Origin of the sequence: Mediterraneibacter sp. (assembly GCF_030825015.1) — a bacterium.
Classification (GTDB): Bacteria; Bacillota; Clostridia; order Lachnospirales; family Lachnospiraceae; genus Mediterraneibacter.
Genome location: NZ_JAPJQP010000002.1, coordinates 1 through 57671 on the forward strand (window position 1 = coordinate 1; position 57671 = coordinate 57671).

A 57671-nucleotide genomic window follows, 5' to 3' on the forward strand; every position below is an offset into this window, starting at 1 on the left:
GAGCGCCGCCCTGTCACGGCGGAGGTCGAGAGTTCGAGTCTCTTCTGGGTCGTTTCTCTTATGGTTTTATTCATAAGAGAGAACAATTTTATAGTTGCCGCAGTGGCGGAACAGGCAGACGCCCGGGACTTAAAATCCCGTGGGTAGTGATACCCGTACCGGTTCGATTCCGGTCTGCGGCATTTCGAAATGACTCAATTCAAAGATTTGAGTCATTTTTTGTGTGCGCTTTGCGGCGCAGTCTCTAATGGGTGAAAGACCCTAATCCCCTGGCAGTGGGAAGGATACAGCCAAGCTAGGATATACATCCATGCCTGACTATTATCTAGTAGTTTGCGAAAACTAAGGAACCGCCTGGTACCAAACGGTATGCTGGGTGGTGTGAGAGGTCGGCTAATTAATTAATGATTAGCCTCCTACTCGATATTATGAAAAGAGAGGAAGGTTAAGATGGGATATACCGACGAAAAGGATTATATAATGCGAATGATCAAAGAAATGGCGAGAGTGTTGTTTTCTTTAGCATTTGGGAAGACTTTTACCGCTGTGGAACTTGAGAATGAAGATCAGCTTAGAGTGTCAGGAAAGTCTTTGAGAGAATGGTATGATATGGTTGATCGGGGCGAGATTAATGAGGCGGAAAACCTTCTTTTAGATGAGATTCACTATGAGGTAAGAGAGGATGTTATGGCAGCGGCGCTCTTCTACCAATATGTAAGTGAAAAAGAGGAGAATTTTTTGCAGGAACACCGATATTCAAAGGAAGAAGTTCTTTTCGGAATGGAAGATTTAATGAAAAAATCGGGATATCAGGACCTTTTGAATCTATTGGAAAGAGAATAAGTAAGAAAAGCAGCTGAGAAGAAATTTGAAAAGGATTAGGAATAAACATTAAAAATAAATAAAAAAACAGTTGACAAATTATTTTTTAGTGATATACTTTGAAAGTCAAAATATTTAAGACTCAAATAAAATATGACGGAGAAGAAAAATGATAGGAAAAGTTTGTGGAACGGGATCGTATTTACCGAATCGAATCGTGAGCAACACTGAGCTTTCACAGCTTGTGGATACGTCGGACGAATGGATACGAGAACGAACCGGAATCAGGTGCAGACATATAGCGGTGAAGGAAACGACATCTGATATGGCATCGAAAGCGGCAAAGAAGGCGGTGAGCAACGGAGGAATAGATCCAGGAGAAATTGAATTGATTTTAGTTGCGACTTCTTCACCGGATGTGATCTACCCGTCTGTTGCATGTGTCGTTCAAAAGAACATCCGTGCAGAAAATGCGTTGGCGTTTGATATCAACGGAGCATGTTCTGGGTTTATGGTTGCTTTTAACACTGCGCAGGCGTACATTCGTGCAGGAGTCTTTAAAACAATTCTTGTGATCGGTGCGGAGAGCATGAGCCGTCTTGTAGACTGGCGAGATCGAAGTACATGCGTATTGTTTGGAGATGGCGCAGGCGCAGTTCTTATCAGGGCAGAAGAAGGAGAGGCGTACTGGCAGGCGGGACATTCTGACGGAATGAAAGATTTTGTTCTGACATTGAATTCAAAAGATCAGTTTGAAGAACAGACTGAAAGTTCGCCGGGAGGCCTATCAGCTAAGTCTGGGATTTGTATGGATGGACAAGAGGTGTTTAAGTTTGCGGTGAGAAAAGTACCGGAATTGATCAATGAACTTTTGGAAAAGTCAGGATTAGAAACGGAGAAGATCGCTCTTTTTATTTTGCATCAGGCGAATGAAAGAATCGTAAAGGCTGTGGCGAAGAAGATGAAGGTTGATGAGAATCGTTTTCCGACAAATATGGAAAATTATGCAAATACTTCAGCGGCGTCAATTCCCATTTTGTTAGATGAATTAAACAGAGAGGGAAAACTGAAAGAAGGACAAACGATTTTGCTTGCCGGATTTGGCGCAGGGCTGACATGGGCAGGATGTATTTTGGAATGGTGAATCGCTTAAATTGTGAGAATTAAACTGAAGATTTTGTGCAATTAAAAGGAAAAGAAAAAATAAGAGAAAAGAAGCAATAAGAGAAAAAAGAAAAGGAAAAGAGAAAGGAAGAACATATCATGACAGAGAGAATGAAAGAAATCGTAGCAGAGGCATTAAACGTAGAAATCGAAACTTTAAAGGACGATACATCATTTAAAGAAGATTTGGGAGCAGATTCACTTGATCTTTTTGAATTAGTAATGGCATTTGAGGAAGAGTTTGGAGTAGAAATTCCAACGGAAGATTTGGAGAAGATCACAACGATCAAAGACGCGGCTGCGTATATGGAAGCACACAAAGAATAAAGAGAAAAATACGAAAACAGGACAAAAAGACACGGAATCAAAGAGAGTTTAGAAGAAAGGCATTAAAATGAAAACAGAAATAACGGAGCTTTTGGGAATTGAATATCCGATCATTCAAGGTGGAATGGCATGGGTTGCAGAGTATCATCTGGCAGCCGCAGTATCCGAAGCAGGCGGTTTGGGAATTATCGGAGCGGCAAGCGCGCCGCCGGAATGGGTGAGAGATCAGATCCAAAAGGCGAAGGAACTGACAGATAAGCCCTTTGGAGTAAATATTATGCTGATGAGTCCGTATGCAGATGAGATTGCTCAGGTCATTGTGGAAGAAGAGGTAAAAGTTGTTACAACCGGAGCAGGTTCTCCTGAAAAGTATATGAAGATGTGGAAAGAAGCAGGAGTGAAAGTAATTCCGGTTGTTGCATCTGTCGCACTTGCAAAGAGGATGGAACGATGCCATGCTGATGCAGTTGTAGCTGAGGGTACGGAGGCAGGAGGACATATCGGTGAAGCAACGACAATGACGCTTGTTCCGCAGATCGTTGATGTGGTAAATATTCCGGTGATCGCAGCAGGAGGAATCGCAGACGGGCGAGGGATTGCGGCTGCGTTTATGCTTGGAGCAAAAGGGGTTCAGATGGGGACTGTTTTTATTGTAACTGAGGAATGTCAAGTTCATGAAAATTATAAAGATGAGATTATCAGGGCAAGAGATATTGATTCAAAAGTTACCGGCAGAGCATGCGGACATCCGGTACGGACGCTTCGAAATCAGATGACGAAATTGTATTTGCAAAAAGAAAAAGAAGGGGCTTCGTTTGAAGAACTGGAAACATTGACTTTGGGAGGTTTGAAAAAAGCGGTTGTTGAAGGAGATGTAAAAAACGGAAGTGTGATGGCAGGACAGTCTGCCGGACTTGTCAAAGAAAAGTTATCTTGTAAGGTGTTGGTGAAAAAACTGGCAGAAGAAACTGAAAGAAGAATCAAAGGAAGTGTCTTTTATGAGTAAAACAGCATTTATTTTCCCGGGACAAGGTTCGCAGACGGCGGGAATGGGAAAAGATTTTTATGAAAACAGCAAGACTGCAAAAAAAGTTTTTGATATGGCATCGGATTTATTATCGCTTGACATGAGAAAACTGTGTTTTGAGAAAAACGATCTTTTGGATCAGACAGAATATACACAGGCGGCTCTTGTGACAGTCGGGATGGCAGCGGAACAGGTGCTTCGAGAGTGGGGCGTGGCAGCAGATGTGACGGCAGGACTGAGTTTGGGAGAGTATTGCGCGGCTGCTTCAGCGGGAGCACTCTCGTTGGAAGATGCGGTAATGACAGTGAGAAAGCGTGGGATTTATATGGAAGAAGCCGTTCCGGCAAACAAAGGCGCGATGGCGGCGGTGATCGGACTTACAGGAGAACAGATCGAGAATGTTTTGGAACAGCTTTCGAATGTGTGGATCGCAAATTATAATTGCCCGGGACAACTGGTGATCACAGGTGAAAAAGAAGCAGTAAGACAAGCTGGGGAGAAGCTAAAAGAAGCGGGAGCAAAAAGAGTTCTTCCGTTGAATGTCAGCGGACCGTTTCATTCTCCTATGATGGAAACGGCAGGAAAGAAACTGGAACAGGTTTTGGCAGGTGTTACGATAAGCGATCCGTTTATTCCGTATGTATCGAATGTAACGGCAGCTTATGTGGAAAATGCGGAAGAGATCAAAAATCTTTTCGTGCGTCAGGTTTCGTCGTCAGTGAGATGGCAGCAAAGTGTGGAAACGATGATCGCTGCCGGAACAGATACTTTTATCGAGATCGGACCGGGAAAAACATTGTGCGGATTTTTGCGAAGAATTGACAAAACTGTGAGATGTCTGAATGTAAGTACATGGGAAGATGCAAAAAAAGCTGCAGAGTTGTTCGGCTGATACAGGGGAAAAGAGAAAAGGACAGAGCGGACTGGAAAAAGGAAGCACAACGAAGAGAAGAACAGGGAGAAATAGAGAGAAAGAGAACAATAGGATCAGAACGGGAAGAAAGGACGGGGAGCGAAAGGACAATGATGTTAGAAGGTAAAATTGCAGTTGTTACAGGAGCATCACGGGGAATCGGCAAAGCAATCGCGCTGCAGCTGGCAGAGGAGGGCGCGGTTGTAATTATTAATTATAACAGATCAGAAGAAGAGGCAGAAAAAGTTGCACAGCAGATACAAGCCGCAGGCGGAAAGGTAAAGCTGATTCAATGTAATGTAGCTTCCTTTGAATCATGCGGACAGATGTTTGAAACGATCATGGAAGAGTTCGGAAGGGTTGATATTCTTGTGAATAATGCAGGAGTTACAAAAGACGGTCTTTTGATGAAGATGTCAGAAGCAGATTTCAATGCGGTTGTTGATACGAATCTGAAGGGAGCCTTTCATTGTATGAGATTTGTTTCAAGATCAATGATACGTCAAAGAAGCGGACGGATCATTAACATTTCTTCTGTCTCGGGACTGCTTGGAAATGCGGGACAGGCAAATTATGCAGCATCTAAGGCAGGCGTGATCGGATTGACAAAATCTGCGGCGAGGGAGCTTGCAGGAAGAGGGATTACGGTAAATGCAGTGGCACCCGGATTTATCAATACGGAGATGACATCGGTTCTTTCGGAAAAAGTGAAAGAAAAAGCCGTTTCTCAGATCCCGATGGAGCGTTTCGGCGAGGCGGAAGATGTTGCCTGTACTGTTGCGTTTCTTGCATCAGATCAGGCAGGATACATAACAGGTCAGGTACTTTGTGTAGATGGCGGTATGGCGATGTGATTGTGTTGTGCCGTTAAAATAAGGAGGAAACATGAAGAGAAGAGTTGTTGTAACCGGTCTTGGAGCGGTCACTCCGATCGGAAATACAGTGGAAGTTTTTTGGAATGAGATTAAGAAAGGAACGGTCGGAATTGGGCCGATTACGAGGTTTGATGTTTCGGATTATAAGGTAAAGATTGCCGCGGAAGTGAAAGATTTTCATGCTCGGGAACGTCTTGATTTTAAATCGGCAAAGCGAATGGAACTGTTTGCTCAATATGCGGCAGCCGCGGCAAAAGAGGCATTTGAAGATGCTGGAATTGATATGAGCAGAGAAGATCCTTACAGAGCGGGAGTGATCGTTGGTTCTGGAGTGGGAAGTCTGAAATGTGTGGAAGATAATTATGAAACAATCCTGAAGAAAGGTCCAAGCAGGGTGAATCCGCTGATGGTTCCGCTCATGATCTCCAATATGGCGGCAGGAAACATTTCAATTCAGCTTGGATTCCGTGGAAAATGTACGAATGTGGCGACGGCATGTGCCTCGGGCTCTCATTGTATTGGGGATGCTTTTCGGGCGATCCAGTATGCGGATGCAGATATTATGATTGCAGGGGGAGCTGAAAGTGCAGTCTCGCCGACAGGACTGGCAGGATTTACGGCGCTGACGGCGTTGTCGAAAGCAGAAGATCCGATGTGTGCTTCCCGTCCGTTTGATAAGGACAGAGACGGATTTGTTTTGGGAGAAGGTGCAGGAATCGTTGTTTTGGAAGAACTGGAACATGCAAAGGCAAGAGGTGCGAAAATTTATGCAGAGCTTGTAGGATACGGGGCGACAGCGGATGCATGGCATATTACGTCTCCGGCAGAGGATGGGGAAGGAGCCGCCATGGCAATGAAACTTGCCATGAAGGAAGCGGATGTTTGCCCTGATCAGATTGATTATATTAACGCACACGGAACGAGTACGCATCATAATGATCTGTTTGAGACAAGAGCAATACGAAGCGCCTTCGGCAGCGCGGCAGATCAGGTTGTCGTCAATTCAACGAAATCAATGATTGGGCATCTTCTGGGCGCAGCAGGAGGCGTTGAATTTATTGTGTGTGTGAAAAGTATTTTAGATGGATATATTCATCAGACAATGGGGACAAAAAATGTCGATCAGGAATGTGATCTGAATTATGCTGTAGGATCCCCGATTGAGAAAGACGTAAATTATGTGCTTACAAATTCACTTGGATTCGGAGGTCATAATGCATCTCTTCTCGTAAAAAAATATGAAGACGAAGGCAGGGTGTGAAAATGAAAACAGAACAGATCCTTCAGTTAGTAGAAGCTGTGTCGGGATTCGGATTAGATGAATTTGAATATGAAGAAGACGGTGTGAAACTGAAGTTGAAAAAAGGCGGGAACGTTTGCACAGCCGGAACAGAGCCGTTGTATACAGAACTGCAAAAGACCGGACAAAACGGAGACTGCGAGAAAGTCCTGCCGGAAGGAGAGGTGGTGAAAGCGCCGCTTGTAGGCGTTTTCTATGCTTCCCCTGAAGAAGGCGGCGCTCCTTTTGTACAGGTTGGAGACAAGGTTGAGAAAGGAACCGTTTTGGGGATCGTAGAGGCAATGAAGCTTATGAATGAGATCGAAAGCGATTTTGACGGGATTGTAGAGGAAGTGCTTGTGGAAAATGGCGCGGCGGTGGAATACGGACAGCCTCTTTTTGTAATCAGACAGAAATAAAAATGAAAAACGGTGGATGCAGAAAGCAAAAACGAAAACAGCAGGAGACAGAGTATGGAAAAGGAAAGAGAAGAAAAGAAGAGCTTGAATATAGAGCAGATCCAACAGATCATTCCGCACAGACACCCGTTTTGTCTGATCGACAGAATAGAAGACTATGAACCGGGAAAATTTGCCGTCGGGTATAAGGCGGTGACTTATACAGAGGATTTTTTTAAGGGTCATTTTCCGAATAAGCCGGTTATGCCAGGGGTGCTTATTGTAGAAGCGCTTGCTCAAACCGGCGCGGTGGCAATTTTAAGTATGCCGGAAAATAAAGGAAAGATTGCATTTTTCGGCGGAATACAAAAATGTCGCTTTAAAGGAATGGTTGTTCCGGGAGATGTGTTGAAACTGGAGACAAAGATTATCAAGATAAAAGGACCTGTAGGAATCGGGGAAGCGGTCGCCAGTGTGAATGGGAAAGTAGTAGTAAGCGCGGAATTGACCTTTATGGCAGGAGAATAGTGTTATGATCGAAAAAATATTGATTGCGAATCGCGGTGAGATCGCGGTTCGGATCATTCGGGCATGCAGAGAGATGGGAATTGAAACGGTAGCTGTTTATTCGGAGGCAGATCAGGAAGCGCTTCATACGCAGCTTGCAGACGAGGCGGTCTGTATCGGTCCGGCTCCGGCGTCAGAAAGCTATCTGAATATGCAGAATTTAATTAGCGCGGCGCTTGTTTCAGGCGCGGACGCGATTCATCCGGGATTTGGATTTCTGTCTGAAAATGCAAAATTTGCAGAATTGTGCGAGCAATGCGAGATTACTTTTATCGGTCCTGATTCCAAAGTGATCGGCAAGATGGGCAATAAGACAGAAGCAAGAGCAACGATGGAAGCAGCAGGTGTTCCGGTTATCCGCGGTACAAACGGACCTGTGGCAGATGCAGAGCAGGGAAAAAAAGAAGCAGAACGTATCGGATATCCGGTTATTATTAAAGCTGCCTTGGGAGGCGGCGGAAAAGGAATGCGTACGGCACAAAACGCGGAAGAATTCGAAAGTTGTTTTATGACGGCAAGAAAAGAAGCGGAAAAAGCATTCGGGGACGGAACAATGTATATCGAGCATTTCGTAGAACACCCTCGTCATATTGAGTTTCAGATTCTTGCAGACTCCTATGGAAATATTGTGCATCTCGGAGAGCGGGATTGTTCGATTCAAAGGAATCATCAGAAGATGATCGAGGAAAGTCCATGCGCTGCATTATCCGAAGAACTTCGCGGCAAAATGGGAAAGATGGCGGTAAAAGCAGCGAAGGCTGCCGGCTATACAAATGCAGGAACCGTAGAATTTCTGTTGGAACAGGACGGTTCGTTTTATTTTATGGAGATGAACACAAGGATACAGGTAGAACATCCGGTGACGGAGTGCGTGACAGGAATCGATCTGATCAAAGAGCAGATACGGATTGCTGACGGGGGGAAACTGCCCTTCCGACAGGGGGAAATCGAAATGAAAGGGCATGCCATTGAATGCCGGATCAATGCGGAAATTCCGGAACGCAATTTCATGCCGTCAGCGGGGAGGATTACAGATCTGCATTTGCCGGGAGGAAACGGAATCCGTGTAGATACGGCTGTTTATAGTGGATGCGAGGTATTGCCGTACTATGATTCGATGCTGGCCAAGCTGATCGTCCATGGAAAGGACCGAAAAGAGGCGGTAGATAAGATGCGAAGCGCTTTGGGAGAAGTTATTATAGAAGGAATCGGTACGAATGTTGATTATCAGTACCAGATTGCAGAAAATGAAGAGTTTGTATCAGGAAACATTAATGTAGATTTTATTCGGAGGCTGAATGGTGAAACTGCATAACATGTTTAAAAAGACAGGCGGAAAAGATCACGGAATATCGAAAAATGCAAAAATAAGAAATGTTCCGGAAGGACTGCTGAAAAAATGTAATAAGTGCGGCGCGGCGATTTTGGCAGAGGACGCCGTAGAGAATCATTATATATGTCCCAAGTGTCACGGATATTTCAGGATGCATGCAAAACGTAGGATCGAGCTGATCGCAGACCGTGGAACATTTGAAGAATGGGATGAAAAGATGCCGTTTAAAAATCCATTGCAATTTGGCGGCTATGAAGAGAAAGTCAGAAAGTTAAGAGAGCAGACAGGACTGGATGAGGCGGTTGTGACCGGAAAGGCATTGGTGAAAGGAAATCCGGCTGTACTTGGCGTGTGTGATGGACGTTTTATGATGGCAAGTATGGGGGAAATAGTCGGGGAGAAGATTACCCGTGCGGTAGAACGCGCCACGGAAGAAAATCTGCCGGTTATTTTGTTTGCATGTTCCGGAGGGGCAAGGATGCAGGAAGGGATCATCTCTTTGATGCAGATGGCAAAAACTTCGGCGGCATTGAAACGGCACAGCGAGAAAGGACTTTTATATATCAGTGTACTGACCGATCCGACGACCGGAGGCGTGACGGCAAGTTTTGCAATGCTGGGAGATATTATTTTGGCAGAGCCAAAGGCTCTGATTGGATTTGCCGGACCAAGAGTGATTGAGCAGACGATCGGCAAGAAACTGCCGAAAGGATTTCAGAGGTCAGAGTTCCTTTTGGAACATGGGTTTATTGACCGAATTGTAGAACGGGATGAGATGAAGGATGTCTTGGCGCGCATTTTACAGGTGCATAATCAGACATCGGATATTTCTCTGAGTGAAGACAAGGAAAACGAGTCGGGAAAAAGTGCGGATAATTTCGGGCGAAGCGGAGAGTCGATCCAAAAGGCACAGGAGAACAACCGTATAAGTCCATGGGAGAGAGTTCTTTTGTCCAGAAGGGCAGACCGTCCGACAGGAGCGGATTATATCAATGCGTTGTTTTCTGATTTTATGGAGTTTCATGGAGATCGTTTCTTGAGAGACGATCCGGCGGTAATGGGTGGAATCGCGATGTTTGGAAATACTCCGGTGACGATGATCGCTCAGGTTAAGGGGAAGACAACGAAAGAAAATGTACAGCGTAATTTTGGTATGATGTCTCCGGAAGGTTATCGAAAAACATTGCGATTAATCCGGCAGGCGGAGAAGTTCAGGCGTCCGGTCATTTGTATTGTAGATACGCCTGGGGCATTTTGCGGACCGGAAGCGGAGGAACACGGACAAGGAGAAGCGATCGCTTCAAATCTGTATGAGCTTTCTTCCATGAAAGTTCCTATTGTTTCGATTTTGGTCGGAGAAGGCGGAAGCGGAGGCGCCCTTGCTTTGGCTGTGGCAGATGAAGTGTGGATTTTGGAAAATGCGGTTTATTCGATTCTTTCACCGGAAGGGTTCGCAAGCATACTTTGGAAGGACAGCAGCCGGGCAAATGAGGCGGCGGAAGTAATGAAACTGACGGCGGATGATTTGAAACAGCTTGGAATCGTTGAGCATGTGATCAGAGAGCCGAAAGTACTGACAGTTCAGACTATGGCAGGTGTGAGTGAAGAATTAAAAAACAAGCTTGAAAAATTTATAAAAAAATATGGATCGATGGGGCAAAAACAACTGTTGGATCATCGATATGACAGATTTCGGAAAATGTAAAAAACACTTCTTTTCCGAAGGAGGGGTGTGCTATAATGTACGCGGACGCCAAACAGCAGACGGGTAAAAACGGCTGTGGAATACAATATTTGGAAAAGGAGGAGATCCGATGGATGCGTACAAGACTATTAATGACACGCTTGTCAATCTGTTTAATGAAATATGGGAATTAGAAAAAGAAGCGATCATAACAGAAGAATTTAAAGATATTACGAATAATGATATGCATATTATCGAAGCAATCGGATTATCCGGAGAAAGTACGATGTCCGCTGTGGCAAAAAAACTTAAAATTACTGCCGGATCGCTTACTACTGCGGTCAATGCGCTTGTGAGAAAATCATATGTGAAGCGGGAAAGAAGCGAAGAAGACCGAAGAGTCGTTTATATTGCACTTACAGAAAAAGGGGAGAGAGCGTACCATCATCACGAGCAGTTTCATCGGCAGATGACAAATGCTGTGATCGAGAAGCTGGATGATGAAGAGATCACAGTTCTTGTGAAAATGCTGAAAGATATTTCCTCATTTTTCAGAAGTTATCAGGCATAAAGGTATGATAGAATAGAAAAGGAAATCTGATAAGGCAGGGTAAGTGGCATGGATGAGTTTATTTTCATTTTGGAATTGATCGGAACAGTGGCGTTTGCCTCTTCAGGGGCAATGATCGGCATTGAGAAGAAGATGGACATTTTCGGAGTAAATGTGTTAGGAGCGACGACGGCTGTAGGCGGTGGGATTATGCGGGATATTATACTTGGTCTTACACCGCCCGGAGCGTTCTCCCATCCGATTTATGTTCTTATATCTGTGGTGACATCGACACTTCTTTTTGTAATCGCGTATGCAAGACCGACCGCGTTTGAGTCGAGACTTAAGACGGAGTATTATGATAAGCTGATGTTTTGGTGTGACACGGCGGGGCTTGGGATTTTTACTGTAGTAGGAGTGCAGGCAGCAGTGCGGTCTGTCGGAGGAGAAAATGCATTTTTTCTTGTATTTATCGGAGCATTAACAGGGGTTGGAGGCGGAGTGCTGCGTGATATTATGGCAGGGGAGACTCCCTATATATTAGTAAAACATATTTATGCATGCGCGGCGATTGCAGGCGGTATTGTCTGTGTCGCAGGAAGGACTTTGCTGGGGGAAGCCTATGGTACGGTTTTCGGGTTGACAGTAACGGTTCTGCTTCGATTTTTAGCGGCTCATTTTCGGTGGAATCTGATGCGGGTATCTTGAATTTTCGAGAGTCGTATAGAAAGAGATTATAGCAAGAATGATAAAAATTTGACGTTTTCTGAAAAATGAGGTACAATCCCCTATGAAACTTTTTGATTTGGGTTGAATAAGTGATACTGAATAGAGTAGAGAACAGTATCGGAAATACTTGGTTGTATTATTTTAGGAGGGAACAAGTATGGCAGCAAAGAAAACAACTTCGACATCAAGGGCAGCGGCTAAAATAGTAAATGCGATTAAAGCAGAGTCGACAAAAGCGGCAAAAAGCGTAAGCGCAGAACCGGCTAAAACAGCTGTTAAGACAGTAAAGGAAGAAGCGAAAGCAGAAGAAAAAACAGTAGCAAAAGCAGAGACAAAGACTTCTGTAAAGGCAGAAGAAAAAGCGGAAGCGAAAGCTCCTGTAAAAGCAGAGACAAAAGCAGAAGTGAAAGCAGAAGCTCCTGCAAAAGCAGAGCCGGTAAAGACAGAAGCGGCAAAAGCAATCGAGACAAAGAAAGATACAACAAAAAAACTCGAGACGAAAGCTGCAGTTTTAGTAGATGCACCTAAGACAGAAGAGACGGCTGCGAAAGAGAAGGAAACGGTTAAGAAGACAACAAAAGCTCCTGCAAAAGCAGAGAAGAAAGCGCCTGTGAAAAAGGCGGCAGCTAAGAAGACAGAACCAAAGACGGAAATGTTCCTTCAGTTTGCAGGAAAAGAATATACAGAAAAAGAAATTTTTGATAAAATCAAACATGTTTGGTCAAAAGTTTTGAAAAATAAAGTCGGTGATATGAAAGATGTGAAAATCTATCTGAAGCCGGAAGAGTTTGCAGCTTATTATGTGATCAACGGAGACACAACAGGTAAGATCGACCTGTAAAAAGCTGATACCCTCTCTGCGTTGGGAATGTCCCGGCAGGGAGGTTTTTTGCATTATCGGAATTGTTTTCAGAGAGAGGTATTTTGTTTCTGTAATGGGAAAAAGGAAAGGAATAATATGGACAAGAAAGAAACGATGAAAGGCGGAGCAGTCATCGGAAGAGCAGAACAGAAAAAACGACTTGAACAGCAGATCCGTTTTATAGTCGAAGTGGATAAAGTGAAAAATATTTTCCGGCAGACATATCTTGCAGATGCCAACCGCAAAGAAAATGATGCAGAACATTCATGGCATCTTGCATTATCGGCGGTTCTTTTAAAAGAGCATATGGATGCTCCCGTGGATCTGATGAAAGTGATCGTTATGGTATTGATCCACGATCTTGTGGAGATTGACGCAGGCGATACTTATGCATATGATTCTGAAGGCGCTAAGTCTAAAAGAGAGAGGGAACTCAAAGCGGCAGAGCGTATTTTCGGTATTCTTCCGAAAGATCAGGGAACGTATTTCAGAAGTCTGTGGGATGAGTTTGAAGACTACAGTACAGATGATGCGAAATTTGCACATTTGCTTGATAATTTTCAGCCCCTTTTGCTCAACGATGCATCCGATGGAAAGAGTTGGGCAGAACACGGGGTGGCTAAATCACAAGTTTGCAGGAGAAATGAGAAGATCCCTGAAACGTCGGACATCATATGGGAAAAAATGCTTGAGATCATGGACAAACATGTGGAGAAAGGAAATTTGTCAAATGTATGAGAAAGAAATAGAACAACTGCAAAAGATGATCGATCAAAGCAGCAGGATTGTGTTTTTTGGAGGCGCGGGTGTCTCGACGGAAAGCGGGATACCGGATTTTCGAAGTGCAGACGGAATTTACAGTCAGAAGGGGAGGTTTTCACCGGAGCAGATCGTAAGCCATACGTTTTTTATGCGCCATACGAAAGATTTTTATGAGTTTTATAAAGAGAAAATGATGATCCTTGACGCAAAGCCAAATGCGGCGCATTTGAAATTGGCAGAAATGGAAAATGCAGGAAAACTTACGGCAGTTGTCACGCAGAATATAGACGGACTGCATCAGGCAGCAGGAAGCAGACGGGTGTATGAACTGCATGGAAGTATCCACAGAAACTATTGTATGAACTGTGGGAAATTCTATGACGCCGCATATGTTAAAAACAGCGAAGGCATTCCGAAGTGTTCCTGCGGAGGTGTTGTAAAACCGGATGTTGTTCTGTATGAAGAAGGATTAGATCCGCAGACGATTCAGGATGCTGTGGAAACGATCGCATCTGCGGATATGCTTCTCATTGGAGGAACTTCACTTGTCGTGTATCCGGCAGCCGGGTTTATTGATTATTTCAGAGGAAAACATCTTGCTGTTATTAATAAGTCAGAGACAGCAAAAAATATCCGATCAGAACTGATGATTTCAGCTCCGATCGGAGAAATATTAAGCCGGATAACCGTGTGATCAGTCAGCCTGCCAGCGGCCGGAAGCGCCGCAGGGCAGGACAAGTCCGGATTCCGTTACAGGAAGTCCGATCTCTTGAGAGTCAACATGACCGTTCCAAGGTTTTAATTCCGTTGCGATCATGTAGGTAAGAACGGCAGGGGCAAGTCCTGTTGTGTAAGAATTAACGAGGAAAAACAGGGCGTCTTTGGACAGGATCTTTGTGCAAAGCTTAATAAGCGGATGGATCATGTCTTCGATCTTCCATATCTCCCCTTTCGGACCGCGTCCATAAGACGGCGGATCCATGATGATTGCATCGTAAGTATTGCCCCGGCGGATTTCACGTTCGACAAATTTTACACAATCGTCTACAAGCCAGCGGATCGGCGCATCTTTTAAACCCGAAGAAACGGCATTTTCCTTCGCCCAGCCAACCATGCCTTTTGAGGCGTCTACATGGGTGACTTGTGCGCCTGCCGCAGCCGCCGCAAGAGTTGCGCCTCCAGTGTAGGCGAACAGATTCAGAACTTTTACCGGACGTCCGGCATTTCGGATCTTTTCCGAAAACCAATCCCAGTTTGTCGCCTGCTCTGGGAAAAGTCCGGTATGTTTGAAACTAAATGGCTTCAAATTAAATGTAAGAGAGCCGTAATGGATCTGCCACTGCTGAGGCAGGCTGAAGAACTCCCATTCTCCGCCGCCTTTTTTGCTGCGGTGGTAATGACCGTTCATATGTTTCCATCCTTTATGCGTCTTCTTTGTGTCCCAAATGACCTGCGGGTCAGGCCGTACGAGAAGGTATTCTCCCCAACGTTCTAACTTCTCTCCGTTAGAACAATCTATGACTTCATAATCTTTCCAGTTATCTGCAATCCACATAATAAAATCCTCTTTCTCTTTGTACTGTGTGCGAAATATAGTTACAGTTTACCACAAGCGTGTGCGTCAGGAAAGCATAAAACCATCTAAATTTTGTCAATGAAATATAAATAGATCCATGATACAATATAGAATAAGAAATTAAATTTTTAGGGAGATGATTAAAATGAAAATTACAGTAGATGCAATGGGGGATCACTGCCCGATTCCTGTAGTGAAAACAAAGAAGGCGCTTGGAGAATTAAACGGATCGGGACAGATCGAAGTGCTTGTCGATAATGAGACTGCAATGAAAAATGTGATGAAAATGGCAAAAAGCAGCGGCGCTTCGGCAGAAGCAAAGCAGATCAGCGAGCAGGAATACAAAGTTATGATTACGGTAGAAGAGAAGAATGTCGGCGGAAAAGGCCAGACCCAGACGGACGGCGAGATAAAAGCAGCAGGTGAAGGGGATCGAAATCCGGTGGCTGACAAGGATGAAATGGCAGCAGAAAATGGAAAAAACAGCGGCTCTCAGGGAAGGAACCGGGCGCAGTCGGCATCTGTGGGATGTGCGACATGTATCGGAACGGTTGTTGCGGTTTCTTCTGACAAAATGGGAAGCGGAAATGATGAGCTGGGCGCAGTTTTAATGAAGAGTTTCTTTTTTGCAGAGACGCAGCTTGATACGCTTCCGGATAAAATCCTCTTTTATAACGGAGGAGCAAAACTTACGGTGGAAGGATCAGATTGCTTAGAAGATATTAAACTTTTGGAAAAAGAAGGAGTGGAAATACTGACATGCGGCACATGTCTTGATTTTTACGGATTAAAGGAGAAATTGGCAGTCGGAACTGTAACAAATATGTATACGATTGCAGAGATTCTTCAAAACGCAGTCAGCATCGTTTCTCCGTAATGCCAGCAGACAGATATAAGGAAAAATGATTCGATATATGTGTGAAGAGAGCAAAGTCAAAAAGCATAATCGGATGGATAAAAGTGCATAGACAGCGTTGTAAGAATTCGATAGAATATAAAATGATCCGATGGAAGACAGCATATTTTGTCCCGGAATGCAGTCTTTTTGATTCGGGTGAGTATATATGGGGAAAAGAAAAACAAAAACAGACATCCACATATGAGGAGGAGAAAAAGGAACAGATGAAAAAGACAAAAAAACTGGTAATGTCATTGCTGCTCGTTTTTTGCAGTGTCGTTACTTTGATCTCTCCGTTTGTTGTAAATGCGGCAGCAGATGATTTTGAGATCATCGACGACACAGACGCACGCTTTGTATATTCAAGCGGCAATGCAAACAACGGCGGCTGGGAATCTTCAGGATCAGGAGACGCTTCGGTTACAGAACACTGGAGCAACACAGAAGGAGCTACATTAGACATTACATTTAACGGAACAAAACTGGAGCTTTATGGTAAAAAAGCGGCGAATCACGCGATGTTCAGTGTGAGCATTGACGGAGGCGAGGCTGTAGAGTGCGACTCTTATGCTGCAGCAACAGAATCGGAGGCAAAATTATTTGAAAGTGAAACGCTTGCTGCCGGAGATCATACAGCACATATTACAGTATTAGGAAAAAGAAATGAAGCTTCTACAGGGACAGGAAGCGTTTATGGCGTACAGTTTGTTTATGCAAAAGCATTTGAGGCAGAAGTTGTTGAGCCGGAATTTCCGGGATATACAGAGGTTGACGACGCTGTTTTTACAACAAATCATGAGCCGTTCAAGATCCAGTACGAACCGCAGGGCGCATGGACGGCAGGAAGCGGAAACGGTGATTTGTTCTATAACGGGACAGAGCATTACAGCGCAAAAGGCGTTGATGTATCTTATGAGATGATTTTTACAGGAACAGGCGTAGAGATTTACGCCAGTAAGAATACCGTTCATATGAACTGCGATGTTTATATCGATGATATGAAGGCTGGGGAACTTGCTGCATTGAATAACGGTGCGGTGCACAAGCAGAAATTGTTTGAGAAAAAAGATCTTGAAAATACAGAGCATACGCTTCGTGTTGTTCCGAAAAAGGAAGAAAGTATTGATGGAAAAGTGATACAGCTTGACAAGATTGTTGTTTTCCACGATGAGATCACTGTGCCGGATTCTATCGTATTGAATCAGACAGAGCTGACAATGACACCGGGGGCTACAGCAGAGCTTACGGCGTCTGTAACTCCGTGGAACGCAAATGCGAAGCTTGTATGGACAAGCAGCGATAGCAGCGTTGTAGAAGTGAATAACGGCAAGCTGACTGCGAAAGATGTAGAGGCGAAAAAGACGGTTACGATCACAGCAGCAAGCGCAGAAGACGACAGCGTTTTGGCAGAAGCTAAGATTACAGTCGATCCGGCGCTGGCATTTATGAACGCATATATAGGAAATGAAAAGCTTTTGGAGACAGAGCTTGATTATGACAAGCTGAAAGCAGGAAGTGGAAGCGTTTATAACGGAACAGTCTGGCTTAATGATGAACTGAATTCTAAAATTGTCGTAACGACAGAAAAAGACGTTCATAATGTTCAGATTACAGCAAGCGATTTCAAGAATGAAAAGGGACAGGTTTTATCAAAAGACAGTATTGATATTAAATGGCTCAAAGAAGTTGCGGCGAAAGAAGGACGTAACGCGCAGGGACAGACAAAAAATTATCCGGATGTGATCTACAAAGGCGGTAAAAAAGATATCGATGCACAAGACGTACAGTTCGCCTGGGTAAATATTGCCGTTCCGAGAGATACAGCGGCAGGAGATTATACAGGTACGATTACAGTTTCAGCAGACGAATTAGATAAGCCCTTCGAGCTTAAGTACAACATCGAAGTGCTGAACCTTGTACAGCCGGCACCTGAGGCAACAGAACTTCAAGTATGGCAGCATCCGTTTTCAGTTGCAAACTATTACTTAGGTTTAGGTGAAAAACCGTCAGGCGGCATCACAAATGAAGTGCGGGAAGAGTTTTATTTTACAGAAAAACATTTTAATTTGATGAGAGACTCGATCAAAGATTATGTTTCGATCGGAGGGCATGACGCAGTTGCCAATATCGTAGAAGAGGCATGGAACCATCAGTCATATTATAACGATCTTTCAATGGTAAAATGGACGAAGAAAACAGACGGAACATGGGAATTTGATTATGAATGGTATGACGCGTGGATCAACTTCATGATCGAGTGCGGAGTTTTAGATCCGGCAAACGGAATCGGACAGATTAAGTGCTACAGTATCGTTCCGTGGAACAATCAGATTGCTTACTACGATGAAGCTCAGGATAAAGTGGTAAAAGAATCACATAATCCGGGAACTGCTGCGTGGAAAGCAATGTGGGAACCGTTCTTAAGAGATTTTATGAAACATTCCAAAGAAATGGGATGGTTTGAGATTACTTATATTTCAATGGACGAAAGAGGACTCGACCAGCTTGAACCGGCTGTTGAGATGATTGAATCAGTGAAAGATGAAGAAGGAAATCACTTTAAGATTTCTTCGGCGTTGAATTATGCCGCACCGGAATATTATGAGTTCACAGACCGCATTGATGATATTTCGATCAACTTGGGAAATACAGGAAACGTCCAGCAGATGAACGATCTGTCAGATCACCGCAGAGAACTAGGTCTGACGACAACGATGTACACATGTACGGGAGATTATCCGAGTAACTTTATGATCAGCGATCCGGGAGATAACTACTGGGATATCTGGTACACGATGACATTAGGAACAGACGGCTATATGCGCTGGGCATGGGATAACTATGTATACGATATGCACGGTGATGCAACGTACCGTTACTGGGAACCGGGCGACGGATGGTTTATTTATCCGATAGAAAGAGAAGCGGTAGGAGAGGACTTCAACGCTTCCTTCTACAGCACACCGCGTTATGAACTGTTTAAACAGGGAATCCGTGACGTAGCAAAGGCAAAATATCTGTTGAACAGCGAGAACGCAACAGCAGAAGAAAAAACAAATTTGACAGATGTTGTAGAGCATTTGGCAAAACCGCAGAAGGGGACATATCAAGGTTCTGCAGTAGCAGCAACTGAAAAAGACCGTATGCTCGTTCACTCCGAGACAGACCGCGCTTTAGATGCGACAAACGCGCTGGCAAGAAAAGTTGCTAAGCGTGAGAACCCGGAGCCGGAAAAAGCAGATAAAACAGAACTCAACGCAGCGATTAAAGAGGCAGAAGCTTTGAAGAAAGAGGATTACACAGCAGAGAGCTGGAATGCATTTGAGGCGGCATTGGATGCGGCAAAAGAAACAGCAGCTGATGAAGATGCAACTCAGACAGAAGTAAATAACGCATTAAACGCACTGAATACAGCAGCTGATAAACTTGTGAAGGCTGCAGCTCCTAATCCTAATCCGCAGCCGGCGCAGCCGGTTCAACCGCAGCCGGAGCAGCCGGTTCAGCCACAGCCGGAGCAGCCAAGATCAGATAAGACGACTCCTCAGACAGGAGATCAGACAACCGCAGCGCTGCTGCTCGTATGCGCAGTCCTTTCGGGAGCAGGCATGTTTCTTGTATATCGGAAACGGAGCATAGGCTGTTAAAAGAATTGAAGATTCCTGTTTATTGTAACGATACACGCATCGTAGGAGAAAACAGAAGATATATGAAAAGAAATAGATGAGGTGAGGAAGATGCAGAAGATCCGTTTGACACAATTTGCAAAGCATGGCGGCTGTGCCGCAAAGATCGGACCGGACACGTTGGGAAAGGTACTTGGAAGCCTTCCGAAGTTTTATGATGAGAATCTTCTTGTCGGATTTGAAACTTCGGATGACGCGGCTGTGTACAAGCTTTCAGACGATACGGCGGTGATTCAGACACTGGACTTTTTTACTCCGGTGGCAGACGATCCTTATACGTTTGGTCAGATTGCGGCGGCAAATGCGCTCAGCGATATCTATGCCATGGGAGGAGAAGCGAAGATCGCTTTAAACATTGTCTGCTTTCCGGGGGAACTTGATCCTGATTATCTCGGAGAGATCTTGCGGGGCGGAGCGGAAAAAGTCCGTGAGGCAGGCGCAGTACTTGTGGGCGGACATTCCATACAGGATGATGTTCCGAAATATGGACTTTCGGTTATGGGGCTTGTACATCCGGATCGGATCTATAAAAACTTCGGCTGTAAAAAAGGGGATGTTCTTGTGCTGACGAAACAGCTTGGCATTGGGATTGTGAATACGGCAGTTAAGGCGCAGATGGTATCCGAATCAGCGAAGGAAGAAGTGATTGCGGTGATGACCCGGCTAAATAAAAAGGCGAGGGAAGTTTTGGGAAAGTTTACGATCCATGCATGTACAGATGTTACAGGCTTTGGACTATTAGGGCACTGTGCGGAAATGGCTTCTGCAAGCAGAGCAAAGATTTGTCTGCATCCACAGGAGATTGCCTGTATTGATGGGGCGAAAGAATATGCCCGGATGGGACTTGTTCCGGGAGGCGCATATCGGAACAGAGCACATGTGGCTTCTCTGCTCGATGCAGGGGATACGGATGAGATGTATATGGATTTGCTCAGTGATCCCCAAACTTCGGGAGGTTTGCTGGCGGCAGTTCCGAAAGAAGAGGCAGAGGCGCTGCTTGAGGCATTTGAAAAGGCAGGAATGGAAACAAAAGTCTCTGTTGTAGGAACCGTTTTGGACTCAGAAGGTGAAGAAGCGAAAATCTATATCCGCTGATGACAGGGAGGAAAGTTGGAATGATCTATTTGGATAATGCAGCTACAACTTTGCAAAAGCCGGAGGAAGTGCGGCGGGCGGTGACAGAGGCGTTTGGACGGATGGGAAATTCAGGAAGAGGGGCAGCAGAGCCGGCGCTGACGGCAGCAGAGACGATCTATGAGACAAGGGAGGCGTTTGCCCGGCTTTTTCATGCAGAAAGCGCCGGAGAAATCGTGTTTACCGCAAATTCTACAGAAGCGTTAAACATTGCGGTTAAAGGGCTTCTTGATCCGAAAGATCATGTGATCACAACTGTGTTGGAACATAACTCTGTGCTGCGGCCTTTGTATGAGCGCCGTGAGCAGGGCGTAGAGATGACGATCCTTAAATGCGACGAATACGGCAATATTTCTTATGAAGAGATGGAAAAGGCAGTTCGCGAAAATACGAAGGCGATCATATGTACACATGCCTCCAATCTGACAGGGAATATGATCTCATTGGGAACGGTTGGAAAGATTGCGGCAAAGCATGGGATCCTTTTTATTGTTGATGCATCCCAGACTGCGGGAATATGGGATATTGATGTGCAGAAATACGGGATTTCCGTCCTTTGTTTTACCGGACATAAAGGATTGATGGGACCGCAGGGGACAGGTGGAATGTATGTGAAAAGCGGTGTAAAGATCCGTCCGCTTTTGTCAGGCGGCAGCGGGATTGATTCTTATAATACGCATCATCCTGCACAGATGCCAGAGGCTCTTGAAGCAGGAACGTTAAATGGTCACGGGATTGCGGGACTTCGGGCGGCATTATCTTTCCTGGAAAGAGAAGGAGTGGAGCGTCTGCGGAAAAGAGAGTTGGAGCTGATGCGTCGATTTTATGACGGAGTTGCCCTGATTCCGAATGTGAGAGTGTATGGAGATTTTCGGACGGACAGAAGGGCGGCGATCGTTTCTTTAAATATCGGAGAGTATGATTCGGCGCAGGTAAGCGATGAGTTGAGCCGAGGTTATGGGATCGTTACGCGGCCCGGAGCACATTGCGCGCCGCTGATGCATGAAGCACTTGGAACAAAGATGCAGGGCGCGGTCAGATTTAGTTTCTCTCATTATAACACTGAAGAAGAGATCGATAAGGCAATCCAGGCGGTCAAAGAACTTGCCGGGGAAGAAGAGTAACAGAAGGCAGATAGCAAAAGTAGAGAATGAGGAAAGAATGAGAAAAAAGGAAAAAAAGATCGTCATTACTTTCTATACGACAACGGATGCAATGGCAATGGAAAAAAGATGTAAGGAAGAGGGGAAACCGGGAAGACTGATCCCTGTTCCGGGAACTATTTCAGCAGGCTGCGGGCTGGCGTGGTGCGCGATTCCAAAAGACAGGGATCAGCTTTTGAAAGTGATGGAGGAAGGAAAGCTGACGCCGCAGGCTATACATGAATGTATGCTATAAAATATCACAGTTCTAACACAAAAGATTCACATAGGTTTGATATCGTCTTAAACAAATATATTGTATGAAATATGTGGAAATGAAATATAAAGTATATTGAAAAGTATATTAAGAGGATGCATGCCTCGGACAGAAGAGGCATGCGGAAATCCATAGAAAGAATACAAAGTTAGGAGGATATCATTTTGATCGAAGTAAAAAATCTGGTAAAAAAATATGGAAATCATTTAGCCGTAGATCACCTGGACTTTCAGATTAAGCCGGGAATGGTCTACGGTTTTTTGGGTCCTAACGGAGCCGGAAAATCTACGACAATGAACATTATGACAGGGTGTCTGGGGGCAACTCAAGGGGAAGTGCTGATTAATGGGCATGACATTTTGAAAGAACCTGAGAAAGCAAAAAGATATATCGGATACTTGCCGGAGCATCCGCCCCTTTATATGGATATGACTGTACGGGAATATTTGGATTTTGCAGCAGAACTGAAAGGGATTCGAAAAAGTGAACGAAGAGAAGCTGTTGATGAAGCCGAAAAAATGGCAAAGGTTCAGGATGTGGAACATCGTCTGATCCGAAATCTTTCAAAAGGCTATCGTCAGAGAGTCGGACTGGCGCAGGCAATCTTAGGCTTTCCGGATATGATTATTCTTGATGAACCAAGTGTTGGACTTGATCCGAAACAGATCATTGAGATCAGAGATTTGATCCGTAAGCTGGCGAAGAACCATACGGTTATTTTAAGTTCACATATATTGGCGGAGATCAGAGAAGTATGCGATTATATTCTGATTATTTCCAAAGGAAAGCTGGTGGCGCAGGATACGTTGGAAAACCTGGAGAAGATGGCAGGTTTTCGCGATGTGATCGAGCTGGAAACAGCAGCTTCGGAGGAAGATGTCCGTAGAATACTCGGGCAGATTTTTGGAGTTCAGACGATGCAGATCCGCACGAAAGACGAAAATTGTACTTATGTGCAGATGAAAGTGACCGGAGAGAAAAGCGATCAGCATAACAGGAAAATAAGAGAAGAGGTTTTCCGTGCGTTTGCGAAGGCGGAAAAACCACTGTATTCGTTGTCGGTTCCTGAAACGAGTTTGGAAGAAGCGTTTATGAAGCTGACACAGAATGACAAGATAGAAAGGAATGCAGAGGGAGGAAAATCAGATGAAGGCAGTTTATAAAAAGGAATTAAAGTCTTATTTTCAGTCTATGACAGGATGCGTATTTATCGCTTTCCTTATTGCGTTTACCGGAATTTATTTTATGGCGTATAACATGACGGCTGGATATCCGTACTTTTCTTATACGCTGTCAGGATCATTGATTGTATTTATTGTCGGGATTCCTCTGATTACGATGCGTTCGTTTGCAGAAGAGAGAAAGAATAAGACAGATCAGCTTCTGTTGACAGCGCCAGTCAGTTTATGGAACGTTGTGGCGGGAAAATATCTGGCGATGGCGACGGTAATTGCAATCCCGAACCTTATATTTTGCATTTTCCCTCTTATTATTAAATCACAAGGGACGGCATATTTGACGGTTGATTATATTTCAATTCTGATGTTTTTCCTGCTTGGCTGTGTTTTTGCCTCTATCGGAATGTTTTTGTCAGCGCTTACAGAAAGTCAGATTATTGCGTATATCGGGACATTTGGTATCTTGCTGATGCTGTATTTATGGGATGGTATTTTATCTCTTTTTCCGAATACGGCGGTGAGCGGACTTGTGTTTGTGATTTTACTTCTTTTGGCAGCAGCTTTTTATATATGGAGAATGACGAACAGCTTTGTGATCGCGGGAGGCGCAGGGGCTGTCGGGATCGCTGCAGCGGCAGCAGTGTATTTCGTGAAAGCGACGCTTTATGAAAATCTGTTTACAGAGCTTCTCGGCAGGTTCGCTCTGGCAAATGTTTTTACCGATATCACGCAAAACAGTATTGTGGATGTGAGCGGAATCGTACTGTATCTGTCGATTATCGCATTGTTTTTATTTCTGACAGTGCAGTCGATCAGAAGACGACTTTGGGAAAGCGCTGCTAAAAAACACGGAGCGTATAGTGTGACGATGACGGCAGTTTTTCTTGCAATTATAGTTGTCGTGAACCTGATTGCATGTCAGATACCGGAGAAGTTCCGAAAGATAGATGTGAGCAGTACGAAAATTTATGAAATCTCAGATACGACAAAAGATTTCCTGAAAGAGACAGATAAAGAAATATCGATGAAGGTGCTTGCGGTAAAAGAGAATACGGACGAACGAATCGTCACATTTCTGAATAAATATGTGGCTTTATCGGATAAGATCCGTATGGAATGGATCGATCCGGTACTTCATCCGTCTGCTTTATCAGAATATGAAACGACAGAAAATACGATCGTGATTTCCTGTGAAGAAACGGGAAAGAAGATAACGGTTTCTTTTGACGATATTTTGGTGATGGATGAATATTCCTACCATTATTATGGAAGTACATCGTATACATTGTTTGACGGAGAGGGGCAGCTTACGAGTGCTCTGAACTATGTGACCAGTGAGGAGACAAAGAAAGTCTATGTGTCAACAGGACACGGGGAACAGGAGCTTTCAGAAACGATAACAGAGATGATGAATAAAAGTGGGTATGAGTTGTCAGAAGTGAATTTGCTTATGTCAACATCAGTACCGGATGACTGTGATCTTCTTATTATGAATGCGATGACGTCTGATCTGACGGAAGATGAGAAGACGATGCTGCAGACATATTTGCAGCAAGGCGGAAAAGTGACGATCCTGCTGGGAGAAACAGAAGGAGATAAGCTTCCGAACCTGACAAGTATCATGTCCGAATATGGGATGACAATGGAAAACGGTTACATTGCAGATACGACGAGGTGTTATCAGAATAATCCGTATTGTATTTTCCCGGAACTGAGTGTAAGCGGAGATTTGGCAGAACAGATCAAATCACAGATGACACTCGTTATGAATACTCATGGAATGACGGTGAACGATCCGGCAAGGGATACGATCACGACGGTTCCGTTTATGTCAACATCTGATCAGGCGTTTGCGGTGACGCAGCAGGATCAGAAGCAGGGAGAGTATATTCTCGGAGCATATGCGAAGGAAACGGTAAGCGAGTCTTCCTCAGATACAAAAGAGACGGAAACTTCAGAAGAAAATGAAGGAGAAAATGCAGAAGTTTCGGAAGAATCTGCGGAAGGTACAGAGAAAGAAAGCAGATTGACTGTGATCTCTGCAGGAAGTCTGATCAATGAACAGATTACAGATACCTTTACAGAATTGGAAAATACACAGTTGTTCATGAATGTGGCAGCGGCAAATTTTGAAAATGTGAAAAATGTTTCAATCGAGGCAAAAAGTCTCAGTGTAGAATATAATGCCGTTCAGCATGCAGGATTGTTTGGGACGCTGATGATCTTTGGAATCCCGGCAGTAGTTTTGCTTAGTGGCTTTGTCGTTTGGTACAGGAGGAGAAAAGCATGACGAAAAAAAGAAAATTGTGTCTGCTCGTACTTGTTTTCCTTGCGCTTGTAGGAGTATACATGGGTGTTTGCGCGTGGAATCAGAACGAACAGGCGCGGGCAGATACGAAGATACAGATTACAGACACAGATGGAAACGAGATGAAAAAGATCACCTTGAATATGGAAAACGGAGAGATGAACTTTGAGAAAGAAGACGGCGTGTGGTATGATGCTTCGGATCATGATTTCCCGCTTAATCAAGCTGTTATGGATGAAATTGCAGATACAGTCGGCAGTATTTCTGCAAATCGGAAGTTGGAAAATGCAGATGAAGCAAAAGACTATGGTTTGGACGTTCCCATTTATACGATTGAATATACAGATGATGACGGCGATATAACTTCTGTTTATTTCGGAAATAATACAGGGGACGATATCTATGCAGCATTAGGCGGAGAGAAATCTGTTTATACTGTTTCTGGTCAGGTTATTGAGTCTTTGAATTATACGGAAGAAGATTTGGTGCAGCTTGACGATTACCCGTCGATTGGAAGTGGAAATCTTGTGAAGGCAGTCATCACACAAAATGGAAACTCTGTTGTCTATGACAGTGCAGACGAGTCACAGGCAGAGCAGATAACTGCAATATCCGGAGGACTTGGGGCTGTGCAGCTTTCCGAGACGGCAGATTATTGTGCGGACGAAGAAGAATTGCCGGAATATGGTCTGGATGAAGCTTCAAAGATTGTGGCAGAGGTGACTTATAAGGAGGACGAAAAAGAAAAGAAATTGACATTATATATAGGAAATAAGATCGGAGATGACAGATATGTGATGTTGAATGATTCGAAGATTGTGTATTTGATTTCCGATACAATATGCGGAAATATATTAAATGAAGAAGAATAAAAACAGGTCGGAAACAGTAAGATTTTATAATCTTTTAATTGACTTTGCAGAAGAAACGAGAGAATGAATGTTATTCATATCAAAATGGCATTTGTGCAGAAGGATGGATGAAAATGAAAGAAAAATTAATACGTTTTATGCAGGGAAGATATGGCCTTGATCAGTTGTCAAAGTTTCTTCTTGTCACAGGACTGACAGTGGTTCTTCTGTCTGCGTTTTTCAGAGAGACTGCGGTAAGTATGCTTTTTTACATCCTGGGATGGGCAATCGTGATCTATTGTTATTTCAGGGTGTTTTCAAGAAACGTTTCGAAACGTTATGCGGAGAATCAGGCATATCTTATGAAGACCTGCAAGATCAGGAATTGGTTTCAGAATCAGAAGAATATCTGGCAGCAAAGAAAGGTATATCATATCTATACATGTCCGTCATGTAAGCAGAAGATCCGTATTCCGAAAGGAAAAGGGAAGATTGAAGTAAGGTGTCCGAAATGTGGTGCGACATTTATAAAGAAAAGCTAAGTCAGACAGACAGCAGTATAGAGAGGAAAAACAAGAAATCCCCGGAACAGGTTTATTGTTCCGGGGATTTCTTGTTTCGGCTTCGATGCCGATATCTTTACCAGCTTGGGAAGAAAAGATTATTTCCTATATTAACGCCTGGTCTGTTTGTTGATCCTGCATAGAGGAAATAGTAACAATCTGCTACCGCGGCAAGTCTTGCGCCGTTGATCGCATCCTCTGCAACCTGAATTGACAAAGAAGTAGGTCCTTTTGCTAAAACGCTGTCAAGACGTCCTGTCCATACCGGCTCAAACTGTCCGCTTGCGTAGATAACTCCGCTGATTGAATTTGGGAATCGAGGACTTTCCACACGATTCAAGATGACAGTTGCAACGGCAAGCAAAGAATCATAATCCTGATGTGCTTCGCACTGCAGGATTGCCGCCAAAAGCTTGACGTCGGTAGTGGAAGCGTCTATATGTCCTCCGTTATTGGTAATGGTATCGTCATAGCCTCCGTTTTGCTGAGCCTGAAGCTGTGCAAGCCGTTCGGCTTCGATGCGGGCGGCTTCTTCTGCTTTTGCCTTTTCTAATTTTGCCTGTACATCTGTAAGGTTCGTTGAAGTTTCTTTGGCTTTCGCCTGAAGTTCAGCCTGCTTTTTCTTAAGCTCATCTTTCAGGTCAAGAAGGGAGTCCTGCTGAGTTTCCAATGTGTTTTTCTGATCTTCAATGTTTTTATAAATCTCTTTCAGATCATCCAGGGCAGTTTTGTCATACTCGCTCAGATTTTCTATAAAATCTGCCTTGTTTATAAAATCTGCCATGTTTTCTGCTGAAAAGAGCATTTCAAGAAGTGTTGCGTTCCCGTGTTCATACATATACTTAATACGGGATTTCATGTTTTCATACTGCTCATTTTCATTTTTTTCAGCTTCAACTAGATCATCGGAAGTACGGGCAATCTCACCGTTTAAAATCTCAACCTGCATTTCGGTTGTGGAAATCTCATCGCTTAAACTGAGAATGTCTTTGTTGATACCGTCTAATTCACTTTCGAGTGCAGAAGTTTGTCCTTGTAGATTGTCAATGTTATCATCTGCGAATGAAGGAAAAACTGAAAGTACAATTCCGAGAGAACTGACCAGGATAATTCCTGATTTCAGCCATCGTTTTTTGCAGAATTTCATAAATTTAAATTCCTTTCTTAAAGCATTTTTAGGTGCTGAGCAATCATTATACTACAAATTGCGTTATTTGGCAAACTCTGATATGATAGAGCCATGATCTTCCATGAAAAACAGTTGTTTTCTGTCTGTTTCCAAAAAAAAACGCCAGGGCGGAAAAAGGATATATGCAGGCAGGGCACAGAGAAACGAGGTGTATTATGACACATAAGATAAAAATGGTCGGACTTGATCTGGACGGAACTTTATTGACCGATAAAAAAGAGCTGACAAAGCGGACGCGAAACGTTCTTGAGAGGGTAATCCGGGAAGGGGTTGTTGTGCTTGTGGCGACAGGACGTCCGTGGATGGGAGTACCGGAAGAATTAAGAGAATTTCCGGGGATGGATTACGCGCTGACATCTAATGGGGCAAGAATCATTGATACACGCACAGGACAAGTGATTGAAGAGCATTTACTTCCTGTCGAATCCGCGAAAAAGGCGTTGGAAATCTGTCGAAAATATGATACTCTACAAGAGGTATATTTTGACGGACAGGGGTACGCTCCGGCAGAAAAGATGGCGCTTGTGGAACGATACCACAAAAATCCGAATATGTGGGAATATATGCGGAAAACGCGTATTCCGGTAGAAGATCTGTTTGGGCTTGTGGACAGGGAAAACAGAGGTCTTGATAAAACGCAGGCGCTGTTTGCGGATATGGAAGAAAGAAAAATCGCATGGAAAGAGCTTGCCCGTCATAAAGATTTAGAACTGGTCGGTTCTCTTCGATATAATATAGAGATCAACGCGGCGGGCGTCAACAAAGGAACCGGACTCGTCAATCTCGGTAAAAGACTTGGGATTAAAAGAGAAGAGATCATGGCATGCGGAGACGGAGATAATGATACCGTAATGCTTAAAGAAGTCGGTTTCGGAGTTGCAATGGCGAACGGAGAGCCGCATGTAAAGGAGACCGCAGATTATATCACCCTGTCAAACGAAGAGGACGGCGTTGCAGAAGTGATTGAGAGATTCGTTCTCGGAGGAGGAGAAACAAGATGTTAGAAGCGTTAAAAGTAATTATATTCGGTATTGTGGAAGGAATTACGGAATGGCTGCCGATCAGCAGCACCGGACATTTGATCCTGTTGGAAGAAGTGCTGCAGTTAAAACAGAATCAGTCATTTCTTGATATGTTTTATGTCGTGATCCAGCTCGGTGCGATATTGGCGGTTGTCGTAATGTATTTCCATAAGCTGAATCCGTTTTCGCCGAAGAAGACGCAGAAGCAGAAGATGCTGACGATCCAGCTATGGGTCAAAGTTATCATAGGTTCGATCCCTGCAATGCTGATTGGACTGCCCTTTAATGATTTTATAGAAGAGAAGTTTAACAATTCTTATGTTGTTGCGGCTACATTGATCATTTACGGAGTTTTGTTTATTGTGATCGAAAATTATCAGAAAGATAAACAGCCGAAAGTGGAGAAGCTTTCCCAGCTTACAGTACAGACAGTTCTGATTATCGGAGTATTTCAGGCGCTTGCACTGATTCCGGGAACGTCTCGTTCCGGTGCGACGATCGTGGGCGCGCTTTTGATCGGAGTGTCAAGAAGCGTTGCGGCAGAATTTACATTTTTCCTTGCAATTCCTGCAATGTTTGGAGCAAGCTTTTTGAAATTGATCAAATTCGGTTTGAACTTTACGGGAATGCAGATATTTTTGCTTCTGCTTGGAACAGCGGTTTCATTTGTCGTTTCAATCTTTGCAATCAAATTCCTTATGCAGTATATCAGGAAGCATGATTTTAAAGTATTTGGTTATTACAGAATCGTTTTGGGTGTGATCGTACTTCTTTACTTTGGAATAAAAACGCTGCTTGCATAACAAATATTTTCCGAAAAGAGAGTGAGTAATAAAATGATGCATAAATGATTTGAAATATGCATAAAACCATGTATAATATACAAAAAAGTGGAAAATGAGTGCATAAAAACGAAAAAAGTACTTGATTTTTATGCAAAACGTGTTAGAATGAAGGTCATGAGCTGCAGAATGATTCAGCATTGAGTAATGAAATCATAAATGGAGGGTACAAAAATGAAGAAGTTTTTAGCAGTAGTTTTGAGCGCAGCGCTTGTTGCCGGACTGGCGGTAGGCTGCGGAAGTAAAGAAAATGACAAGACAGAAGATAAAGGAAGCAGCGCGAAGACAGCGAAGGTGATCGATGTTGATCTGACGAATGAGGAATATGCTTTTGGTATTGATAAAGATCAGCCGGAACTTATTGAGCAGGTGAATGCATTCATCAAAGAAGTAAAAGAAGACGGAACACTGGACGAGATTTGTGACAAATATTTTGGAGGCGGAGAGCCGACAGCAGTAGAGTCAGCGAAGCTTGACGAGAGTAAAGATCAGTTAGTTGTTGCTACAAACGCAGCGTTTGAGCCGTTTGAGTATACAAAGGGTGACAAATATGTCGGAATCGACATGGAACTGGCAGCTCTTCTTGCGGAGAAACTCGGAAAAGAACTTGTAATTCAGAATATGGATTTCGATGCAGTATGTCTTTCCGTTGGACAGCATAAATGTGATCTTGCTATCGCAGGACTTACAGTGAATGATGAAAGAAAAGAATATGTAACATTCTCAGATACATATTATCAGGCTTCACAGCGTCTGATCGTTCCGAGCGATGACAAGACATTCGATGATCTGAAAGATGCAGATGCAGTTGCAGCAAAACTCGGAGAATTAACAAAAGAAGATAAGATTGGCGTACAGCAGGGAACAACAGCACAGAGCTACATTGAAGGAGACGAAGATTTCGGATTTGAAGGACTTCCGGCTACATGTCAGCCGTACAAGAGCGGATCACTTGCAGTTCAGGATATGCTGAACGGAAATATCAAATATGTGATCATTGATGCGGCTCCTGCTACAGCGATCACAGAAGCAATTAATGCAATGCAGTAAATTTTCTGTAAAGCAGGGAAACAATAGGTGCAATCCGAAGAGCGGTTTCTGAAACAGAGATAAGGAACGAAAAAGAATCCGGATCAGGCAGCTTTGAGGCGGGGCGTTTTGCAAAAAAACAAAAAACAGGATTGAGTCAGAAAGGAAAATACGGGTATTCTCCGAAGCAGGGGGTATCGGCGTTTTCCTTTCTTTGGACGTTTGAGAGAAGAAAGCAAAGAGGAAAGTAATGGGTAATTTTAGTGCAAAAGTAGATAAGTTTATAGAAATATTTATCGAGCAAAATGGCTATGTGAAAGTTGTACAAGGTTTGCAGAACACAGTCCTTATCGCAGTTGTCGGTCTGGTTATCGGTATTTTGATCGGTACGATCATTGCAACGGCAAGAGTACTGCCGAAATATAAACTGCTTCCGCGAATCTTGAACGGAATATGCAGTGTTTATGTGGCAATGTTCAGAGGGACGCCGATGGTTGTCCAGCTTCTTGTATTTTATTATGTACTTCTTCCAATTATCGGATGGAATATAACGGGCGTCCAAGTGGCGATGCTTGTATTTGGACTGAACAGCGGCGCATATATTTCAGAGATTATGCGAAGCGGAATCCAGTCTGTGGACAGCGGACAGATGGAAGCGGGACGGGCAGTTGGTTTAAGCTTCGGAGCAAGTATGATGAAGATCGTTATTCCGCAGGCAGTTAAAAATATTCTTCCGACGCTCGGAAATGAGTTTATCGCATTGATTAAAGAGACGTCAGTCGTAAGTTTTGTAGGCGCTGCAGATTTGTATGTGGCATTTAACTATATCGGAACAAACAGCTATGAGTTCATGGTTCCGTATCTTGTAATGGCGCTCATTTATATTGCATTGATCCTTGTTGTGACATTGCTTGTAAAATTATTGGAAAGGAGCCTGAAGAAGAGTGATAGACGTAATTAATCTTAGAAAAAGCTTTGGTGATCTTGAGATCTTAAAGGGCATCAATATCACGATCAATAAAGGCGACATCGTCGCAGTGCTCGGACCGTCAGGTTCCGGAAAAAGTACGTTTCTCCGCTGCTTAAACTGTATGGAAGATCCGACTTCGGGAAATATTGTTTTTAAGGGAGTCGATATCGCGGATATGAAAGTTGATATTAATGTACATCGACGCCATATGGGAATGGTATTTCAACATTTTAATCTGTTTAATAATAAGACGGTGCTTCAAAATGTGATGATGGCTCCGGCATATCTGCAGTGTAAAGATCTGAAGAAAGCAAAAAATAAAAACAGGATGATCCGTTTGAAAAATATGTTCCGAAGCAGCAAAGAGGAACTGATCCCGATCACGACGACGAAGGAACAGATCAAAAGCGACACAAAGAAGCAGGCGCTCGATCTGCTTAAGCGGATCGGTCTTGATGATAAGGCAGACGTTTATCCGTCTACTTTGTCCGGCGGACAGAAGCAGAGAGTTGCAATCATCCGTTCTCTGGCGATGAATCCGGATGTGATCTTGTTTGATGAACCGACGTCGGCTCTTGATCCTGAGATGGTAGGAGAAGTTCTTGAATTGATGAAGAAGCTTGCGCAGGAAGGGATGACGATGGTTGTTGTGACGCATGAAATGGGATTTGCAAAAGAGGTTGCATCGAGGGTGATCTTCATGGATGACGGACAGATCGTAGAGGAAGCAGAACCGGAAGAATTTTTCGGCAATCCGAAGAATCCGAGATTGAAAGAATTTTTATCGAAAATTCTGTAAATAAGAAAAGCAGGGTGAATGAAAAACTCTGCTTTTTGTTTTTTCGGCAGACCGTAAAAAGTGGGAGACGGAGTTGTCTGCGTTGTGTCAGAGTGAGGTGAAAAATGAAATACGAACGAATTTATAAGGCGAAATTTGTAGAGCGTCCGAACCGTTTTATTGCCTATGTGGAATTAAACGGGAAAAAGGAAACGGTTCATGTAAAAAATACGGGAAGATGTGCGGAACTTCTCCGCCCTGGAGCAGATATTTATGTGCAGGAAAGTGATAATCCGTCCCGAAAAACGAAGTGGGATTTGATTGCTGTAGAGAAGAACGGCAAGATGATCAATATGGACTCGCAGATACCGAACAAAGTTGTGAAAGAGTGGATTGAAAAGGGAAATCTGTTTGAGAATGTAAGTCTGCTCCGGCCGGAAACAGTTTATAAAAATTCGCGGTTTGACTTGTATGCAGAAGCAAAAGACCGGGAAACCGGAAAGATGCGGAAGATATTCATCGAAGTGAAAGGCGTTACGCTGGAAGAAGACGGAGTGTGCCGCTTTCCGGATGCGCCCAGCGAACGGGCAGTGAAACATTTAGAAGAACTGATCGAGGCGAAGAAAGAAGGCTATGAGTCCTATGTGTTTTTTGTGATCCAGATGAAAGGCGTGCGTTATTTTACTCCCAATATAGATACTCACCCTGCGTTTGCAGAGGCGCTTCGCAAGGCGGCGAAAGAGGGGGTAAATATTTTAGCGTATGATTGTCAAGTGTCAGAAGATACGATTGAGGTGAGAGATCCGGTCGAGATCGTTTTAGGAGAACCGATCCTAAAAGAAGCCGTTTCGCCTCTTGTGAAATGGTTTCGTGAAAACAAGAGGGATCTTCCGTGGAGGAAAAGAATCAATGCTTATCGCGTGTGGATTTCAGAAATTATGCTTCAGCAGACGAGAGTGGAGGCGGTAAAGCCGTATTATGAGCGATTTTTAAAAGAACTTCCTGATGTAAGCGCGCTTGCGTCTGTTGAGGAAGACAGGCTTTTGAAACTTTGGGAAGGGTTAGGATATTATAATCGAGCCCGGAATCTGAAAGCGGCGGCATGTCAGATCATGGAGCAATATGAGGGAGAATTTCCTTCAACATATGAGGAAATTCGTTCGCTGAAAGGAATCGGAGCTTATACAGCAGGGGCGGTCGGATCTTTTGTATACGGGATCCCGAAGCCGGCTGTTGATGGAAACGTGCTTCGGGTAGCGGCGCGGCTTACTGCAGACACAGACGATATCGGGCAGGCGGCGACAAGAGCGAAAGTGGAAGCGTTGATCGAGGAAGTGATCCCGAGGGAAGCACCGGGAGATTTTAACCAGAGTCTGATCGAGTTGGGGGCGATCGTCTGCGTTCCGAATGGAGAACCAAAGTGCGGAATCTGCCCGCTTAACGAGTTGTGCAGAGCGCATAAGCAAGGGAGAGAAATGGATTTTCCGGTAAAGAAAAAGGCGAAAGAGAGGCGGATCGAGCAGAGAACGGTATTTCTTTTTCGAGATAATGAAAAAGTAGCTATTCGAAAAAGACCTGCCAAAGGGCTGCTCGCCGGAATGTATGAATTCCCAAATGTGAAAGACAGACTGGTGCTTGAAGAAGTGATCGCATATGCACGAAAATTGGGACTGACTCCGGTGCGTGTGAAGCCGGCGGGAAAGGCGAAACATGTTTTCAGTCATGTAGAATGGCATATGACAGGATATGAAATTTTTGTAGATGAACTGGAAAAAGCGGCGGAACAGAATGCAGAACGTGTACAGAAAGCGGGAATCCTTTTTGTGAAACTGAAACAATTAGAAGAAACATATGCCATGCCTTCGGCGTTTGATAAATTTGTAGAGCATACTCGGTTTTCTTGAAATGTGTAAAATACTGTGGTAAACTGTTTCATATGTATTGAAGGAAGTCAGAACAGACAGGAGTGCACTTGAAATGAAAGAAAAAGAACAGATCTCAAGACAGCAGCAAAAATCCCGCGAAACGAAAGAGAAGATATTTAATGCGGCGAAACGTATTTTGCAGAAGGGCGGGTATGAGGAACTGTCGATTAAAAATATATGTGAAGAAGCAGGCGTCTCTAATGGGAGTTTTTATCATCACTTTAAGACAAAGGATGATCTTCTTTCTTATTATATTGAAGACCAGCCGCAGATTGAACCGAATCTTCTGGATTTCCCTGATAATGCGAAAGCGGTCAAAGACGGCATTATCCAGGTTTATCTGAATTATGTCAAATATTGCCGCGAGCTCGGAGTGGAATTTATGTCTGGTTATTATGATACGAAAAATCAGGCGTTAAATGCAGATATTCGTACGGAGCGCCCTTACCCGATCGTGACGGTCAGAACTTATGTTGAAAAAGCGGTGCAGGTAGGCGTTGTGACGCTGAAAGAACCAATCGAGGAATTTACGACAGATATCAGGATGATCGTTATTGGAAATGTATTTGAGTGGTGTATCAAACATGGTAAAGCGGATTTTGAAGGAAATATGAGTCGGTCACTTGGACATTATCTTGACGGGGTGATCTGCGAAGCAGGAGATTAATGAAAGTAAGAACGTGATGAAAACGAAAAGAAAAAGGAACGTGGAAGAACGAAAAAAGAGATAAAAGAATGGATAGAGAATATGATTTTATTATAAACCCCAAAGCGCGTTCCGGGATGGGCATGAAAACATGGCAGAAGATAGAAGAGAAACTGAAAGCAGAGAAGGTTCCATATCGGGCGCATCTGACCCGGAGAAGGGGTCATGCAGGGAAGCTGGCACGACAGATCACGGAAGATGGGGAAAAACACATTCTTGTCATTTTGGGCGGCGACGGGACGGTTAATGAAGTTGTGAATGGAATCTGTCAGTTAGATCAAACGACGTTTGGGTATATTCCGATTGGTTCAAGCAACGATTTTGCGCGGGGATTAAAACTGGAGAAAGATCCGATGAAGGCGCTTCATTCGATCTTGCATCCGAAGAAGGTGATCGCCGCAGATGTCGGACAGATTTCACGAGAAGGAAAGCGACGGAGATTTATTGTAAGCACGGGAATGGGATTTGATGCAGGTGTCTGTCATGAGGTGTGCGTCTCGCAATGGAAGAAGTGTCTGAATAAGATCGGACTTGGGAAATTAAGTTATGCGGTAGTTGCTCTTGATAGGCTGAGGAAAGATAAACCGGTAAAAATAACGATAACTTTGCCGGATGGCAGGAAAAAAATCTTTGAGAAGACTCTTTTTGCAGCGTTTATGAATCTGCCTTATGAGGAGGCGGCTTTCAGTTTGCACCTGAGGCATCGGTGACGGACGGCTGTCTTGATCTTGTCGTGGCGCACCATATGTCGCCTGTCAAAGCAGTGTGGCTGCTTCCGAGAGCGCTTTTTGGAAAACATACGAAAGCGAAAGAGATTTCGGTTATAAGGAGTCCTTTCGTATCGGTCAGGGCGGAGAGAAGCCTTCCGATCCATACGGACGGAGAGGCAGCGTTTTCCCGGAAGGAGGCGGCTGCGGAGATCCTGAACGAAAAACTGGATGTCATTGTAGGATGAGAAAAGAGAGAAAATTTAATAAATGTTTCCTAAATGTTTTATGAAGAAGGTTGTTGTACTTTTTAAATCGTGCTATAATCATTGCAATCGTAAAAATCAAAAGATTGCAAATGAAAAGGGGCAGTCATATAATGGGCAGAAAAGAAAGAAAAAAATTCGGAAGCTGGCTGAAGAAGTATAAACATGCATGGGTGTTTTTGTATATCTTTATATATATGCCATGGTTTTTGTTTTTGGAAAAACATGTGACGACAGATTATCATGTCATTCAGACGCAGTTTGACGAGTGGATTCCGTTTGTTGAATATTTCATTATCCCGTATCTGATGTGGTTCGCGTTTATAGCGGCTGCGTTTTTGTATTTTTTCTTCACAGACGTACCGGGATTTTATAAAATGGCGAAGTTTATGTTTACCGGAATGACCATTTTTTTGATCATATCGACAGTGTTTTCGAACGGGCAGGATCTTCGCCCGGTCGTATTCGAGAGAGACAATATCTTTGTAGACATGGTGCGGATGCTGTATCGCGCGGATACATGTACGAATGTATTTCCAAGTCTGCATGTATTCAATTCGCTGAGTGTATGTATCGCGATCCACGAAAGTGAGAAGCTCAAAGAGCATAAAGCGGTCTGTAACGCGGCGTATATTTTGGCGGGGCTGATCATTCTTGCAACGATGTTTTTGAAACAGCATTCTGTGCTGGACGTATTTGGCGCGGCATTTATGGCGTATATTCTTTATAGATTTGTTTATGCGTCGGAAAAGAAAACGGTGTCTCAGTTTTCAAAACAAAAATTTTCAAAACAGAAACGGATTGCCGCACAGAATAAATAGCGGCGTGATAAGAAAGCCGGACTCATTAAGAGAACGCTTTCGATAAAAAAGAGAAATGAGAGGAAATGAACATTATGAGAAAAGTTATGCTTACAGGTGACCGTCCGACGGGAAAACTTCATGTCGGACATTATGTAGGATCACTGAGAAGACGTGTAGAACTTCAGAACACAGGTGATTTTGATGATATATTTATTATGATCGCGGACGCGCAGGCGCTGACGGATAATGCGGATAACCCGGAGAAGGTGCGCCAGAATATTATCGAGGTGGCGCTGGATTATCTTGCGTGTGGACTTGATCCTGAGAAGTCAACTCTTTTTATTCAGTCACAGATCCCGCAGTTGTGCGAACTGTCATTTTATTATATGAATCTTGTGACGGTGTCCAGACTGCAGAGAAATCCTACAGTTAAGACTGAGATTAAAATGCGGAATTTTGAAACGAGTATTCCGGTCGGATTTTTCACATATCCGATCAGTCAGGCGGCGGACATTACAGCGTTTAAGGCTACAACTGTTCCTGTCGGGGAAGATCAGATGCCGATGATCGAGCAGACAAAAGAGATCGTGCATAAGTTTAATTCCGTATATGGAGAAACGTTAGTAGATCCGAAGATCCTTCTCCCGGAAAATCAGGCATGTCTGCGTCTTCCGGGAATCGACGGAAAGGCAAAAATGAGTAAATCGCTTGGAAACTGTATTTATCTGTCGGAGGAGCCGGAAGAAATCAAAAAGAAAGTATTCAGCATGTTTACAGATCCGACGCATATTCGTGTGGAAGATCCGGGAAAACTGGAAGGAAATACAGTGTTTACTTATCTTGATGCATTTTGCAAACAGGAACATTTTGCAGAATTCCTTCCGGAATATGCAAACCTTGATGAGCTGAAGGAGCATTATCAGCGCGGTGGGCTCGGAGATATGAAAGTGAAACGTTTTCTGAACAACGTGCTTCAGGCTGAGTTGGAGCCGATCAGAAACCGGAGAAAAGAATTCAGTAAAGATATTCCTGCGGTTTATGAGATGCTTAAAAAAGGAAGCGAGAAAGCGGAAGCGGTTGCGGCTCAGACACTTGCGGAAGTAAAAGCTGCGATGAAGATTAATTATTTTGATGATAAGGAATTGATTCAGATGCAGTCGGAGCAGTTCGCAGAGTAAGGAGATGTGCAAGAACGTTTTCGATTTTATGAATGAAAAATTCTGAAATGATGAAAAACTCGGGATGTGATATTCCGAGTTTTTTTTGGCGATGGCGATGAGCCAAAGTCCGGGCTTGCCCGAGACCTTGGTGAGTGTAAATAGATTGAAACAAAAAAAGATGCCGCTTATACGACATCTTTTTAATGACGTGCGATAGAAGATTCGAACTCCCGACCTTCTGGTCCGTAGCCAGACGCTCTATCCAGCTGAGCTAATCGCACATTTGCTGTTTCGTTCACAGCGAAGCTTATTATAGTATACTTTTAGATATATGTCAATGCTTTTTTAAAATAAATTTTAAAAATGTATCAATTAGAAATTTATAAACAATGAGGGAAAGTGTGTATTTGTAAATTGTAAATTTATAATACTGTCTGCGGGTGGAATAATCGGTCCATATCTTCTGGGAGAGGGGCGGTAAATGTCATTTCTTTTCCGGTTATCGGATGGAGAAAGCGAAGGCGATGAGAGTGAAGCGCCTGCCGTCTGATCAGTTCCATATCCGGGTTGTAAAGATAATCTCCGATCAAAGGAAAACCAAGATGTTTCATATGGACGCGGATCTGGTGTGTGCGTCCGGTCTCCAGGATCAAAGAAACGAGGGAAAGTCCGTTTTGTTCAAAAACTGAGCGGTAATGGGTAACTGCCCGTTCTCCGTTTTCGAAATCAATCTTCCTTTCGATGAGGGAACTTCCGGTGCGTCCGATAGGAGCATCTATTGTTCCTTCGGAAGGAGTGACATGTCCGCGTACAACAGCAAGATATTCTCGTTCAATCTGATGTTTTGCTGTCATGTCAGATAAGATGCTGGAGCTGACCATATGTTTCGCCACGACGGTCAGACCGGAAGTATCCCTGTCAAGACGGTTTGTGCATCGGAAGATGAAAGGTTTGTTTTGTTGTTCATAATACCACATCAGTGCGTTTGCAAGAGAATTGCGGTAATTGTTGAGCGAGGGATGGATTGGCATTTTGGCCGCTTTATTAATGATGATGATATCTTCATCTTCGTAAATAATATCGATCGGCAGATTGACCGCAGGGATATTCGGGGAGGAAGTCTCCTCCTGAATGCGGACGGTCAGCACATCTCCTGCCTGAAGTGTTGTCCGCATATAAGACCATTCTCCATTTTTTAAAATGCTTTCAGGCATCTTTTTAAGGAGGGTCAGGTTTTGCATGGAATATCCGTGCTTCCGAAGGAAACTGTCAATGCGGGTATTCTGTTCTTTATCGGTTATGTTATAAGTGATCGTACGTTCCATAATCTCTCCGTTTCGTTTTTGGCGCGCGAAATAAGGCGCATTTTCCGCCGGTCCGGTTTTGCAGATCTATTCTTAATATTACGGCGGTTCAGTCATACATTATAACAAAGATTTACAAAGCAGGTCAATCGGGCGATCTAAGGCGTTATGCAGCAAGGTTTAAACGGATGTAAAGGACTGATGCAAAATAGATGAGACTGCCGTGAAGTGGCTGTGCAAAGTTCAAAGTTCATGAGAAAAGGTGGAATGGAAAGTGTGTGTGTGGTAAACTATGTGTGATGCCGTTTATGGCTTAATTTAAAGAGAGGATCAAGATAAATGGATATCAATCAAAAACTGACAGAAGAACTTGACGTGAACCGCTGGCAGATCGATGCGGCGGTGAATTTGATCGATGAAGGGAATACGATCCCTTTCATATCAAGATATAGAAAAGAAGTGACAGGATCACTTAATGATGAGCAGCTTAGAAAGCTTCATGAACGACTTCTCTATCTGCGTAATCTGGAAGAGAAGAAAGAGCAGGTGATCTCAAGCATCGAAGAACAGGGAAAGATGACTGAGGAATTAAAAGAAAAGATTCTTGCAGCAGAAACTCTTGTGACGGTTGAAGATCTGTACCGCCCGTATCGTCCGAAACGGCGTACAAGGGCGACGATTGCGAAAGAAAAGGGGCTTGAGCCTTTGGCGGCGTATCTGATGCTGCAGCAGGCAAAAGAGCCTTTGGAAGAAACGGCAAAGCAGTATCTTTCGGAAGAAAAAGAAGTGAAGACGGCGGAAGAGGCGATCGCCGGAGCAAAAGATATTATTGCAGAGATCATTTCTGATAATGCAGATTACCGTACATGGATCAGAAAAGCGACAATGAAAAAAGGAAAAGTCAGCTCTGTGGCGAAAGATCCCGAGGCGGAATCTGTTTACGAGATGTATTATGAGTTTGAAGAATCTGCCGAAAAGCTGGCGGGACATAGAATTCTTGCGTTGAATCGGGGCGAGAAGGAAAAGATACTGACGGTCAAAGTAGAAGCGCCGGAGGAAGAGATCCTGCGGTATTTAGAGAAAAAAACGATTGTAAAAGACAATCCGTATACAACTCCGGTATTAAAAGATGTTATTGAGGACAGCTACAAACGGCTGATCGAGCCGGCAATCGAGAGGGAGATCCGAAATGAACTGACAGAGAAGGCAGAAGACGGCGCGATTGATGTGTTTGGAAAAAACCTGCATCAGCTTCTCATGCAGCCGCCAATCGCGGGAAAAGTAGTGCTTGGATGGGATCCTGCCTTTCGTACAGGATGTAAACTGGCGGTTGTTGATCCGACAGGAAAAGTGATCGGAACGACAGTGATCTATCCGACGGCGCCGACAACTCCGCAGAAGATCAAAGCGAGCAAAGATCTTCTGAAAAAAATCATTCCGAAGTATCATATTTCACTTATTTCGCTTGGAAACGGAACGGCCTCCCGTGAGTCGGAGCAGTTTATTGTGGAACTTTTAAAAGAGATTCCGGAGCAGGTCCAGTATGTGATCGTCAATGAAGCCGGGGCTTCGGTTTATTCGGCAAGCAAGCTGGCAAGCGAAGAGTTTCCGAAATTTGACGTAGGACAAAGAAGCGCTGCGTCGATTGCGAGAAGGCTTCAGGATCCTTTGGCAGAGCTTGTGAAGATCGATCCGAAATCGATCGGGGTCGGACAGTATCAGCATGATATGAATCAGAAAAAGTTAGGGGAAAAACTCGGAGGAGTCGTAGAAGACTGCGTCAATAAAGTGGGTGTTGATTTGAACACGGCGTCAGCTCCTCTTTTGGCATATATTTCCGGTATCAGTTCGGCAATCTCCAAAAATATTGTCGCTTACAGGGAAGAACATGGCAGATTTACGAGCAGGAGAGAACTTCTGAAAGTGCCTAAGCTTGGACCGAAAGCGTTTGAACAGTGCGCGGGATTTATGAGGATCCGCGACGGGGAGAATCCGCTTGACGGGACAGGCGTTCATCCTGAGTCGTATGAAGCGGCGAAAAATCTGCTGCAAAAGCAGGGGTATTCCCCGGAAGATGTGGCGGCGCATAAGCTGGCAGGATTGTCGCTTACGATCAAGGATTATAAAGCGTTGGCAGAAGAACTCGGCATCGGAGAGATTACTTTGCGTGATATTGTAAAAGAGTTGGAAAAGCCTGCCCGCGATCCCCGTGATGAGATGCCGAAGCCGATCCTGAGAACGGATGTGCTGGAAATGAAAGATCTCAAAGAAGGCATGGTATTGAAGGGGACGGTGCGAAACGTTATTGACTTTGGTGTATTTGTGGATATCGGAGTTCATCAGGATGGACTTGTGCATATTTCTCAGATTACAGACCGGTATATTAAACATCCTTTGGAGGCGGTAAGCGTCGGCGACATCGTGGACGTAAAAGTTATGAGTGTCGATATGAAGAAGAAACGAATCCAGCTTACGATGAGAGGAATTTCTTAGGAAGATCTTAAAAAAAGAAGATTAAGAAAAAGATGCAGGAAAACAGCAGGAGGTATAAAAATGGCAAAATACAGACATATTGTTTTTGATGTAGACGGAACGTTGATCGATACACGGGACTGCATTTTGTATTCGCTGCAGGAAATGCTTGAGGCAGTGAAAGGGGAACATTATGAGATTGAAGATCTGAAATTTGTTTTGGCAAATACATCAGTGAAAAATATGTATCTTCTTGGAGTGGAAGAAGAAAAGATTCCAGCTGCGGTTGAGATGTGGGTGGAGAATGAAGAAAAAAATATTGATATGATCCGTATTTTTGACGGCATCGAAGAGCTTTTGGCTAAATTAGAAGCGGCAGGCTGTACGTTCGGTATCGTGACATCCAGAACCCATGCGGAGCTTGAACTTGTGTTTGACTGGCTTCCGATCAGAAAATATTTTTCTGTGTATATTTGCGCGGATGATACAAAGGAACATAAACCGGCGGCAGAACCTTTGATAAAATATATGGAACTGACCGGAGCAAAAAAGGAAGAAACAGTTTATATCGGCGACAGTGGATCGGATATGGGATGTGCGGCTAACGCCGGAGTTGACGGTATTCATGCGATATGGGGTGCGCCGGAGACAGAGGCGGCGGGAACGTATTGTGCAGAAAAACCGGAACAAATAGAGAAGATTATTTTGTGAGGCGGATTTCTTGAATCGTGGGGACGGATTTGTTATGATGATAAAGAAATCGGTTATAATACCGCAGGAACATCATAGTAACAATAGAGAAGGCAGAAACAGCAGAGAAAGGGAATAAAAATATGAAAATCGGAATCGGAAATGACCATTCGGCATTAGAATTGAAAGCGGAAATCATTGATTTCCTGAAAGAAAAGGGACATGAAGTAGTAGATTACGGAACAGATTCAAGCGAAAGCTGTGATTACCCGATCTACGGAGAAATCGTGGCAAGAGCCGTTGCTTCAGGGGAAGTAGAGCAGGGAATTTTGATCTGTGGAACAGGACTTGGCATTTCCCTTGCAGCGAATAAAGTGAAAGGAATCCGCGCGGCAGTGTGCAGCGAGCCGTTTACGGCAAAAATGGCGAGAGCACATAATAACTGCAATATTCTTGCCTTTGGAGCGCGTGTCGTTGGAGCGGAGCTTGCGAAAATGATCGTAGAGACATGGCTGAACACGGAGTTTGAAGGCGGACGTCATCAAAGAAGAGTAGATCTGATCACGGCGATCGAGGAGAAATAAGCATGCAGTCCTATCATTTGACACAATGGGTATTGTTTTTCTTTATTTACAGCTTCATTGGATGGGTGTGGGAATGCTGCTTTGTTTCGGTGAGAAAACATCGGTGGGTGAACCGGGGATTTATGTACGGGCCGATGCTTCCTATTTATGGCTTCGGCGCGCTTACTGTTCTGGTGAGTACGATCAAAGTCAGAGATAATATTGCGCTGATCTTCCTTTTCGGAATGTTGGGCGCAACATTGCTGGAATATGTCACAGGGGCGGTTATGGAACGGATGTTTAATGTAAAATATTGGGATTACAGTAATCAGAAGTTCAATTTAAACGGATATATCTGCCTTACGTCATCTTTGGGCTGGGGACTTTTTTCGGTGCTTCTTGTCAAAGTTGTGCATGTGCCGATCGAAGAGGCAGTAATGAAGATTCCGCTGCTTGTTACGGAGATTATCACTTTTGCCTTGACGGCTGTGGCTGCTGTAGATGTGACGCAGTCCTTCAATGATGCGATGGATCTCAAGAGAATTCTTGCACAGCTTGAAGAGAGCAAGAAGCAGATCAAGAAGATGCAGGAGAAACTCAAACTTGCTTCCGAGGAATTTATTGAAGATTACCGCCAGCGCGCGGATGAATTTGTAGAAGACTATCGTCAGCGCGCGGAGGAACGAATGGAAGATTATCGTCAGCGCGCAGAAGGCATGATGGAAGATTACAGACGTTTGACAGAGGAACATATGGACGGATACCGCCAGCGCGCAGAAGAGATGGTGGAAGAATATAAAGAAGAAGTGAAAGTCAGGGAGAAAGAGCGCAGCGAGCGGAGACGTTCCCGCAAAGAGGCGTATTTGGAGCGGGTCAACGCAAGGCGAGAAGAGAGACGCCGTCTGCTTGCAAGATTATCAGACCGAGTGGAACTGTTGATGAAGGAAGAGTTTTCTTCGAAAGTTGACGAACTGATCGGGGAAGATAAGCGGGAAGAATATACAGAGATTCAGAAAAATATTTCCCGTGAGATGACGAAGATGCATGACCGGACGGACAGAAGTTATCTTCATGCAGCCAGACATTTGAAAGGCAATCCGACGGCGGTATCGAAACGTTTCTCCGAAGCTCTTGCTGAACTGAGAAAATATATGGATGAAAAATGAAAGCAGAGGGATACAGAAGATGACGAAAAAGCAGCGTGCGTTACAGGTAATCCAAAGGCTGAAAGAAGAATATCCGGAAGCCGGATGTACGCTTGACTATGATCAGGCATGGAAATTGCTCGTCAGTGTGCGTCTTGCGGCACAATGTACAGATGCCAGAGTCAATGTGGTAGTGGAAGGATTGTATGAAAAATATCCGACTGTGGAAGCGTTGGCGGAGGCAGATGTTGATGATATTGAGAAGATCGTACGCCCGTGCGGACTTGGCAGAAGTAAGGCGCGTGATATCAGCGGATGCATGAAGATGATCCGAGACGAGTATGACGGGAAAGTGCCGGATGACTTTGACGCATTGATGAAACTTCCCGGAGTCGGAAGAAAAAGCGCGAATCTGATCATGGGAGATGTGTTTGGGAAACCGGCGATCGTAACAGATACACATTGTATTCGGATTGTAAATCGTATCGGACTTGTGGACGGGATAAAAGAACCGAAAAAGGTTGAGATGGCATTGTGGAAGATCATTCCGCCGGAAGAGGGAAGCGATTTTTGCCACAGACTTGTCTTCCACGGAAGAGAGGTGTGCACGGCGAGGACAAAACCTTATTGCGATAAATGTTGCCTTGCGGATATTTGTAAGAAAAACGGAGTTTGATAAAAAAGAAAAAGAGGAGGCAGAAAATGAAAAGCTTAAAGTTAAGAGATGATTTTTACTGGACAGGAATTATTGACGATCAGCTCAGAGTATTTGATATTATCATGTATACGGAATTTGGTACGACTTATAATTCCTATGTGATGAAAGCAGGAGATAAGACAGTTCTTTTTGAGACTGCAAAAGCAAAGTTTTTTGATGAGTATTTAGAACATCTTCAAGAAGTGATCGATGTTCGGAAAATAGACTACCTTGTTGTAAGTCATACAGAACCGGATCATGCCGGAAGCGTGGAGCGCCTTCTCGATTATAGTCCGCAGATGAAAATAATCGCTACAGGATGCGCCCTCGGTTTCCTGAAAGAGATCGTAAATCGGGACTTTGTCGGAATTCCTGCAAGGGATAAGGAGAAGATGACAATCGGAAACAAGACGCTTCAGTTCTTGTTCGTTCCGAATCTTCATTGGCCGGATACGATGTATACGTTTATCGAGGAAGAGCAGATCTTGGTGACATGTGATTCCTTTGGTTCTCATTATTGTCTGCCGGAAGTTGTATCCAGCGAAATTAAGAATGAGGCAGATTATCAGAGTGCCTTGAAATATTATTATGATTGTATTATCGGACCGTTCAAGCCGTTTATGCTTAAGGCTCTTGATCGTGTCGAGACGATGGATATTTCCATGATCTGTACAGGACACGGTCCGGTTTTAGTAGGGGATCGTATTCAGCAGGTTATGAAACAATACAGAGAATGGTCGACGGTGATAAATCCGAATGAGAAAAAAACGGTTATCATTCCGTATGTAAGTGCGTATGGCTATACGAAAATGCTTGCTGAAAAAATAGCGGAAGGAGTCAAAGACAGCGGCGATCTTGACGTCAGATCTTACGATATGGTCGAGGCGGATGCAGAGAAAGTGAATGAAGAGCTGTTGTTTGCGGACGGAATCCTGCTCGGAACACCGACGATTGTCGGAGAGGCGCTCAAACCAATCTGGGATCTGACGCTTGCGATGTTCCCGGCGACTCACGGTGGAAAATACGCCGGTGCATTCGGAAGTTACGGTTGGAGCGGAGAAGGTGTTCCGAATATTACGCAGCGTTTGAAACAACTGAAAATGAAAGTGTCGGAAGGATTCCGAGTGCGGTTTAAACCATCTGAGGCAGATCTTGTAAGCGCTTACGAGTACGGGTATCAGTTCGGATGTATCGTGCAGAACAAGGAGCCTGTAAAACCGAAGAAGAAAGGTGCAAGAACGCTTGTGAAATGTCTTGTCTGCGGAGAAATCTTTGATTCTTCGATCGAGATATGTCCGGTGTGCGGCGTTGGAAAAGAGAATTTTATAGAAGTGGAAGCCGAAGAGAATGTAGTTTTGAATAATACAGATGAATATTATGTTATTCTTGGAAACGGAACGGCAGGCTTTAATGCGGCGAAAGCAATAAGAGAACGTGATAAGACCGGCGCGGTAACAGTAATCTCGAACGAGGAGTATCCGGCATATAATCGTCCGATGCTGACAAAATCCATCGTGGCAGGTCTGAGCGCAGAGCAGATCGCGATTGCAGATCCGTCATGGTATGAAGAAAATAAAGTATTCCAAATGCTTGGAAAGAATGTAGAGTCTGTTGATGAGAATGGCGGAGAAGTGATTCTTGACAGCGGAGAGAAAATACACTTTACAAGGCTGATCTATGCTCTTGGAAGCGAGTGCTTTATTCCTCCGATCGAAGGAAAAACGCTTCCGGAAGTTGTTGCCATCCGTCGCCTTTCTGATGTGGAAAAACTGGAAAAGATGATGGAGAATGCATCGAAAGCAGTTGTGATCGGAGGCGGAGTTCTCGGATTGGAAGCTGCATGGGAACTGAAAAAAGCAGGTATCGATGTGCAGGTATTGGAGGCAGCTCCGATTCTGATGGGACGTCAGCTTGATGAAAATGCTTCGGATATCCTGAAAGCATTTGCAGAAAAAAGCGGAGTTAAGATCAGTACGGGTGTTTCTGTGGAAGCAGTCGAAGGAGAAGAACATGTGTCCGGCGTTCGTTTGGCTGACGGCAGAGTGATCCCGGCGGAAATTGTTGTTGTGTCAGCAGGTGTGCGTGCAAATACAGCGCTGGCAAAAGAGATGGGACTTGAGACTGATCGGGCGGTCAAAGTAAACAACCGGATGGAAACGAATATTCCGAAAGTATATGCATGCGGTGACTGTGCGGAATTTAATGGGGCGAATTATGCGGTTTGGCCGGAGGCTTCGGAACAGGGGCGTATTGCCGGAGCAAATGCAGCAGGCGACGCTCTTGAGTATACAGCGACAGTTCCGGCGCTGACTTTCCATGGCATGAATACCGCGCTGTTTGCTGCAGGAGATAATGGAAAGAATCCGAATCTGCTTTATAAGACGGTGGAATTTAAAGATATGGGAAAAGGAAGATACAGCAAATATTATTTCCTTAACAATCGTTTATCAGGTGTAATCATGATAGGGGATCTTTCCGACATGGTGAAAATGACAGAAGCGCTGGAAAAACACGCATTATATAAAGATGTACTTGGATAAAACAAAGGAAATTTAAGTGATACCTCACCGCTTCGGATACAGATCTTTTTATAGAGATGTCATCCGAAGCGGTGAATACTAATACTGCGGAAAAGGTGCGCGGGAAAGGAATTCAAAAGAAAAAAATATGGTATATACAATATATGAGCTTGCATGGATCTTTTTTATCTATTCATTTATCGGATGGTGCGGCGAGGTAATCGTGGCGGCGGTAAACAGACATAAATTCGTCAACCGCGGATTTATTGCAGGACCTCTTTGTCCGGTTTATGGAACGGGAGCTGTTGCGGTAGCTGTCTTTCTTCCTGAGTTGGAGAGTAATCCATTCTTTCTGTTTCTCGGAGGAATGATCGTTACTTCATTTGTAGAATACATTACCGGAAGACTGATGGAAAAGATCCTTCATAAAAAATGGTGGGATTATTCGGATCAGAAAATTCATTTGGACGGATATATCTGTCTGCGTAACTCAGTTCTTTGGGGAATTTGCAGTGTATTGATGATCTATTTTCTGAATCCATTTTTGTGCGGTCTTGTCAATATGATTCCAGGCTTGATCGGTGAGATTCTCTTATGGGTATTTTTTGGACTGCTTGTTGCAGATAGTTTTGGTTCCGGTATAGCGGTGCTTGAATTGAAGAGAAAAAAAGGACGGATCGAACAGATTACAGAAGAACTTCACAAAACGTCCAAATTTCTTGAAAATGCACTGACGAAGCGGATTCAAAACAGATTGGTAAAGGCGTTTCCGAATATTGAGAAGGAAAAAGATGCCGTACAGGAAGAAAAATTCGCAGAAGGCTGCGGATTTTTTAAACTTGCAAGCCTGTTTATTATCGGAGCGTTTATAGGCGATATTGTAGAGACGATTTTCTGCCTGATCACGACAGGACGGCTTATGAGCCGCAGCAGTCTCGTGTTCGGTCAGTTCAGTATCGTATGGGGGATTGCTTGTGCGCTGCTGACATGGATCTTGTACAGATATCGCGAGAAAAGCAACTGGTCTATCTTTCTTTTCGGAACAGTGCTTGGAGGCGCTTACGAATACATATGCAGTGTGTTTACAGAAATTGCGTTCGGGACCGTGTTTTGGGATTACAGCAAGATTCCGTTTAATCTCGGCGGAAGGATTAACTTATTGTACTGCTTCTTTTGGGGATTTGCGGCTGTTGTATGGATGAAGGTCGTGTATCCGTTTCTGTCAAAACAGATCGAGCGGCTGCCGAAGAAGATGGGGCGTGTCCTCTGTTCGATTTTACTTCTGTTTCTGGCTGCAGATATGGCTGTGTCCTTTGCGGCGCTGGCGCGGTATGGCGAGCGGCAGAACGGGAAAAAAGGAACAGGGGTTGTGGCAGAAATGCTGGACGAATATTTTTCAGATGAGTTTATTGAGAAGCGGTATGAGAATCTGAAATTGGCAAAATAGAGGCTGCCTGTAAGGAAAGGGGATATCAGTATCTGGAATTCAGAGACTGCAGTTCGCGCAGAAAGTCTAAATCATCCTGTTTTAATTTTATGTTTGTGACATAGTTCTTATTGGAAGGGGAAGTGACGTTGATTTCGATTACAGTGCCCTCTTCCAAAGCGTTATGTGCAGCTGCGTTCAAGAAGGATGAGAATTTCGGATGATTTTTTTGGAATATTTCTAAATGTTTTTTCAAAGATTGTAAACGTGCGATCTGTGACAGGTTCAAGTAAGACAACTCCTTTCATCTGTAAATTGCTTTCATATAAGGTAATTTAAAATACAAAAATATATATAATTTTATAGCAGAGATTATGTCAAAAATCAAATATAAAATAAAAAATAAAAAAATATAAAAAAAGTCTTGCAATTAGTTTTGACATGTGGTAATATACTACTTGTGTCAGAGATGACGCGGGTGTAGTTCAATGGTAGAACACCAGCCTTCCAAGCTGGATACGTGGGTTCGATTCCCATCACCCGCTCTATTTTTTTATCCAAAAGAAGATGTGAAAAGCCTGTGTGATACAGGCTTTTCTGTGCTACAATGAGGATGATTTTATGATATATAGAAGAAAGCAGGAGGCGGATCATGCGGGGTGATGTTACTGACAGCGGTATTATGCGGGTGCTTTCAAAGGTCTGCGACATCGTTAGTCTGAATGTTCTATGGCTTGTTTGTTCCCTTCCGATTATTACGATCGGAGCATCGACAACAGCGTTGTATACAGTTATGTTGAAACTTGTGAAAAATGAAGAAGGTTATATTTTTAAAGGATTTCTCAATGCCTTTAAGTCCGAGTTTAAAAAGAGTACGATCATATGGCTCATTCTTCTTTTATTCGGAGGTGTTTGTTTTATTGACTACAGGGTGTCCGGTATGATGCCGGGAACAATGGGGATGGCGTTTAAAAGTATTTTCCTGCTGCTTTCTTTCTTCCTTGTTTCGATGGCAATCTATTCTTTTGCCCTGACTGCCAGATATGAGAATACTGTCAAAGCTACATTGAAAAATGCCCTTCTTCTGACAGTGGCAAAACTTCCTTATACATTATTAATGACGGCGCTGACTGTCGGAGCTGTTGTTCTGTCCTGGTGGAATACAGGGATTATGATGCTGGTGATTCCGGTGTGGATTTTGATCGGAACGGGATTGCTTGCATTTGTAAATTCTCACATTTTAAGACGCGTGTTCCGTGTGTTTGATGAAAAGTCGGAAGATGATGCTGAAGAAGGAACTGCGTCCGGTGGAAAAGGTGACAACTGATAAAAGTCGGGAAGCGTTATCGAAAAAAGAAACGGGTATTATAGAAAAATTTCGGTAATCATAGAAATACAGAAAACAAAAATACAGAAAAGAAAAATACAGGAAGAAGCTGTACAACAGGAAAATGAGAGGAGCAGAAGATGAATTTTTTAGAAGAACGCATTGTAAAAGATGGAGTTGTAAAAGAAGGAAACGTACTGAAAGTTGACAGTTTCCTGAATCATCAGATGGATATTAAGCTGTTAGATCAGATGGGCGCAGAGTTTAAGCGGCGTTTTGAAGGGAAACCAATCAATAAGATTCTTACGATTGAAGCGTCAGGAATTGGAATCGCCTGTGTGGCGGCGCAGCATTTTGATGTGCCGGTTGTTTTTGCCAAAAAGTCTCAAAGCATCAATCTCGATGGGGAAATGTATGTGGCAGAAGTGGAGTCCTTTACGCATAAATGCAAGAATCATGTGATCGTGTCTCAGAAATTTTTGACCCCGGAAGATCATGTGCTTATTATCGATGATTTCCTTGCAAACGGATGTGCTCTGCAAGGGCTGATCCAGATCGTTCAGTCTGCAGGCGCTACGGTGGAAGGAATCGGGATTGCAATCGAAAAAGGCTTCCAGTCAGGAGGAAGAATAATTCGAAATCTTGGTTTCCAGCTCGAGTCTTTGGCGATTGTTGACGGAATGGATGCGTCAACCGGAACGGTGACGTTTCGCAGTCAGGAAGAACAAAAGGATGTGGGAAGAACTACAGGAAAATGTGAACAGTGCAGGAGTGCGACTCTTGATTAAGGAAAAACCGGTCTCTGTGAAGGGGCTGGTTTTTGACATGGACGGACTTCTTCTTGACTCGGAAAAGGTTGTAAAGCGGTCATGGGATCATGTGGGGAAACTGCTTGGATATGAAAATTTTGGGGATCATATTTACAATACAGTGGGATTTAATTTAAAGCGGAGAACAGAATATTTTAAAGAGAATGTCGATCCAAATTTTCCGATGGATAAGTTCGCGCAGATGACTAGGGAATATTATTATGAGATTGCGGATAAAGAAGGAATCGAGGTAAAAAAAGGCGCTGAAGAATTGCTGGAGGCTGCGAAGGAGCATGGATGTCGAATTGGATTGGCAACGTCTTCACGACAGGCTCATGCAGAACAGTCGCTGAAAAGAGCAGGACTGTACCGTTATTTTGACGGTAAAGTATTCGGCGATACTGTGACGGAAGGGAAACCTTCGCCGGAGATCTATCTGAAAGCTTGTGAGAGCATCGGTGTCGATCCGGAAAATGCGGTTGCGCTGGAAGATGCGCCTTCGGGAGTTCGGTCGGCATACGCTGCAGGAATGCGTGTGATTGTTGTTCCGGATCTAGTACAGCCTCCGGAAGAAGTGAAGCCATTTATATGGAAACAGGCAGAACATCTCGGACAGGCAGTGGAGCTGATCTGGGGATGATTTGCCATATTGAACATAAGACAGAGCTGTATTTCGTGAAAAAGGCTATGAAATCAGAAGAAAATTAAAAAAGTATACAAAAAATAAAAGATTGTTTCAAGATTATTTCGAGATGTTTAAATTTGTGATAAAATTATATAGTTGTGATGAAAAATTACGATGCAGCTCAAAGAGGATTAAAGAAATTTATGGAGGCGAAAAATGAAAAAGGAAGTACGAGGCGGGATTAGTTTTGTTCTTGCAGCGGCAATGATTGCGGCATTGCCAATGACAGCAGGTGGAATGGGAACGGTTCATGCAGAGGGATTTGCAGCAGACGGTGAAGTTGTGGAAGTACAAGGGCAGAGTGTGATTCCGAATGCGGGTCAGATTCCGGAAAACGAGGAATTGTTTGCTCAATATGTAGAGCAGGTGTTTTACGGTGAAGAGGGCGAAAGTTACAGTACGCCTGCGGTTTACGGCAATATCGGACAGAATGTTCTGACCGGAGCTGATAAATATGTATATAATGAACTGAAAAAAATGGTTGCAAATATTGCGGACGGAAAAGAAGCAGACGGCAGTCAGCCGTCAGGACAGTATGTGTCTACAAGTTTTACGATCCCGGTTAAAGGACAGGGGATTACATATGATGGCGCGTTCAAAGGATTTGATTTCAATAAAGTGATCGCGGCTTTGCTTGCAGACTGCCCGTATGATTTGTACTGGTATGACAAGACCGGCCCTTCATACTACTGGGGCAGTGTTGATCCTTCAGGACAAGAGGCTGTGCAGCTTACTATAAGTTTTCCGGCTGTAGATGCTTACGCGGGACCGGAGGTTAATGAAAAGTACAATGCGAAATATACAGTTGACAGTGAGAAGACCGGAGCGGCAGTTGCAGCGGCAGAGAATGCACGGAAAATTATAGAGAACCATAAAGATGAAAAAGATTATGAGAAGATGGAGTCTTATAAAGAGGAAATCTGTGATCTCACATCATATAATTATGATGCTCTGGGTGAGGGTGTATCTTATGGAGATCCGTGGCAGATGATCTATGTGTTTGACGGAGACGAAAGTACGAATGTTGTATGTGAAGGATATTCGAAAGCGTTCCAGTATTTATGTGATATGAGCGATTTCCGCGATCCTGAATATAACTGCTACAGCGTGACCGGTGTGATGGACGGCGGTACAGGAGCAGGCGCACATATGTGGAATATTGTGACGATCGGAGGCGGAAACTACCTTGTAGATGTGACGAACAGCGATAATGGAACAGCGGGTGAGCGCGGCGGATTGTTCATGGCATGGGATACGGAAAATGGAAGCATCGAAAACGGTTATGTGTTTACTACGGCTTACTATAATCAGTCAATCAGATTCAGCTATGACAACCGTATGAAAGCTCTGTATGGAACAGGCAATGATTCTGTTTTGAAGATCGCTTCAAGCAGATATGAAGAACCAAAGGGAACAGCGCCGGTTATTGCAGGAGTTGAAAATGGCGGGAATTATTATGCCACACAGAAAGTAACGGTAAGCGACGCGGATAACGATCTTGTATCGGTTACTGTAAACGGGGAAAAAGCGGAAGGGGAGATTTCTCTTTCGGCAGATAATAAAAACAATCAGAAGAAAGAGTACACGATCGTGGCAGCGGATCGGAACGGAAACAGTGTAAGCTGTAAAATAACGGTTAATCCTTGTTCTGACCTGCAGCAGAGGATCGCGCATCTGTCAACGGATACAGTAAAAGTCACAGATGAAGAGTTAGTGAGAAATACATTGAAAGATGCAACGACAGCAGTTGGAAATGCAACGGAAGAAGAGAGAACAATCCTTTCGCAAGTAAAAACAAATTGCGAAACACTTCTTGCAAAGATCGACGAATTGAATCAGCCGCAGGACTATATCAGAGGCGATATAGATGCCAGCAAGAAGGTTGATATCGGAGATGTCCGTACGGCGTTGAGATATATCTGTAAAAAGACTGAACTGACAGAAACACAGAGGAAAGCCGGAGATGTAACAGGAGATGAAAAAGTAACAATCGAAGATCTGAGAAAGATTTTGAGATATGTCTGCAAGAAAATAACAGAGTTATAAAATAAGACAAAATGAGATAAACAAAAAGCATTCCATATTCAAAAACCGGGGAAGCCAAAAAGGCTGCCCCGGTTTCTCTGTTATGTATGTTTAATTCCAAAAATCAGTTTTGTCTTTTAACTGAATATCTGCAGCTTTGAAGACCGGATCTTTTCCGGCTTTCTTCTGCTTTGTATAATCGTTCATTGCCTGAATTGCCGGTTTACATAAGATGAGGATAACCGGAAGGTTGATCAAAGCCATCAATCCCATGAGTACATCGGCTGTATTCCATACGATACTGAACTCCATTGTCGCGCCTGCCAGTACGATGACAGCGGCGATGACACGGAACGTATTGATCAGCGCCTTTGGAGGTTTTCTGCCGCAGAGAAATTTCAGTCCCATTTCTGCATAGTAGAAGTTTCCGATCAGTGTTGTAAATGCGAACAGACAAAGTGCGATCGTGATAAAGATCGTACCGAAATTTCCAAGTGAATTGGAAGCGGCTGCCTGAACCCACGGCATGCCTGCCAGTTTAGAGGTTGGCTCTACACCGGAACAAAGAAGCATGAATGCTGTTGCGGAGCAGATCAGCATCGTGTCGATGAAAACGGAAAGCATCTGCACAAGTCCTTGTTTTACCGGATGGGAGACTGCCGCGCTTGCCGCTGCATTCGGAGCAGATCCTACACCGGCTTCGTTGGAGAAAAGTCCTCTCTTGATACCATGCATGACGCAGGAACCGGCAAACCCGCCGAAGATTGCCTGTACGTCAAACGCATTGTTAAAAATGCTTGCGAACATTGCAGGAACAAGCTGATAATGTTTCAAGATAATAAACAAAGAGACTGCAAGGTAAAAGATACCCATTACCGGAACGAGTACTTCCGTGATCTGTGAAATCTTCTTGCTTCCTCCGAATATAGCCAAAGCGAACACAACTGCAAGGATCGCGCCGACGATGATCGGAGTCCATTTCGGATTGAAGAAAGAATAGACACGGAAAGAGTCTGCGATGTTGAAAGATGCCACAAGGTTAAATCCGCCCATATAAGTCAGGATCAAAACAACTGCGAAAAGGATGCCGATCCAGCGCCTCTTCAAGGCAGCCTGAATATAGTATGCCGGACCACCGTAAGAACTTCCGTCTTTTGCTTTGTGTTTGTAAATCTGAGCAAGCGTACTTTCGATAAATGCAGACGCGCTTCCGAGAAGAGCGGTAAGCCACATCCAAAAGACTGCTCCTGATCCGCCGAGGCAGATTGCTGTTGAGATTCCTGCGATATTTCCTGTTCCGACTCTGGAAGCGGTTGATACCATAAGAGCCTGAAAGGAAGAAAGTCCGTTTTTATCACTGCCCGGTTGTGCGACAACACGAAGGGATTCGATAAACATGCGGATCTGTACAAATTTTGTTTTGATCGTGAAGAAGATACCTGCTCCGAGAAGCAGTACGATCAAAATGTGACTGTAGAGCAGATCACTTAGTGAGTTGATCATGTTTGTAATAAAATCTGTAAACAATAGTTTTCCCTCTCTTTCCTAAAATTGCAAATAGATCAGAGACATTTCGGTGTGAGAACAACAAAGCGGGACTGATGTCACCGAAAATGTACACATACCGTCTAATTATATAGTAAAATTACAAATTTGTCTATAAAAACGCGCTGTTTTGAAGGGTATCGCCGATTGGAAGACACGAGTTTTTAAGAGCGGGAAACGTTTGTTTTGCAACAAAACGCTTCTTGTGTTATTCTATAAAGGTGTCAAAAGATCGATTTTCAATAGGAAAATAAAATCGGGAGGCTTGGAGTATGAAATTAAGCAAATTGTTGGAACGGTTAGAATATGAAGCCGTTCAAGGCAGCGCTGAAACGGAAGTGACAACGCTAGTCAATGATTCGAGAAAGGTAGAGTCAGGATCTGTTTTTGTCTGTATCAGCGGGGCGGTTTCTGACGGACATCAGTATGTTGCAGACGTAGTGGAAAAAGGTGCGGCGGCAGTCGTGGCAGAACGTGAGATCGAAGCGCCGGAGGGCGTGACCGTGATCCGGGTGGAAGATACAAGGTATGCGCTGGCGCTGATGTCTGCGGCATATTTCGGATATCCGGCTGAGAAGCTGAAAGTGATCGGGATTACAGGAACGAAAGGGAAGACAACGACAACGTATATGATCCGGTCTATCTTGGAAGGGGTCGGACATAAAGTCGGACTCATCGGTACGATCGAGGCGATCATCGGGGATAAAACAATCCCTGCGGCAAATACAACGCCGGAATCGTTTACGATCCAGAAGTATTTTGCACAGATGGTCGAAGAAGGCTGCGACAGTGTTGTTATGGAAGTTTCTTCTCAAGGACTGATGCTTCACAGGACGGCTGGAATCCCGTTCGAGATCGGTATTTTTACGAATCTTGGGAAAGATCATATCGGTCCGAACGAGCATAAAGATTTTGAAGATTATAAGCGATGCAAAGGACTGTTGTTTCAGCAGTGCAGATTTGGCATTGCAAATATAGACGATCCGTATTTTGAAGATGTTTTCCGCAATGCAGTATGTAAAACAGAGACGTTTGGATTTTCGGAAAAAGCGGATCTGCGGGCAGAAAATGTAAAACTTGTATCCAGACCGGGATATTTGGGCGTCTCATATCATGTGACGGGGCAGGCGGATTTTGATGTAGAGATCGATATACCCGGAAAATTCAGCGTATATAATTCGTTGACTGCGATTGCAGTGTGCCGCCATTTCGCAGTTCCGTCTGAGAAGATAACGGAAGTGCTTAAAACGGCGAAAGTAAAAGGCCGTATTGAGATGATAAAAGTGTCGGATGATTTTACATTGATGATCGATTATGCTCATAATGCGATGAGTTTGGAAAGCCTTCTTACAACATTAAAAGAATACAATCCGAAGCGTCTTGTGTGTCTGTTCGGATGCGGAGGAAACCGCTCGAAAGACAGAAGATATGAGATGGGCGAAGTGTCGGGACGTCTGGCAGATCTTACGATCATCACATCTGATAACCCGCGGTTTGAAGAGCCTCAGGAGATCATCAATGATATTAAGATCGGAATTGCAAAGACCGACGGAGAGTATGTGGAGATCTGCGACAGAAAAGAAGCGATCAAATATGCCATCGAACATGGACGGACAGGTGATGTAATCGTATTGGCTGGGAAAGGCCATGAAGATTATCAGGAGATCAAAGGGGTAAAATATCCGATGGATGAGAGAGTGTTGATCGCTGAGGTGCTGGAAGAACTTCGGGAAAAGTAAGAAAGATAAGGGGATTGAGATTGTTTGCGGATGTAATCATAGATATTCAACATGAAAAACTGGATAAGATCTTTCAATATCGGATACCCGAGCGGTTGGAGCAGGAACTGGAGGCGGGCATGGAAGTGGTCGTTCCTTTTGGAAAGGGAAACCGTGAGACGAAAGGGTATGTAACTGCACTGACGGATACATGTGATTATGATCTTGCAAAGGTGAAGGAGATTATTGATATTTCACGCAGCAGTGTGGAAATTGAGGCAAAACTGATCGCATTGGCTGCGTGGATGAAATCAAATTACGGCGGGACAATGCTCCAGTCATTAAAGACCGTTCTTCCGATTAAGCAGAAAGAAAATGCAAAAGTGAAAAGACAGCTCAGACTTTTGCTCGACAAAGAAACCGGAGAACGTCAGCTTCATTATTATT

The 57671-nt window shown here is 43.9% G+C and carries 53 protein-coding genes and 3 tRNA genes (1 of these 56 running past the window's edge); 51 read left to right on the forward strand and 5 right to left on the reverse strand.

Features of this window, described 5'->3' with window-relative positions; genetic code table 11:
• The first annotated feature begins 96 nt into the window (after nucleotides 1-96).
• The 17 genes from RCH61_RS01675 to RCH61_RS01755 all read left to right on the forward strand — a co-directional run bounded on the left by RCH61_RS01675 (nucleotide 97) and on the right by RCH61_RS01755 (nucleotide 13986).
• A tRNA-Leu gene (locus RCH61_RS01675) sits at nucleotides 97-182 on the forward strand.
• A 268-nt stretch (nucleotides 183-450) separates the two neighbouring features.
• A complete protein-coding gene (locus tag RCH61_RS01680; RefSeq protein WP_306479705.1) occupies nucleotides 451-843 on the forward strand; it encodes a DUF6483 family protein in 393 nt (130 codons plus the stop codon).
• Between the two features lie 148 nt (nucleotides 844-991).
• On the forward strand, nucleotides 992-1966 hold the full coding sequence (locus RCH61_RS01685; RefSeq protein ID WP_306479706.1) for a beta-ketoacyl-ACP synthase III: 975 nt from the start codon (nucleotides 992-994) through the stop codon (nucleotides 1964-1966).
• A gap of 119 nt (nucleotides 1967-2085) precedes the next feature.
• The gene (locus RCH61_RS01690) at nucleotides 2086-2313 is read left to right on the forward strand and encodes an acyl carrier protein (protein ID WP_178007631.1); all 228 of its coding nucleotides are present in this window, start codon (nucleotides 2086-2088) and stop codon (nucleotides 2311-2313) included.
• A gap of 67 nt (nucleotides 2314-2380) precedes the next feature.
• Nucleotides 2381-3319 carry an enoyl-[acyl-carrier-protein] reductase FabK gene (fabK, locus tag RCH61_RS01695; protein ID WP_306479707.1) on the forward strand — a complete coding sequence of 313 codons (939 nt, stop codon included), beginning with the start codon at nucleotides 2381-2383 and terminating at the stop codon, nucleotides 3317-3319.
• Nucleotides 3312-4232, forward strand: coding sequence for an ACP S-malonyltransferase (gene fabD / locus RCH61_RS01700; RefSeq protein ID WP_306479708.1), 921 nt, complete (start codon nucleotides 3312-3314; stop codon nucleotides 4230-4232). The genes fabK and fabD overlap by 8 nt, the downstream gene beginning before the upstream one ends.
• Nucleotides 4233-4366: 134 nt before the next feature.
• Entirely contained in the window at nucleotides 4367-5107 is a 741-nt protein-coding gene (gene fabG, locus RCH61_RS01705) for a 3-oxoacyl-[acyl-carrier-protein] reductase (protein WP_306479798.1), read from the forward strand.
• 31 nt (nucleotides 5108-5138) lie between these two features.
• Nucleotides 5139-6389: a beta-ketoacyl-ACP synthase II gene (gene fabF, locus RCH61_RS01710; protein ID WP_306479709.1), complete on the forward strand. Its 1251-nt coding sequence runs from the start codon at nucleotides 5139-5141 to the stop codon at nucleotides 6387-6389.
• Nucleotides 6390-6391: 2 nt separating this feature from the next.
• The gene (locus RCH61_RS01715) at nucleotides 6392-6826 is read left to right on the forward strand and encodes an acetyl-CoA carboxylase biotin carboxyl carrier protein (protein WP_306479710.1); all 435 of its coding nucleotides are present in this window, start codon (nucleotides 6392-6394) and stop codon (nucleotides 6824-6826) included.
• A 54-nt stretch (nucleotides 6827-6880) separates the two neighbouring features.
• Nucleotides 6881-7333 carry a 3-hydroxyacyl-ACP dehydratase FabZ gene (fabZ, locus tag RCH61_RS01720; protein WP_306479711.1) on the forward strand — a complete coding sequence of 151 codons (453 nt, stop codon included), beginning with the start codon at nucleotides 6881-6883 and terminating at the stop codon, nucleotides 7331-7333.
• A 4-nt stretch (nucleotides 7334-7337) separates the two neighbouring features.
• A complete protein-coding gene (locus RCH61_RS01725; RefSeq protein WP_306479712.1) occupies nucleotides 7338-8687 on the forward strand; it encodes an acetyl-CoA carboxylase biotin carboxylase subunit in 1350 nt (449 codons plus the stop codon).
• On the forward strand, nucleotides 8674-10410 hold the full coding sequence (accD, locus tag RCH61_RS01730) for an acetyl-CoA carboxylase, carboxyltransferase subunit beta (RefSeq protein ID WP_306479799.1): 1737 nt from the start codon (nucleotides 8674-8676) through the stop codon (nucleotides 10408-10410). Before RCH61_RS01725 ends, accD begins: the two co-directional genes overlap by 14 nt.
• A 109-nt stretch (nucleotides 10411-10519) precedes the next feature.
• The gene (locus tag RCH61_RS01735) at nucleotides 10520-10960 is read left to right on the forward strand and encodes a MarR family winged helix-turn-helix transcriptional regulator (RefSeq protein WP_306479713.1); all 441 of its coding nucleotides are present in this window, start codon (nucleotides 10520-10522) and stop codon (nucleotides 10958-10960) included.
• 48 nt (nucleotides 10961-11008) lie between these two features.
• On the forward strand, nucleotides 11009-11647 hold the full coding sequence (locus RCH61_RS01740; RefSeq protein ID WP_306479714.1) for a trimeric intracellular cation channel family protein: 639 nt from the start codon (nucleotides 11009-11011) through the stop codon (nucleotides 11645-11647).
• A gap of 178 nt (nucleotides 11648-11825) precedes the next feature.
• On the forward strand, nucleotides 11826-12509 hold the full coding sequence (locus RCH61_RS01745; protein ID WP_306479715.1) for a DUF6465 family protein: 684 nt from the start codon (nucleotides 11826-11828) through the stop codon (nucleotides 12507-12509).
• A gap of 117 nt (nucleotides 12510-12626) precedes the next feature.
• A complete protein-coding gene (locus RCH61_RS01750) occupies nucleotides 12627-13268 on the forward strand; it encodes an HD domain-containing protein (RefSeq protein ID WP_306479716.1) in 642 nt (213 codons plus the stop codon).
• A complete protein-coding gene (locus RCH61_RS01755) occupies nucleotides 13261-13986 on the forward strand; it encodes an NAD-dependent protein deacylase (RefSeq protein WP_306479717.1) in 726 nt (241 codons plus the stop codon). The genes RCH61_RS01750 and RCH61_RS01755 overlap by 8 nt, the downstream gene beginning before the upstream one ends.
• Here RCH61_RS01755 and RCH61_RS01760 read toward each other — a convergent pair whose 3' ends face one another.
• Nucleotides 13987-14847 (reverse strand): class I SAM-dependent methyltransferase, encoded by an 861-nt coding sequence (locus RCH61_RS01760; protein WP_306479718.1) that lies wholly within the window; start codon nucleotides 14845-14847, stop codon nucleotides 13987-13989.
• A gap of 166 nt (nucleotides 14848-15013) precedes the next feature.
• On the opposite strand from RCH61_RS01760, the gene yedF reads away from it, so the two are divergent.
• From yedF to RCH61_RS01805, 9 genes are all read left to right on the forward strand, one after another.
• Nucleotides 15014-15745, forward strand: a complete 732-nt coding sequence (yedF, locus tag RCH61_RS01765) for a sulfurtransferase-like selenium metabolism protein YedF (protein WP_306479719.1) — start codon at nucleotides 15014-15016, stop codon at nucleotides 15743-15745.
• Between the two features lie 245 nt (nucleotides 15746-15990).
• The gene (locus RCH61_RS01770) at nucleotides 15991-19410 is read left to right on the forward strand and encodes a glycoside hydrolase domain-containing protein (protein WP_306479720.1); all 3420 of its coding nucleotides are present in this window, start codon (nucleotides 15991-15993) and stop codon (nucleotides 19408-19410) included.
• Nucleotides 19411-19500: 90 nt separating this feature from the next.
• Entirely contained in the window at nucleotides 19501-20544 is a 1044-nt protein-coding gene (gene selD / locus RCH61_RS01775) for a selenide, water dikinase SelD (protein ID WP_330692892.1), read from the forward strand.
• A 20-nt stretch (nucleotides 20545-20564) separates the two neighbouring features.
• On the forward strand, nucleotides 20565-21707 hold the full coding sequence (locus RCH61_RS01780) for an aminotransferase class V-fold PLP-dependent enzyme (RefSeq protein WP_306479722.1): 1143 nt from the start codon (nucleotides 20565-20567) through the stop codon (nucleotides 21705-21707).
• 37 nt (nucleotides 21708-21744) lie between these two features.
• On the forward strand, nucleotides 21745-21981 hold the full coding sequence (locus RCH61_RS01785; RefSeq protein ID WP_306479723.1) for a DUF3343 domain-containing protein: 237 nt from the start codon (nucleotides 21745-21747) through the stop codon (nucleotides 21979-21981).
• A 185-nt stretch (nucleotides 21982-22166) separates the two neighbouring features.
• Nucleotides 22167-23165, forward strand: a complete 999-nt coding sequence (locus RCH61_RS01790; protein WP_306479724.1) for an ABC transporter ATP-binding protein — start codon at nucleotides 22167-22169, stop codon at nucleotides 23163-23165.
• Nucleotides 23149-25470 (forward strand): Gldg family protein, encoded by a 2322-nt coding sequence (locus tag RCH61_RS01795; RefSeq protein WP_306479725.1) that lies wholly within the window; start codon nucleotides 23149-23151, stop codon nucleotides 25468-25470. Before RCH61_RS01790 ends, RCH61_RS01795 begins: the two co-directional genes overlap by 17 nt.
• The gene (locus tag RCH61_RS01800; RefSeq protein WP_306479726.1) at nucleotides 25467-26360 is read left to right on the forward strand and encodes a DUF4340 domain-containing protein; all 894 of its coding nucleotides are present in this window, start codon (nucleotides 25467-25469) and stop codon (nucleotides 26358-26360) included. The genes RCH61_RS01795 and RCH61_RS01800 overlap by 4 nt, the downstream gene beginning before the upstream one ends.
• A gap of 113 nt (nucleotides 26361-26473) precedes the next feature.
• Nucleotides 26474-26881 (forward strand): hypothetical protein, encoded by a 408-nt coding sequence (locus tag RCH61_RS01805; RefSeq protein WP_306479727.1) that lies wholly within the window; start codon nucleotides 26474-26476, stop codon nucleotides 26879-26881.
• Nucleotides 26882-26978: 97 nt separating this feature from the next.
• Here the strand turns inward: RCH61_RS01805 and RCH61_RS01810 are convergent, their stop codons facing one another.
• Nucleotides 26979-28049, reverse strand: a complete 1071-nt coding sequence (locus tag RCH61_RS01810) for a cell wall hydrolase (RefSeq protein WP_306479728.1) — start codon at nucleotides 28047-28049, stop codon at nucleotides 26979-26981.
• Nucleotides 28050-28246: 197 nt separating this feature from the next.
• Here RCH61_RS01810 and RCH61_RS01815 point away from each other — a divergent pair, with 197 nt between their 5' ends.
• The 11 genes from RCH61_RS01815 to trpS all read left to right on the forward strand — a co-directional run bounded on the left by RCH61_RS01815 (nucleotide 28247) and on the right by trpS (nucleotide 38317).
• Nucleotides 28247-29095 (forward strand): Cof-type HAD-IIB family hydrolase, encoded by an 849-nt coding sequence (locus RCH61_RS01815; protein WP_306479729.1) that lies wholly within the window; start codon nucleotides 28247-28249, stop codon nucleotides 29093-29095.
• Nucleotides 29089-29916 carry an undecaprenyl-diphosphate phosphatase gene (locus tag RCH61_RS01820; RefSeq protein ID WP_178007330.1) on the forward strand — a complete coding sequence of 276 codons (828 nt, stop codon included), beginning with the start codon at nucleotides 29089-29091 and terminating at the stop codon, nucleotides 29914-29916. The genes RCH61_RS01815 and RCH61_RS01820 overlap by 7 nt, the downstream gene beginning before the upstream one ends.
• A gap of 198 nt (nucleotides 29917-30114) precedes the next feature.
• Nucleotides 30115-31005, forward strand: a complete 891-nt coding sequence (locus tag RCH61_RS01825) for a transporter substrate-binding domain-containing protein (protein WP_306479730.1) — start codon at nucleotides 30115-30117, stop codon at nucleotides 31003-31005.
• A 229-nt stretch (nucleotides 31006-31234) separates the two neighbouring features.
• Nucleotides 31235-31945, forward strand: a complete 711-nt coding sequence (locus RCH61_RS01830; RefSeq protein ID WP_306479731.1) for an amino acid ABC transporter permease — start codon at nucleotides 31235-31237, stop codon at nucleotides 31943-31945.
• Complete coding sequence (locus tag RCH61_RS01835) at nucleotides 31929-32753, forward strand: amino acid ABC transporter ATP-binding protein (protein ID WP_178007325.1); 825 nt, start codon at nucleotides 31929-31931, stop codon at nucleotides 32751-32753. The genes RCH61_RS01830 and RCH61_RS01835 overlap by 17 nt, the downstream gene beginning before the upstream one ends.
• 104 nt (nucleotides 32754-32857) lie before the next feature.
• A complete protein-coding gene (gene mutY / locus RCH61_RS01840; protein ID WP_306479732.1) occupies nucleotides 32858-34636 on the forward strand; it encodes an A/G-specific adenine glycosylase in 1779 nt (592 codons plus the stop codon).
• Between the two features lie 73 nt (nucleotides 34637-34709).
• Complete coding sequence (locus tag RCH61_RS01845) at nucleotides 34710-35324, forward strand: TetR/AcrR family transcriptional regulator (RefSeq protein ID WP_306479733.1); 615 nt, start codon at nucleotides 34710-34712, stop codon at nucleotides 35322-35324.
• Between the two features lie 68 nt (nucleotides 35325-35392).
• A complete protein-coding gene (locus RCH61_RS01850; protein WP_306479734.1) occupies nucleotides 35393-36073 on the forward strand; it encodes a diacylglycerol/lipid kinase family protein in 681 nt (226 codons plus the stop codon).
• Nucleotides 36070-36318, forward strand: coding sequence for a diacylglycerol/lipid kinase family protein (locus RCH61_RS01855; RefSeq protein WP_306479735.1), 249 nt, complete (start codon nucleotides 36070-36072; stop codon nucleotides 36316-36318). The genes RCH61_RS01850 and RCH61_RS01855 overlap by 4 nt, the downstream gene beginning before the upstream one ends.
• Before the next feature lie 131 nt (nucleotides 36319-36449).
• The gene (locus RCH61_RS01860) at nucleotides 36450-37157 is read left to right on the forward strand and encodes a phosphatase PAP2 family protein (protein ID WP_306479736.1); all 708 of its coding nucleotides are present in this window, start codon (nucleotides 36450-36452) and stop codon (nucleotides 37155-37157) included.
• A 74-nt stretch (nucleotides 37158-37231) separates the two neighbouring features.
• Nucleotides 37232-38317 (forward strand): tryptophan--tRNA ligase, encoded by a 1086-nt coding sequence (gene trpS, locus RCH61_RS01865; RefSeq protein ID WP_178006487.1) that lies wholly within the window; start codon nucleotides 37232-37234, stop codon nucleotides 38315-38317.
• Between the two features lie 189 nt (nucleotides 38318-38506).
• Here trpS and RCH61_RS01870 read toward each other — a convergent pair.
• Together RCH61_RS01870 and RCH61_RS01875 are read right to left on the reverse strand one after the other, a co-directional pair.
• Nucleotides 38507-38580: transfer RNA gene (locus tag RCH61_RS01870), tRNA-Arg, on the reverse strand.
• A 141-nt stretch (nucleotides 38581-38721) separates the two neighbouring features.
• Nucleotides 38722-39624, reverse strand: coding sequence for an RluA family pseudouridine synthase (locus RCH61_RS01875; protein WP_178006486.1), 903 nt, complete (start codon nucleotides 39622-39624; stop codon nucleotides 38722-38724).
• 318 nt (nucleotides 39625-39942) lie between these two features.
• On the opposite strand from RCH61_RS01875, the gene RCH61_RS01880 reads away from it, so the two are divergent.
• The 12 genes from RCH61_RS01880 to RCH61_RS01940 all read left to right on the forward strand — a co-directional run bounded on the left by RCH61_RS01880 (nucleotide 39943) and on the right by RCH61_RS01940 (nucleotide 53982).
• Nucleotides 39943-42096 (forward strand): Tex family protein, encoded by a 2154-nt coding sequence (locus tag RCH61_RS01880; RefSeq protein WP_178006485.1) that lies wholly within the window; start codon nucleotides 39943-39945, stop codon nucleotides 42094-42096.
• Between the two features lie 60 nt (nucleotides 42097-42156).
• Nucleotides 42157-42786 carry an HAD family hydrolase gene (locus RCH61_RS01885; RefSeq protein ID WP_178006484.1) on the forward strand — a complete coding sequence of 210 codons (630 nt, stop codon included), beginning with the start codon at nucleotides 42157-42159 and terminating at the stop codon, nucleotides 42784-42786.
• A gap of 122 nt (nucleotides 42787-42908) precedes the next feature.
• Entirely contained in the window at nucleotides 42909-43349 is a 441-nt protein-coding gene (rpiB, locus tag RCH61_RS01890) for a ribose 5-phosphate isomerase B (RefSeq protein ID WP_178006483.1), read from the forward strand.
• 2 nt (nucleotides 43350-43351) lie between these two features.
• A complete protein-coding gene (locus tag RCH61_RS01895) occupies nucleotides 43352-44494 on the forward strand; it encodes a putative ABC transporter permease (protein ID WP_178006482.1) in 1143 nt (380 codons plus the stop codon).
• Between the two features lie 19 nt (nucleotides 44495-44513).
• Entirely contained in the window at nucleotides 44514-45149 is a 636-nt protein-coding gene (locus RCH61_RS01900) for an endonuclease III domain-containing protein (RefSeq protein WP_178006481.1), read from the forward strand.
• Nucleotides 45150-45175: 26 nt separating this feature from the next.
• Nucleotides 45176-47710, forward strand: a complete 2535-nt coding sequence (locus RCH61_RS01905; RefSeq protein WP_306479737.1) for an FAD-dependent oxidoreductase — start codon at nucleotides 45176-45178, stop codon at nucleotides 47708-47710.
• 127 nt (nucleotides 47711-47837) lie between these two features.
• Nucleotides 47838-49136 (forward strand): putative ABC transporter permease, encoded by a 1299-nt coding sequence (locus RCH61_RS01910; protein ID WP_178006480.1) that lies wholly within the window; start codon nucleotides 47838-47840, stop codon nucleotides 49134-49136.
• 453 nt (nucleotides 49137-49589) lie between these two features.
• Nucleotides 49590-49660: transfer RNA gene (locus tag RCH61_RS01920), tRNA-Gly, on the forward strand.
• Between the two features lie 107 nt (nucleotides 49661-49767).
• Nucleotides 49768-50442, forward strand: a complete 675-nt coding sequence (locus RCH61_RS01925; protein ID WP_178006914.1) for a YesL family protein — start codon at nucleotides 49768-49770, stop codon at nucleotides 50440-50442.
• A gap of 140 nt (nucleotides 50443-50582) precedes the next feature.
• Entirely contained in the window at nucleotides 50583-51230 is a 648-nt protein-coding gene (locus RCH61_RS01930; protein WP_178006916.1) for a xanthine phosphoribosyltransferase, read from the forward strand.
• A complete protein-coding gene (locus RCH61_RS01935; RefSeq protein ID WP_178006918.1) occupies nucleotides 51223-51891 on the forward strand; it encodes an HAD family hydrolase in 669 nt (222 codons plus the stop codon). The genes RCH61_RS01930 and RCH61_RS01935 overlap by 8 nt, the downstream gene beginning before the upstream one ends.
• Before the next feature lie 201 nt (nucleotides 51892-52092).
• Nucleotides 52093-53982, forward strand: a complete 1890-nt coding sequence (locus RCH61_RS01940; protein WP_178006920.1) for a dockerin type I domain-containing protein — start codon at nucleotides 52093-52095, stop codon at nucleotides 53980-53982.
• A 90-nt stretch (nucleotides 53983-54072) separates the two neighbouring features.
• Here the strand turns inward: RCH61_RS01940 and RCH61_RS01945 are convergent, their stop codons facing one another.
• Complete coding sequence (locus tag RCH61_RS01945) at nucleotides 54073-55464, reverse strand: amino acid carrier protein (protein ID WP_178006933.1); 1392 nt, start codon at nucleotides 55462-55464, stop codon at nucleotides 54073-54075.
• A gap of 314 nt (nucleotides 55465-55778) precedes the next feature.
• Between RCH61_RS01945 and RCH61_RS01950 the strand changes: the two genes are divergently transcribed.
• A complete protein-coding gene (locus RCH61_RS01950; protein WP_306479740.1) occupies nucleotides 55779-57245 on the forward strand; it encodes a UDP-N-acetylmuramoyl-L-alanyl-D-glutamate--2,6-diaminopimelate ligase in 1467 nt (488 codons plus the stop codon).
• A 20-nt stretch (nucleotides 57246-57265) separates the two neighbouring features.
• Nucleotides 57266-57671 carry the beginning of a replication restart helicase PriA gene (gene priA / locus RCH61_RS01955; protein ID WP_178006924.1) on the forward strand. 1814 nt of this gene lie beyond the right edge of the window, so only the first 406 of its 2220 coding nucleotides appear in the window; its start codon is at nucleotides 57266-57268; the stop codon falls past the right edge of the window.

Coding starts and splice junctions, on each gene's coding strand:
- RCH61_RS01875 (WP_178006486.1), bottom strand. CDS start 39,624: ATGGAACGTACGATCACTTATAACATAACCGATAAAGAACAGAATACC.
- fabD (WP_306479708.1), top strand. CDS start 3,312: ATGAGTAAAACAGCATTTATTTTCCCGGGACAAGGTTCGCAGACGGCG.
- trpS (WP_178006487.1), top strand. CDS start 37,232: ATGAGAAAAGTTATGCTTACAGGTGACCGTCCGACGGGAAAACTTCAT.
- RCH61_RS01945 (WP_178006933.1), bottom strand. CDS start 55,464: ATGATCAACTCACTAAGTGATCTGCTCTACAGTCACATTTTGATCGTA.
- RCH61_RS01845 (WP_306479733.1), top strand. CDS start 34,710: ATGAAAGAAAAAGAACAGATCTCAAGACAGCAGCAAAAATCCCGCGAA.
- fabZ (WP_306479711.1), top strand. CDS start 6,881: ATGGAAAAGGAAAGAGAAGAAAAGAAGAGCTTGAATATAGAGCAGATC.
- RCH61_RS01940 (WP_178006920.1), top strand. CDS start 52,093: ATGAAAAAGGAAGTACGAGGCGGGATTAGTTTTGTTCTTGCAGCGGCA.
- RCH61_RS01825 (WP_306479730.1), top strand. CDS start 30,115: ATGGAGGGTACAAAAATGAAGAAGTTTTTAGCAGTAGTTTTGAGCGCA.
- RCH61_RS01770 (WP_306479720.1), top strand. CDS start 15,991: ATGAAAAAGACAAAAAAACTGGTAATGTCATTGCTGCTCGTTTTTTGC.
- RCH61_RS01715 (WP_306479710.1), top strand. CDS start 6,392: ATGAAAACAGAACAGATCCTTCAGTTAGTAGAAGCTGTGTCGGGATTC.
- RCH61_RS01755 (WP_306479717.1), top strand. CDS start 13,261: ATGTATGAGAAAGAAATAGAACAACTGCAAAAGATGATCGATCAAAGC.
- rpiB (WP_178006483.1), top strand. CDS start 42,909: ATGAAAATCGGAATCGGAAATGACCATTCGGCATTAGAATTGAAAGCG.
- fabF (WP_306479709.1), top strand. CDS start 5,139: ATGAAGAGAAGAGTTGTTGTAACCGGTCTTGGAGCGGTCACTCCGATC.
- RCH61_RS01910 (WP_178006480.1), top strand. CDS start 47,838: ATGGTATATACAATATATGAGCTTGCATGGATCTTTTTTATCTATTCA.
- RCH61_RS01850 (WP_306479734.1), top strand. CDS start 35,393: ATGGATAGAGAATATGATTTTATTATAAACCCCAAAGCGCGTTCCGGG.
- RCH61_RS01795 (WP_306479725.1), top strand. CDS start 23,149: ATGAAGGCAGTTTATAAAAAGGAATTAAAGTCTTATTTTCAGTCTATG.
- RCH61_RS01760 (WP_306479718.1), bottom strand. CDS start 14,847: ATGTGGATTGCAGATAACTGGAAAGATTATGAAGTCATAGATTGTTCT.
- selD (WP_330692892.1), top strand. CDS start 19,501: ATGCAGAAGATCCGTTTGACACAATTTGCAAAGCATGGCGGCTGTGCC.
- RCH61_RS01810 (WP_306479728.1), bottom strand. CDS start 28,049: ATGAAATTCTGCAAAAAACGATGGCTGAAATCAGGAATTATCCTGGTC.
- fabK (WP_306479707.1), top strand. CDS start 2,381: ATGAAAACAGAAATAACGGAGCTTTTGGGAATTGAATATCCGATCATT.
- RCH61_RS01820 (WP_178007330.1), top strand. CDS start 29,089: ATGTTAGAAGCGTTAAAAGTAATTATATTCGGTATTGTGGAAGGAATT.
- RCH61_RS01805 (WP_306479727.1), top strand. CDS start 26,474: ATGAAAGAAAAATTAATACGTTTTATGCAGGGAAGATATGGCCTTGAT.
- RCH61_RS01880 (WP_178006485.1), top strand. CDS start 39,943: ATGGATATCAATCAAAAACTGACAGAAGAACTTGACGTGAACCGCTGG.
- RCH61_RS01925 (WP_178006914.1), top strand. CDS start 49,768: ATGCGGGGTGATGTTACTGACAGCGGTATTATGCGGGTGCTTTCAAAG.
- yedF (WP_306479719.1), top strand. CDS start 15,014: ATGAAAATTACAGTAGATGCAATGGGGGATCACTGCCCGATTCCTGTA.
- RCH61_RS01690 (WP_178007631.1), top strand. CDS start 2,086: ATGACAGAGAGAATGAAAGAAATCGTAGCAGAGGCATTAAACGTAGAA.
- RCH61_RS01800 (WP_306479726.1), top strand. CDS start 25,467: ATGACGAAAAAAAGAAAATTGTGTCTGCTCGTACTTGTTTTCCTTGCG.
- RCH61_RS01815 (WP_306479729.1), top strand. CDS start 28,247: ATGACACATAAGATAAAAATGGTCGGACTTGATCTGGACGGAACTTTA.
- RCH61_RS01785 (WP_306479723.1), top strand. CDS start 21,745: ATGAGAAAAAAGGAAAAAAAGATCGTCATTACTTTCTATACGACAACG.
- RCH61_RS01950 (WP_306479740.1), top strand. CDS start 55,779: ATGAAATTAAGCAAATTGTTGGAACGGTTAGAATATGAAGCCGTTCAA.
- RCH61_RS01860 (WP_306479736.1), top strand. CDS start 36,450: ATGGGCAGAAAAGAAAGAAAAAAATTCGGAAGCTGGCTGAAGAAGTAT.
- RCH61_RS01780 (WP_306479722.1), top strand. CDS start 20,565: ATGATCTATTTGGATAATGCAGCTACAACTTTGCAAAAGCCGGAGGAA.
- RCH61_RS01905 (WP_306479737.1), top strand. CDS start 45,176: ATGAAAAGCTTAAAGTTAAGAGATGATTTTTACTGGACAGGAATTATT.
- RCH61_RS01830 (WP_306479731.1), top strand. CDS start 31,235: ATGGGTAATTTTAGTGCAAAAGTAGATAAGTTTATAGAAATATTTATC.
- RCH61_RS01885 (WP_178006484.1), top strand. CDS start 42,157: ATGGCAAAATACAGACATATTGTTTTTGATGTAGACGGAACGTTGATC.
- fabG (WP_306479798.1), top strand. CDS start 4,367: ATGTTAGAAGGTAAAATTGCAGTTGTTACAGGAGCATCACGGGGAATC.
- RCH61_RS01680 (WP_306479705.1), top strand. CDS start 451: ATGGGATATACCGACGAAAAGGATTATATAATGCGAATGATCAAAGAA.
- RCH61_RS01930 (WP_178006916.1), top strand. CDS start 50,583: ATGAATTTTTTAGAAGAACGCATTGTAAAAGATGGAGTTGTAAAAGAA.
- mutY (WP_306479732.1), top strand. CDS start 32,858: ATGAAATACGAACGAATTTATAAGGCGAAATTTGTAGAGCGTCCGAAC.
- RCH61_RS01740 (WP_306479714.1), top strand. CDS start 11,009: ATGGATGAGTTTATTTTCATTTTGGAATTGATCGGAACAGTGGCGTTT.
- RCH61_RS01745 (WP_306479715.1), top strand. CDS start 11,826: ATGGCAGCAAAGAAAACAACTTCGACATCAAGGGCAGCGGCTAAAATA.
- RCH61_RS01725 (WP_306479712.1), top strand. CDS start 7,338: ATGATCGAAAAAATATTGATTGCGAATCGCGGTGAGATCGCGGTTCGG.
- RCH61_RS01750 (WP_306479716.1), top strand. CDS start 12,627: ATGGACAAGAAAGAAACGATGAAAGGCGGAGCAGTCATCGGAAGAGCA.
- RCH61_RS01685 (WP_306479706.1), top strand. CDS start 992: ATGATAGGAAAAGTTTGTGGAACGGGATCGTATTTACCGAATCGAATC.
- RCH61_RS01900 (WP_178006481.1), top strand. CDS start 44,514: ATGACGAAAAAGCAGCGTGCGTTACAGGTAATCCAAAGGCTGAAAGAA.
- RCH61_RS01895 (WP_178006482.1), top strand. CDS start 43,352: ATGCAGTCCTATCATTTGACACAATGGGTATTGTTTTTCTTTATTTAC.
- RCH61_RS01735 (WP_306479713.1), top strand. CDS start 10,520: ATGGATGCGTACAAGACTATTAATGACACGCTTGTCAATCTGTTTAAT.